The sequence below is a fragment of the Amycolatopsis palatopharyngis genome (genome assembly GCF_003385185.1).
Classification (GTDB): Bacteria; Actinomycetota; Actinomycetes; order Mycobacteriales; family Pseudonocardiaceae; genus Amycolatopsis; species Amycolatopsis palatopharyngis.
On record NZ_PQHZ01000051.1, the window covers coordinates 1 to 42656 of the forward strand.

Annotated in this window: 45 protein-coding genes and 2 pseudogenes; 21 read left to right on the top strand and 26 right to left on the bottom strand. The window is 67.7% G+C overall.

Going from position 1 to position 42656, the window contains the following annotated elements:
- From D0C15_RS35235 to ctaE, 4 genes and pseudogenes are all read right to left on the bottom strand, one after another.
- Positions 1-271 (bottom strand): annotated as a pseudogene (locus D0C15_RS35235) (cytochrome bc1 complex cytochrome b subunit); the annotation flags it as partial.
- The gene (gene qcrA / locus D0C15_RS27705; RefSeq protein ID WP_116051062.1) at positions 268-1419 is read right to left on the bottom strand and encodes a cytochrome bc1 complex Rieske iron-sulfur subunit; all 1152 of its coding nucleotides are present in this window, start codon (positions 1417-1419) and stop codon (positions 268-270) included. The gene qcrA and the pseudogene D0C15_RS35235, both read right to left, overlap by 4 nt.
- On the bottom strand, positions 1420-2247 hold the full coding sequence (gene qcrC / locus D0C15_RS27710; RefSeq protein WP_116051063.1) for a cytochrome bc1 complex diheme cytochrome c subunit: 828 nt from the start codon (positions 2245-2247) through the stop codon (positions 1420-1422).
- 55 nt (positions 2248-2302) lie between these two features.
- Positions 2303-2932: an aa3-type cytochrome oxidase subunit III gene (gene ctaE, locus D0C15_RS27715; RefSeq protein WP_116051064.1), complete on the bottom strand. Its 630-nt coding sequence runs from the start codon at positions 2930-2932 to the stop codon at positions 2303-2305.
- Between the two features lie 107 nt (positions 2933-3039).
- On the opposite strand from ctaE, the gene D0C15_RS27720 reads away from it, so the two are divergent.
- From D0C15_RS27720 to trpD, 3 genes are all read left to right on the top strand, one after another.
- Positions 3040-3477 (top strand): hypothetical protein, encoded by a 438-nt coding sequence (locus D0C15_RS27720; RefSeq protein WP_116051065.1) that lies wholly within the window; start codon positions 3040-3042, stop codon positions 3475-3477.
- A gap of 68 nt (positions 3478-3545) precedes the next feature.
- The gene (locus D0C15_RS27725) at positions 3546-3956 is read left to right on the top strand and encodes a response regulator transcription factor (protein WP_116051066.1); all 411 of its coding nucleotides are present in this window, start codon (positions 3546-3548) and stop codon (positions 3954-3956) included.
- 17 nt (positions 3957-3973) lie between these two features.
- The gene (trpD, locus tag D0C15_RS27730; protein ID WP_116051067.1) at positions 3974-5020 is read left to right on the top strand and encodes an anthranilate phosphoribosyltransferase; all 1047 of its coding nucleotides are present in this window, start codon (positions 3974-3976) and stop codon (positions 5018-5020) included.
- Here trpD and D0C15_RS27735 read toward each other — a convergent pair.
- Positions 5011-5976, bottom strand: coding sequence for a GlxA family transcriptional regulator (locus tag D0C15_RS27735; RefSeq protein ID WP_116051068.1), 966 nt, complete (start codon positions 5974-5976; stop codon positions 5011-5013). The two genes, trpD and D0C15_RS27735, sit on opposite strands and share 10 nt — an antisense overlap.
- An 81-nt stretch (positions 5977-6057) precedes the next feature.
- Between D0C15_RS27735 and D0C15_RS27740 the strand changes: the two genes are divergently transcribed.
- Positions 6058-7014, top strand: coding sequence for a DMT family transporter (locus tag D0C15_RS27740; protein WP_245976308.1), 957 nt, complete (start codon positions 6058-6060; stop codon positions 7012-7014).
- On the opposite strand, the gene D0C15_RS27745 is transcribed toward D0C15_RS27740, so the two are convergent.
- Positions 6965-7384, bottom strand: a complete 420-nt coding sequence (locus tag D0C15_RS27745) for a cytochrome c oxidase subunit 4 (RefSeq protein ID WP_116051070.1) — start codon at positions 7382-7384, stop codon at positions 6965-6967. The two genes, D0C15_RS27740 and D0C15_RS27745, sit on opposite strands and share 50 nt — an antisense overlap.
- Before the next feature lie 52 nt (positions 7385-7436).
- Positions 7437-8402, bottom strand: a complete 966-nt coding sequence (gene ctaC, locus D0C15_RS27750; protein WP_425455436.1) for an aa3-type cytochrome oxidase subunit II — start codon at positions 8400-8402, stop codon at positions 7437-7439.
- 186 nt (positions 8403-8588) lie between these two features.
- Here ctaC and asnB point away from each other — a divergent pair, with 186 nt between their 5' ends.
- A complete protein-coding gene (gene asnB / locus D0C15_RS27755; protein ID WP_116051071.1) occupies positions 8589-10523 on the top strand; it encodes an asparagine synthase (glutamine-hydrolyzing) in 1935 nt (644 codons plus the stop codon).
- A 102-nt stretch (positions 10524-10625) separates the two neighbouring features.
- Here asnB and D0C15_RS27760 read toward each other — a convergent pair whose 3' ends face one another.
- Positions 10626-11615 (bottom strand): carbohydrate kinase family protein, encoded by a 990-nt coding sequence (locus tag D0C15_RS27760; protein ID WP_116051072.1) that lies wholly within the window; start codon positions 11613-11615, stop codon positions 10626-10628.
- A gap of 141 nt (positions 11616-11756) precedes the next feature.
- Here D0C15_RS27760 and D0C15_RS34570 point away from each other — a divergent pair, with 141 nt between their 5' ends.
- Positions 11757-11930 carry a hypothetical protein gene (locus D0C15_RS34570; protein ID WP_170161369.1) on the top strand — a complete coding sequence of 58 codons (174 nt, stop codon included), beginning with the start codon at positions 11757-11759 and terminating at the stop codon, positions 11928-11930.
- 121 nt (positions 11931-12051) lie between these two features.
- On the opposite strand, the gene D0C15_RS27765 is transcribed toward D0C15_RS34570, so the two are convergent.
- Entirely contained in the window at positions 12052-12429 is a 378-nt protein-coding gene (locus D0C15_RS27765; protein WP_116051073.1) for a HesB/IscA family protein, read from the bottom strand.
- A 172-nt stretch (positions 12430-12601) separates the two neighbouring features.
- On the opposite strand from D0C15_RS27765, the gene D0C15_RS27770 reads away from it, so the two are divergent.
- Positions 12602-13261, top strand: coding sequence for a DUF3043 domain-containing protein (locus D0C15_RS27770; protein ID WP_116051074.1), 660 nt, complete (start codon positions 12602-12604; stop codon positions 13259-13261).
- 187 nt (positions 13262-13448) lie between these two features.
- Complete coding sequence (locus tag D0C15_RS27775; RefSeq protein WP_116051075.1) at positions 13449-14438, top strand: aldo/keto reductase family protein; 990 nt, start codon at positions 13449-13451, stop codon at positions 14436-14438.
- Between the two features lie 6 nt (positions 14439-14444).
- Here D0C15_RS27775 and D0C15_RS27780 read toward each other — a convergent pair whose 3' ends face one another.
- Complete coding sequence (locus D0C15_RS27780; RefSeq protein WP_116051076.1) at positions 14445-15173, bottom strand: IspD/TarI family cytidylyltransferase; 729 nt, start codon at positions 15171-15173, stop codon at positions 14445-14447.
- 48 nt (positions 15174-15221) lie between these two features.
- Between D0C15_RS27780 and cobT the strand changes: the two genes are divergently transcribed.
- On the top strand, positions 15222-16313 hold the full coding sequence (gene cobT / locus D0C15_RS27785; RefSeq protein ID WP_116051077.1) for a nicotinate-nucleotide--dimethylbenzimidazole phosphoribosyltransferase: 1092 nt from the start codon (positions 15222-15224) through the stop codon (positions 16311-16313).
- A gap of 3 nt (positions 16314-16316) precedes the next feature.
- Here the strand turns inward: cobT and D0C15_RS27790 are convergent, their stop codons facing one another.
- Positions 16317-17420 carry a branched-chain amino acid aminotransferase gene (locus tag D0C15_RS27790; protein WP_116051078.1) on the bottom strand — a complete coding sequence of 368 codons (1104 nt, stop codon included), beginning with the start codon at positions 17418-17420 and terminating at the stop codon, positions 16317-16319.
- A gap of 73 nt (positions 17421-17493) precedes the next feature.
- Here D0C15_RS27790 and D0C15_RS27795 point away from each other — a divergent pair, with 73 nt between their 5' ends.
- The gene (locus D0C15_RS27795) at positions 17494-17796 is read left to right on the top strand and encodes a hypothetical protein (protein WP_116051079.1); all 303 of its coding nucleotides are present in this window, start codon (positions 17494-17496) and stop codon (positions 17794-17796) included.
- Here D0C15_RS27795 and D0C15_RS27800 read toward each other — a convergent pair whose 3' ends face one another.
- From D0C15_RS27800 to D0C15_RS27850, 11 genes are all read right to left on the bottom strand, one after another.
- A complete protein-coding gene (locus D0C15_RS27800; protein WP_116051080.1) occupies positions 17797-18453 on the bottom strand; it encodes a ribonuclease FAU-1 family protein in 657 nt (218 codons plus the stop codon).
- Positions 18454-18553: 100 nt separating this feature from the next.
- Entirely contained in the window at positions 18554-19879 is a 1326-nt protein-coding gene (locus D0C15_RS27805; protein WP_116051081.1) for an MmgE/PrpD family protein, read from the bottom strand.
- Between the two features lie 56 nt (positions 19880-19935).
- On the bottom strand, positions 19936-20949 hold the full coding sequence (locus tag D0C15_RS27810) for a glycine betaine ABC transporter substrate-binding protein (protein WP_211323345.1): 1014 nt from the start codon (positions 20947-20949) through the stop codon (positions 19936-19938).
- Between the two features lie 22 nt (positions 20950-20971).
- Positions 20972-21652 carry an ABC transporter permease gene (locus tag D0C15_RS27815; RefSeq protein WP_211323346.1) on the bottom strand — a complete coding sequence of 227 codons (681 nt, stop codon included), beginning with the start codon at positions 21650-21652 and terminating at the stop codon, positions 20972-20974.
- A 118-nt stretch (positions 21653-21770) separates the two neighbouring features.
- On the bottom strand, positions 21771-22925 hold the full coding sequence (locus D0C15_RS27820) for an ABC transporter ATP-binding protein (RefSeq protein WP_116051083.1): 1155 nt from the start codon (positions 22923-22925) through the stop codon (positions 21771-21773).
- A 22-nt stretch (positions 22926-22947) separates the two neighbouring features.
- Positions 22948-23595, bottom strand: coding sequence for an ABC transporter permease (locus D0C15_RS27825; protein WP_116051084.1), 648 nt, complete (start codon positions 23593-23595; stop codon positions 22948-22950).
- 10 nt (positions 23596-23605) lie between these two features.
- A complete protein-coding gene (locus D0C15_RS27830; RefSeq protein ID WP_116051085.1) occupies positions 23606-24529 on the bottom strand; it encodes an alpha/beta hydrolase in 924 nt (307 codons plus the stop codon).
- A 37-nt stretch (positions 24530-24566) separates the two neighbouring features.
- Positions 24567-25376 (bottom strand): IclR family transcriptional regulator, encoded by an 810-nt coding sequence (locus D0C15_RS27835; RefSeq protein WP_116051104.1) that lies wholly within the window; start codon positions 25374-25376, stop codon positions 24567-24569.
- Positions 25377-25643: 267 nt separating this feature from the next.
- The gene (locus D0C15_RS27840; RefSeq protein WP_116051086.1) at positions 25644-26471 is read right to left on the bottom strand and encodes a DUF6282 family protein; all 828 of its coding nucleotides are present in this window, start codon (positions 26469-26471) and stop codon (positions 25644-25646) included.
- A 70-nt stretch (positions 26472-26541) separates the two neighbouring features.
- The gene (locus tag D0C15_RS27845; RefSeq protein WP_116051087.1) at positions 26542-27372 is read right to left on the bottom strand and encodes a nitrilase-related carbon-nitrogen hydrolase; all 831 of its coding nucleotides are present in this window, start codon (positions 27370-27372) and stop codon (positions 26542-26544) included.
- A gap of 163 nt (positions 27373-27535) precedes the next feature.
- Positions 27536-28483 carry a hypothetical protein gene (locus D0C15_RS27850; protein ID WP_116051088.1) on the bottom strand — a complete coding sequence of 316 codons (948 nt, stop codon included), beginning with the start codon at positions 28481-28483 and terminating at the stop codon, positions 27536-27538.
- Positions 28484-28591: 108 nt separating this feature from the next.
- Here D0C15_RS27850 and D0C15_RS27855 point away from each other — a divergent pair, with 108 nt between their 5' ends.
- On the top strand, positions 28592-30097 hold the full coding sequence (locus tag D0C15_RS27855) for a leucyl aminopeptidase (RefSeq protein WP_116051089.1): 1506 nt from the start codon (positions 28592-28594) through the stop codon (positions 30095-30097).
- Positions 30098-30107: 10 nt separating this feature from the next.
- On the top strand, positions 30108-31199 hold the full coding sequence (locus tag D0C15_RS27860) for an SMI1/KNR4 family protein (RefSeq protein WP_116051090.1): 1092 nt from the start codon (positions 30108-30110) through the stop codon (positions 31197-31199).
- 122 nt (positions 31200-31321) lie between these two features.
- On the opposite strand, the gene D0C15_RS27865 is transcribed toward D0C15_RS27860, so the two are convergent.
- Positions 31322-31684 carry an oxidoreductase gene (locus D0C15_RS27865; protein WP_162830280.1) on the bottom strand — a complete coding sequence of 121 codons (363 nt, stop codon included), beginning with the start codon at positions 31682-31684 and terminating at the stop codon, positions 31322-31324.
- A gap of 212 nt (positions 31685-31896) precedes the next feature.
- On the opposite strand from D0C15_RS27865, the gene lpdA reads away from it, so the two are divergent.
- The 6 genes from lpdA (at position 31897) to D0C15_RS27895 (ending at position 38216) form a co-directional block, all read left to right on the top strand.
- Positions 31897-33270 carry a dihydrolipoyl dehydrogenase gene (gene lpdA, locus D0C15_RS27870; RefSeq protein ID WP_116051091.1) on the top strand — a complete coding sequence of 458 codons (1374 nt, stop codon included), beginning with the start codon at positions 31897-31899 and terminating at the stop codon, positions 33268-33270.
- Positions 33271-33320: 50 nt separating this feature from the next.
- On the top strand, positions 33321-35198 hold the full coding sequence (gene sucB, locus D0C15_RS27875; protein WP_116051092.1) for a 2-oxoglutarate dehydrogenase, E2 component, dihydrolipoamide succinyltransferase: 1878 nt from the start codon (positions 33321-33323) through the stop codon (positions 35196-35198).
- A gap of 68 nt (positions 35199-35266) precedes the next feature.
- Positions 35267-36151, top strand: a complete 885-nt coding sequence (locus tag D0C15_RS27880; RefSeq protein ID WP_116051093.1) for a TIGR01777 family oxidoreductase — start codon at positions 35267-35269, stop codon at positions 36149-36151.
- Complete coding sequence (locus D0C15_RS27885; RefSeq protein ID WP_116051094.1) at positions 36148-36798, top strand: phosphatase PAP2 family protein; 651 nt, start codon at positions 36148-36150, stop codon at positions 36796-36798. Before D0C15_RS27880 ends, D0C15_RS27885 begins: the two co-directional genes overlap by 4 nt.
- Before the next feature lie 19 nt (positions 36799-36817).
- Positions 36818-37591, top strand: a complete 774-nt coding sequence (lipB, locus tag D0C15_RS27890; RefSeq protein ID WP_245976310.1) for a lipoyl(octanoyl) transferase LipB — start codon at positions 36818-36820, stop codon at positions 37589-37591.
- Positions 37592-37637: 46 nt separating this feature from the next.
- On the top strand, positions 37638-38216 hold the full coding sequence (locus D0C15_RS27895) for a hypothetical protein (RefSeq protein WP_116051096.1): 579 nt from the start codon (positions 37638-37640) through the stop codon (positions 38214-38216).
- On the opposite strand, the gene D0C15_RS27900 is transcribed toward D0C15_RS27895, so the two are convergent.
- The 3 genes from D0C15_RS27900 to D0C15_RS27910 form a co-directional block, all read right to left on the bottom strand.
- Entirely contained in the window at positions 38210-39094 is an 885-nt protein-coding gene (locus tag D0C15_RS27900) for a sigma-70 family RNA polymerase sigma factor (protein ID WP_116051097.1), read from the bottom strand. The genes D0C15_RS27895 and D0C15_RS27900 overlap by 7 nt on opposite strands.
- A gap of 82 nt (positions 39095-39176) precedes the next feature.
- A complete protein-coding gene (locus D0C15_RS27905) occupies positions 39177-40112 on the bottom strand; it encodes an LLM class F420-dependent oxidoreductase (protein WP_116051098.1) in 936 nt (311 codons plus the stop codon).
- A 39-nt stretch (positions 40113-40151) separates the two neighbouring features.
- The gene (locus D0C15_RS27910; RefSeq protein ID WP_116051099.1) at positions 40152-40745 is read right to left on the bottom strand and encodes a TetR/AcrR family transcriptional regulator; all 594 of its coding nucleotides are present in this window, start codon (positions 40743-40745) and stop codon (positions 40152-40154) included.
- A 165-nt stretch (positions 40746-40910) separates the two neighbouring features.
- Here D0C15_RS27910 and D0C15_RS27915 point away from each other — a divergent pair, with 165 nt between their 5' ends.
- From D0C15_RS27915 to D0C15_RS27925, 3 genes and pseudogenes are all read left to right on the top strand, one after another.
- Positions 40911-41438 carry a hypothetical protein gene (locus D0C15_RS27915; protein ID WP_116051100.1) on the top strand — a complete coding sequence of 176 codons (528 nt, stop codon included), beginning with the start codon at positions 40911-40913 and terminating at the stop codon, positions 41436-41438.
- Between the two features lie 65 nt (positions 41439-41503).
- Positions 41504-42475, top strand: coding sequence for an oxidoreductase (locus D0C15_RS27920; protein ID WP_116051101.1), 972 nt, complete (start codon positions 41504-41506; stop codon positions 42473-42475).
- A gap of 44 nt (positions 42476-42519) precedes the next feature.
- Positions 42520-42656 (top strand): annotated as a pseudogene (locus D0C15_RS27925) (lipoyl synthase); the annotation flags it as partial.

Sequence of the window (42656 nt, forward strand, 5' to 3'; positions counted from 1 at the left end):
CCTGCAGGTTCTGGTACGGGCCGTTGTAGATGACCTCCTCCATGGAGGGGTCGAAGAACAACGTCAGGTACACCCCGGACAGGATCACGATGATGAAGCTGTAGAGCGCGATCTCACCGAGCAGGAAGGACCAGTGGTTCGGGAAGACCTTGTTCATCTGGTGCCGCATGCCCTTGGCGAGGCGGTACCGCTGATCCGCGTTCGTCGCGGCATCGGCCGCGGCCTTCTCCGCGAAGCCCGTCCCCTTCGTGGGAGTAGTCAGTGAACTCATGCTTTCAGCTCCCAGAACCCAGGACCGACCGGTTCGACGAAGTCGCTGCGCGCAACGAGGTAACCCTCATCGTTCACCGTGATGGGCAACTGGGCAAGCGCTCGGGCCGCCGGACCGAAGACCGGTTTGGCGTACTGCAGCAGGTCGAACTGCGACTGGTGACACGGGCAGAGGATCCGGTTGGTCCGCTGCTCGTAGAGCGACACCGGGCAGCCGACGTGACTGCAGATCTTGGTGTAGGCGTAGTAGTCGCCGTAGTTGAAGTCTTCCTGCCCCTTGCGCTTGACCACCTTGTCGGCGTCGGCCGGGCGCAGACGGAAGAGCATCACCGGGTTGTCCGACCGCTTCAACGCGTGCGACAGGGCTTCGTGGTCACCCCGCTCGGACTCCCGGAACGGGAACACCGTCTCCATCGCACCCGCGTCCAGGTCCTCCGGCCGGACCAGCACGACCTCCTGGGGGTCACCGGTGTGGCGGCGCAGGTAGACGGTCTCGCCGTCGACCGGCTGCCAGCCGGTGTGCCAGAGGGAGTCCTTGTTCTCGGTGTTCTTCCACGGGTCCTTGACGAAACCGGCCAGCGGCAGCGCGACCGCGCCGAGTCCGAGTACCCCGGCTCCCAGGCCCGCGGTCCGCTTGATCATCGACCGCCTGGCGATGGTGCTGTCGTTGCCGGAGTGCGCCAGCTGGGCGACGATCGTCTTCTTGTCGATCTCGGGAGACCCGGCGCCACCGGCGTCGGAGCGCTCCTGCACCGCGGTCTCGTGCGGAATGAACTTCTTGGTGTACAGCAGCACGCCCACGGCGAGCGCGGTGACCGCGGTGCCCAGCGTCAGGCCGAGCATCGGGGTGTAGAGGCTGTACCAGAAGTGCGCGTCGGTCTGCTCCGGCGACTGGTACTGCCACGGCCACCAGATCAGCGCGACGACGAAGGCCAGCCCGGCCAGCGCCGAGAGGGCGAACCACATCGCGACGAGCCGCTCGGCTCGCTTCTCCGCCCTGGTGCCCTCGACCGGCCACGGCTTCGGGTAGTCGACGATCTCGACACCGTCGAGGCTGGTGCCCAGCTTCACCAGCTGGTCGCGGTCCATCTCCGCCAGTTCCGCCTCGTTGGGCGGCTGCGGTGCGCCTGGGTCGTTACCGCTACTCATTTATGCCCTCGATCCGATCCACAGGGTCACGCCGACAAGCGCGCCGATCCCCACGACCCACGCGATGACGCCTTCGGAGGCCGGCCCCAAGCCGCCGAGCGAGTTGCCGCCCGGGTTGTTGTTGCCGTCGGACACCGACTTGACATACGCGACGATGTCCCGCTTCTCCTCGGGGCTGAGCTGCCGGTCGGAGAACTTCGGCATGTTCTGCGGACCCGTGAGCATCGCGGTGTAAATCTGTTCCTCCGTGGCAGGGCCCAACTCCGGGGCGAACTTGCCCCCCGAGAGAGCACCTCCCTGCCCGGTGAAGTTGTGACAGGACGCGCAGTTGAGCCGGAAGAGCTCACCACCGCGCGCGGGATTGTCGCCGCGCAGCGCGGCTCCGGTCTCGTCCGGGCGCACCGGTCCGCCACCGTTGGCCTGGATGAACGCCCCCAGGGCGTCGATCTCGTCCGGGGTCAGCTTCGCCGGCTTGCGCTGGGCCTGCGCCTCCTGGCGTGCGGCCGGCATCCGGCCGGTCGAGGTCTGGAAGTACACCGCGGCCTCGCCGATTCCGATCAGACTCGGGCCACGGTCCTCCACGCCTTCCAGATTGGAGCCGTGACAGGAGATGCAGGTGTTGTTGTAGATCTCCTCGCCCTTGCGCAACAACGCCGGGTCGGCCTGGGCCTGGGCGGTCTGCGGCTCCGGCGCGAACACGGCGTAGAGCCCGCCCGCACTGAGCAACGCGAGGCCGAGCGCGAGGGCTCCGGCCATCCGCCGCCTGAACTTGGAGCGGCGACCGGTCCGCCGCGTGGCGGCGGAGTCGGGGTTCTTTGTGGTGGTCATCTCTGCGGCAACCCTTGCTGTCAGTTCGGCCGATAGGAGCTGGCTGTGCCGGTGATCATGGGAGGAAGTAGATCACTGCGAACAGCCCGATCCAGACGATGTCGACGAAGTGCCAGTAGTAGGAGACCACGATCGCGGAGGTCGCCTGCGCCGGCGTGAACTTGCTCATCTTCGTGCGCATGAGCAGGTAGACGAAGGCCATCAGCCCGCCGATGACGTGCAGCCCGTGGAAACCTGTCGCCAGGTAGAACACCGTGCCGTACGCGCCGGAAGGGATGGTCACACCCTCGTTCACGAGGTTGACGTACTCGTACGCCTGCCCGGCGACGAAGATCGTCCCCATCAGGAGGGTGATCAGATACCAGCGCCGGAGCCCGTAGACGTCACCCTTCTCGGCCGCGAACACACCCAGCTGACAGGTGAAGGACGAAGCCACGAGGATGATCGTGAACGGAATCGCGTAGGGCACGTTCAAGTGGATCGGTTCGCCCGTCGACTCCAGAATCGGTGGCCAGACGCCACTGTCATTCTGGGCCTTGACGGTGAAGAACATCGCGAACAGCCCAGCGAAGAACATCAGTTCGCTGGAGAGCCACACGATCGTGCCGACACTGACCATGTTCGGCCGGTTCAGCGAGTGCACACGCTGGCTGATGGTGGGAGCTGCCGTCGTCACGAGTCGCATTATGTCCTCTCAACACGTGGCCCCGCCGGTCGGGGTCCGCGCTCGTGCTCGGCCCGACTCGATCACCCGCACGACCGCTCACATGCCAGACAGGCGAAGGGTTACCCATGAGTTTGCGAAATCGACTCCTCCACCTGCTGAGACGTCGTACGGAACCGGTCCTCGAACTCGATTCGCCCGGTCTCTCCGTCGTGGCCGAGTCGTTCGATCCCACCGAGGCGGCCTCCGCCGCACTCGCCCGCGCCGGTGCGGAAGTGACGCAGATCCCTGCCGTGCTCCGGCACCACCTGCTGTTGCCCGAGGACCGGGTGGCGGAGGCCGCGCGGATCCTCGCGCAGGACGACTGGGAACTGCGCGCCTTCCCGGCGAGTGCGGCCGCCAAGGCCCAGGAGCGGGCGGGCATGGCCGGCGTGCACGCGCTGCGCGTACAACGGCTCGACGCGCTCGGTTGCGCGCAGGAGAGCTCGCGGATGGCCGGGCTCGCCCAGCGCCTCGGTGGTGACTCGCTCGGCTGGGACGCACTACAGCCACCTACTCCCGCCTGAGCGGCCCGGGCGGATAGCATCACCCGCGAGCCCCAGACCACCACCACAATCGCCGGAGGCAAGCCTCAATGACCGAGCAGCCGATGCGGATCCTGGTTTTCAGCCACCGGCCCGAGGTGCGCGAGTCGATCATCAACGCGATCGGCCGCAGGCCCGCGACGGACATCGGCAAGGTCGACTACGTCGAGGCCGCCGGAATCGCCGACGTGCTGACCGAGATGGACGCGGGCGAGATCGACCTGGCCATCCTCGACGGCGAGGCACAGCCGACCGGCGGCATCGGGCTGACCCGCCAGCTCAAGAACGAGATCACCGACTGCCCGCCCATCGTCGTGACCGCGCGGCGCAAGGACGACCGGTGGCTGGCCACCTGGTCGCGCGCGGACGCGGTGCTCGTGCACCCGCTCGACCCGCTGACCGCCGCCGAGACGGTCGCCGACGTGCTGCGCGCACGGTCGGTTCCCGTCGTGCACGGCTGAGCCGCCGGAGGATCGAGATGCAGGACAGCCACTCGTGGCCAGAGCTGCTCACCCAGCTCATCGCGCGGACGGACCTCTCCGAACGGGACACCGCGTGGGCGATGGACCAGGTGATGACCGGTTCGGCGACGCCCGCGCAGATCGCCGGGTTCGCCGTCGCCCTGCGCGCGAAAGGCGAGACGCCGGCGGAGATCTCCGGAATGGCGGAGGCGATGCTGGCGCACGCCAAGCTGGTGGAGGTCGACGTGCGCGCGGTGGACATCGTCGGCACCGGCGGTGACCGTTCCGGCTCGGTCAACATCTCCACGATGTCCGCGCTCGTCGCCGCGGCCGCCGGCGCGCCGGTGGTCAAGCACGGCAACCGGGCGGCCTCCTCGAAGTCCGGGGCGGCCGACGTGCTGCAGGCGCTGGGCGTCGCGATCGACCTGCCGCCCGATGCGGTGTCTCGCTGTGTGGCGGAGCTGGGGATCGGTTTCTGCTTCGCACCGGTGTTCCACCCGGCCCTGCGACACGCGGGGGCACCCCGGCGCGAGCTGGGCGTGCCCACCACGTTCAACCTGCTCGGCCCGCTCACCAACCCGGCTCAACCCGCCGCGGGCCTGATCGGCTGCGCGTACCCGGACAAGACCAGAGTGCTCGCCGAGGTCTTCGCCCGCAGGGGCGCCAGTGTCCTGGTGGTGCGCGGCGACGACGGCCTCGACGAGATCACCACGACGACCACGAGTTCGGTCTGGCTGGTCGACAACGGTGAGGTCCACGAGGAGCGGGTCGATCCGGCCGAGCTCGACATCCCCAGGACGACGGCGGAGCATCTGCGCGGGGGCGACGCGGACGTCAACGCCGAGGTCGTCCGCGAGCTCGTCGCCGGCAAGACCGGGCCGGTACGCGACGCCGTACTGATCAACGCTGCGGGAGCGCTGGCCGCGCACACCGGCTTCTCCGGCTCACTGACCGACGACCTGCGTTCGGGATTGGCCAGGGCCGCAGGGGCGATCGATTCAGGGGCCGCCGCCGATCTACTCACACGCTGGGTCGGCCGGTCCCAGCAGCTGGCTCAGGACTGAGCCGAGAACGCTCGCCGGTAGGCGCTCGGGCTCGTGCCCCTGCGCTTGCCGAACTGGTGCCGTAGTGCCGCGGCGGACGAGTAACCGCAGGCGACGGCGATGTCCTCGACCGGCGTGCCACCGGCCTCCAGCATGGCCTGCGCGCGGTCCAGCCTGCGTTCGGTCAACCAGCGGTGTGGCGTGGTTCCGGTCGCCGCCGAGAAGCGGCGGAGGAAGGTGCGCTCCCCCAGCCCGGTGCGCCGGGCGAGCTCGGCGATCGTCACCGGCCGGTCCAGCCTGCGCTCGATCCACTCGAGGACCTCGCCGACAAGTGCGTCGTCGGGAGCCGAGGTCGCGGGCACCGGCGCCTCGACGAACTGGGCCTGCCCGCCGACCCGGTGCGGGGCCGCCACCATCCTGCGGGCCAGCGCCGTCGCCGCGGCCACCCCACGAAGGCGCCGGACGAGGTGCAGGCACAGATCCACGGCGGCCACGGTGCCTGCGCTGGTCAGAACTCCACCGTCGTCCACATAGAGCGCATGGGGGTCGACGTGTGCCGTGGGAAAGCGCTCGATGAACTCCTGCTCATACACCCAGTGCACCGTGCAGCGCCGATCGTCGAGCAGTCCCGCGTAGCCGAGGGAGAACACGCCGGCACAGAATCCGGCCACCCAGGCCCCACGGGCCGCGGCCGAGCGCAGTACGTCGAGCACGGCTTCCGGCGGCGGTGCGGTTCGCGGGGCGCAGGTCGGCACGATGAGCAGGTCAGCCGTCGCCGCGAAGTCCATCGTGGAAAGGCCGGACACGCCGAATCCGGACCAGGTCTCGACCGGCGCCCCACCGGGAGAGCAGACGGCGAAATCCCAGCCGGACATCCCGTCCGCGCTGCGATCTGTGCCGAAGACCTCACAAGCCACGCCCAACTCGAACGGGGAGACGCGGTCGGCGACCACCACGGCGACCCGGTTCACATCCACCCGAGCAGTGTGTCATAAGTTTTGCGGCCGTTGTCATTCTTGCCACTCGTCGGCTCGCTCGAGACCCGCAACGCTGGTCGCATGATTCAGGAATCGGGCAACTCACGGGCACTGACGCAGTGGACGACGGCAATGGCGCTGTCCGGCACCATCGGAGCCGTCGTTCTGGAGAGCGGCGCCGAGGCGCCCGCCGTGGCCTTCGCCCGCTGCCTCGTCGGCGGCCTGCTCCTCGCCGCCTGGTGCGCGACACGGGGCTGGCTGCGGCCGGCCGCGTTGCGCTCCGGGCTCACCCCGCGCGACCTGACGCTGGCGGTTCTCGGCGGCGTCCTGCTGGTGGGCAACTGGGTGCTGCTGTTCGCCTCGTACGCCCTGTCTTCGATCTCGATCAGCACGGTGATCTATCACACTCAGCCGCTGCTGCTGGTCGGGCTGGCCGCCGCCCTGCTGGGCGAGCGAATCACCAGCAGTCACCTGGTTCGTGCGATCGTCGCGTTCGCGGGTGTGGCGTTGATCTCGCTCGGCGCGCAGGGCAGCGGCGGGGAGCCGGTGGGGATCGCCGGAGTCGCTCTCGCGCTGGCCGCCGCGGTGCTCTACGCGGGCGCGTCACTGATCGCGAAACAACTCGCACACATTCGCCCGCACCTGCTGGCGGCGATCCAGTGCTCGGTGGGCGCGGTGCTGCTCGCACCCGCACTCGCCTACACGCCCCTGCCCTCGGACACGGGCGGACTGCTCTGGCTCGTGCTACTGGGATCCGTGCACACGGCGGTGATGTACGTGCTGATGTACGCCAGCATCGGGAAGCTGCCGACGGGAACCGTGGCGCTGGTGTCCTATCTGTACCCGGTGGTGGCTGTGGTGGTGGACGTACTCGCGTACGACCACCGCATCACCCTCGTCGAGGGAATCGGCATGGTGTCCGTACTTGCGGCGGCGATGACACCGCGCGGTTCTCGGACACGGCGTGTCCGAGAACCGCGCGGTGCCGTCAGTCGTGACTCGGACCGGTGTGGTACTCGAACACGAGCCCACCGATAGCGATGATCACCAGGACCGCGCCCATGATCAGCAACCAGATCTGGAAGAACGCCAGTGCCACACCGCAGATCGCCGCCGCCGCGGCCAGCGCGATGGGCCAGTAGCTGCCCGGGCTGAAGAAGCCGAGTTCGCCCGCGCCGTCGCTGATCTCCGCCTCTTCCCTGTCCTCGGGACGAGGTTCGATGCGACGCGCGATGAACTGCATGTAGCTGCCCGCCAGCAGCGCGAGGCCACCGGTCAGGACCAAGGCCACGGTGCCGACCGGCTCGACGCCGTCGTCGGTCATGTACTTGGTCATCACCGCGTAGATGATGGACATCACGAAGGAAAAGAACATCACGATGGCGAAGATGCGGGCTTCGACCTTCACGGGTTTGTCCTCACTGCTCTTGCTGCTGGTAGGTCCGCGGTCTCGGCAGCACTCAGCCCGACGCCGTCCGCGCCGTGCGGTCGGTGTTGAACGGGGAGGTGCTCACCGCGGCGGGCGCGCACAGCTCACCGCAGCCCTCGGCCTGCATCTGCGACAACGCCTCCGAGGCGGTGTTCGGCCGCCCGGTCGCCGGGTTCACCTGAGTGCGCAGCGCGATGTACCGGTCGTACTTGTCCGGCGAAAGCGCGCGAACCTCGAAGTTCATCACCGAGTGGTAGGCGCCGCACAGTTCGGCACAGCGGCCGACGAAGGAGCCTTCGGTGTCGATCGTGTTCTGGAACGTGTTGTCCTGGTTGTTCTTCTCCGGGAACGGGAACACGTCGCGCTTGAAGTTGAACTCCGGCACCCAGAACGAGTGAATGACGTCCGTGGAGCGCAGGTTGTACTGGATGGTCCGGTCGGTAGGCAGGACCAGCAGCGGAATCTCACTGGAGGTGCCGACGGTGTTGATCGTCTGACCATCCTGGGTCTTCGCCTCTTCGGGGTAGCGGAACTCCCAGTTCCACTGGAAGGCGACCACATCGACGGTGATGTCCGGGTTCTCGTCCTCGTCGAGCACGCCGCTCTCGGTGGTGGCGGTGAAGAAGAACAGACCGCACACGATGATCACCGGCAGGACGACACAGAAGAGTTCGAGCGGCACGTTGTACTGGAACTGACGTGGCAGCTGCTCGGGTCCGTCGGTCTTCTTCTTCCGGAAGAACGCGATGCACCAGAAGATCAGGCCCCAGACGATGACGCCGACGATGAGCGATGCGACGACCGACCAGGTCCACAACGTCCGCATCTGGTCGGCTTCCGGCGTAACGCCTTCCGGCCAGCCGAATCGCAGTACTTCTTCGCCGGAACATCCGGTCGCCAGAATGACGACCAGTCCGGCAAGCGCGGCGACCTTGCCGACCCTCGCCGGCCGTGTAGCCCGAGAGCGTTCCACGCTCCGTGCGCCGTGCCGATTCACACAGCCTCCTCGCCCGATGTCTGTTGTCGCCTCACCGACAGCCGGAGCCTAGCCGAGCAACCGAGCCCTGCTGACCAAGGGGTAACCGATCGCGGGTTGCCACCCACCACCCGTGAGCACGGTCCTGGCCCGGCATACTTGGGCACTCGATTGCCCGGCCACGACCTCGAAGGTGTGTGAAGACGCGTGTGCGGCCTGCTTGGACTGGTCTGTGCCAGTGAGAACGACGCGGCGAAGGCCAGGGACGCCGTCGGCCGCGCGCTGCGCTGCCAGCGGCATCGCGGCCCCGACGAGACCGACACCTGGGCCGACGGAGAGGTCGTCTACGGGTTCAACCGGCTGGCCTTCATCGACCTCGAGCACTCCCATCAGCCCCTGACCTGGGGTCCGCCGGAGTCGCCCGAGCGCTACACGATGAACTTCAACGGCGAGATCTACAACTATCTCGAGCTGCGGGCGGAGCTCGCCGAGAAATTCGGTGCGAAGTTCGCCACAGAAGGCGACGGCGAGGCGATCGTCGCCGCCTACCACCACCTCGGCACCGCCGCCGTCGGCAGGCTGCGCGGGATGTTCGCCTTCCTGATCTGGGACTCCGAGCGCAAGGTCGTCTTCGGCGCGCGTGACCCGTTCGGCATCAAGCCCCTTTACTACTCGCAGGGTCCCGGCGGCATCGCGTTCTCCAGTGAGAAGAAGAGCCTGCTGGAGCTGGCCGGCCCGCTCGGTGTCGAAGAGGAGCTGGACCGCACGGCCCTGCAGCACTACCTGGTGCTGCAGTACGTCCCGGAGCCCGCCTCCCTGCACACCGGGATCCGGCGGATCGAGTCCGGCTGCTCCTTCACGGTGTCGCCGGGCGGGGATCTGGTGACCGAGCGGTACTTCTCCCCCGAGTTCATCGCACGCCCGGTGACCAGCCCGGCCGAGGCGTCGGCGCTGCACGAGGAGATCGCCGAGGTGATGCAGGACTCGGTGGCCAAGCACATGATCTCCGACCCCGACATCACCGTGGGCGCCTTCCTCTCCGGCGGCATCGACTCCACGGCCATCGCGGCGCTGGCGAAACAGCACAACCCGAACCTGATCACCTTCACCACCGGTTTCGAGCGGGAGGGCTACTCGGAGGTGGACGTGGCGGCCGAGTCCGCGGCCGCGATCGGTGTGAAGCACGTGATCCGCACGGTCTCCGCCGACGAGATGATGGAGGCGCTGCCGCTCATCGTCTGGTACCTCGACGACCCGGTGGCCGACCCGGCACTGGTCCCGCTGTGGTTCATCGCACGGGAGGCCCGCAGGCACGTCAAGGCAGTCCTGTCCGGTGAGGGCTCCGACGAGTTGTTCGGCGGCTACACCATCTACCGCGAGCCGCTGTCGCTCGCGCCGTTCGAGAAGGTCCCCGGCGCCGTCCGCTCGCTGCTCGGCAAGGTGTCCGCCCGGATCCCGGAGGGCACGCGGGGCAAGGACCTGCTGCGCAGGGGCTCGCTGTCGCTCGAGGAGCGCTACTACGGCAACGCGCGGATCTTCCGCGACGACCAGCTGCGCGGCGTGCTGCGCACCTTCACCGAGGGCGTCGGGCATCGCGACGTCACCGGACCCTGGTACCGCGCCTCGGCGGACTGGGACCCGGTCGCGCGGATGCAGCACGTGGACCTGTTCACCTGGCTGCGCGGGGACATCCTCGTCAAGGCGGACAAGGTGACCATGGCCAACTCGCTGGAGCTACGGGTGCCGTTCCTGGACTCGGAGGTCTTCCGTGTGGCCTCGCGCATCCCACTGGATCAGAAGATCACCAAGGAGACGACGAAGTACGCGCTGCGCAGGGCGCTGGACGGGATCGTGCCCGCCCACGTGCTCAACCGGCGCAAGCTCGGCTTCCCGGTGCCGATCCGAGTCTGGTTGCGCGACGAGATGTACGACTGGGCGCGCGGCATCATCGCCGACTCCCGCACCGAGGAACTGCTGGACAAGCGGGCCGTTCAGGCACTGCTCGACGAGCACAAGTCCGGAGCGCTCGATCACAGCAGGCGGTTGTGGGCACTGCTGGTGTTCATGATCTGGCACGGCATCTTCGTCGAGAACCGGATCAAGCCCGAGATCCCGGAACCCCAGTACCCCGTGCACGTCTGACTCGCACTTTCCCGGGAAAGTGCGCGCCGCCGCGCCCAAACCCCCAGGTCAACGCCGCCACCCATTCGCACTTTCCCGGGAAGTGCGAATGGGTGGTGGGGCTCAGGACGGCAGAGCGGCGCCGATCTCCTCGGCGGCCTCCGGGCCGAAAGCCTCGCTGACCCGGCGTAGAGCGGTTTCCCGCTCGAACGTCCACTCCTGAGTGCCGACGGTCTCCAGGACCAGCACGGCGATCATCGATCCGAGCTGCGCGGCGCGTTCGACGGTCAGCCCGTAGTGCAGGCCCGCGAGGAAACCGGCACGGAATCCGTCGCCGACTCCCGTGGGGTCTGCCTTGGCCAGCTCCGGTACCGCGCCGACCTGCAGGGCGGTACCGTCCGCCGAGACGATCTCCACGCCCTTGTCGCCGAGTGTGGTGACCCGCACACCGACGCGGGAAAGCACGTCGGACTCCGCCCAGCCGGTCTTCTGCAGCAGCAGTTCCCACTCGTAGTCGTTGCTGAAGAGGTAGGTGGCGCCGTCCACGAACGACCTCGCCTGCTCGCCGTCCATCCGCGCGAGCTGCTGCGAGGGGTCGACGGCGAAGGTGTAACCGCGCGACCTGCACTCCTGCGCGTGGCGCAGCATCGCCTGCGGGTCGTCGGGACTGATCAGCACGAGGTCGAGCCCGCCTGCCCTGGCCGAGATCGGCTCCAGCTCGATGTTGCGGGCCTCCGCCATCGCGCCCGCGTAGAAGGTCGCGATCTGGCACAGGTCGTCGTCGGTCGTGCAGACGAACCGGGCGGTGTGGGCGACCTCGGAGACGTGCACCCCCGTGGTGTCCACGCCATGGCGCTCCAGCCAGGATCGATAGTCCGCGAAATCGGCGCCCACCGCCCCGACCAGCACCGGGCGCACTCCCAGCACTCCGAGGCCGAACGCGACGTTCGCGGCGATGCCGCCACGGCGGACGACCAGGTCGTCGGCGAGGAAGCTGAGCGAGACTCGATGCAGCTGCTCGGCGACCAGCTGCTCGGCGAACCTGCCGGGAAAGTGCATCAGATGGTCCGTCGCGATGCTGCCCGATACCGCGATGCGCCCCATGGCTGCCACCGGCTCTCCTTGTCGTCGATTTCGGTGTGGGGCACGAAAGAACCGGCAGGAATAACCCTTCCGGGTAGTTCACACCCGCTGCACGACACTACCGGTTGGTAAGGGTTTCCGGCTGGTCAGCCAGTACATAACGTCGAATACGTGAACCTCACCACGGAACCGGAAACCATCGGCGAGCTGATCGCCGACTGCAGGCAGATCCCGCAGGACCTGCGCCGCGAACGCCTCCCCGCCCCACGTACCGAGTCGGCGCGCCCCTGGTCGGTCGACGACGCCTGCCACGCCCAGGTCGCCGACCTCGACGCCTACGTCTGAGACACAACCCGCACGACCCCGCAAACGACAAAACGGGCGCTGGTTCACGTCAAACGTGACCAGCGCCCGCCTGCTGAGAAGCTCGCACCGTGGGACCAGCGGGGTCGCCCCCGCTACAAAATCAGTGGAACGAGTCGCCGCAGGCGCAGGAACCGCCCGCGTTCGGGTTGTCGATGGTGAAGCCCTGCTTCTCGATGCTGTCGACGAAGTCGATCGAGGCGTCCTGAACGTACGGGGCGCTCATCCGGTCCACGGCCACCTGCAGGCCGTTGAAATCGCGGAACAGGTCACCGTCGAGCGTGCGCTCGTCGAAGAACAGCTGGTACCGCAGCCCCGCACAGCCACCCGGCTGCACGGCGATACGCAGGTGCATGTCGTCGCGGCCCTCCTGCTCGAGCAGGGCCTTGGCCTTGGCTGCCGCGTTGTCGGTCAACGTCACGCCGTGCGTGGCCTCGCCGGCCTCGGCCTGCGTGGTGCCGGTCTGCTCAGCGGTCGTCATGGCTCTCCCTCGGGTGTTGCTGTGGCGGGTACCGGTGTCCTCCGTTGGGGAGAACATTCAGAGTGCCCGATCTGTTCCACGCTGCTCCGGCGAGAGCGTGGCGCTGTCTCCATGGTGACACATGTGTGGACCAGCTGAACATCACCGGCGAAGCCTGCAATACCCTGAACATGTGAGGTTCCTGCGCCGCAACAGCACCGAAGAGGCCGAACAGGCCGACAATGCCGCCGTCGACGTCGACGAGAGCGGCGAATCTCACGCGGTCAGGGGGTACACGCCCGCCAAGGGCAGGGCCACCCCCAAACGCAGGGAAGCCGAGGCCAAGCGCAGGGGACCGGTCGCCCCACCGCCGCGCACCACCCGTGAGGCCATCAAGCGCAGCCGCGAGCTGCGCAAGAAGAACCCGGTGAGCAAGGAAGAGCGCCGTGCCGCCGCCAGGGAACGCCGCGAGGGGATGAAAGCGGGTGACGAGCGTTACCTGCTCCCACGCGACCGGGGCCCGGTGAAGGCCTACGTGCGTGACCTGGTCGACTCGCGCAGGCACGTACTCGGTCTGTTCATGCCGCTGGCGATCCTCGTCTTCATCGCGCTGCTCGTACCGCACCCCGCCATCCAGCAGTACGCCACGCTGCTGACCACGTTCATGTTGCTCGGCATGATCGTCGAGGGCTTCCTGACCGGCAGGCGGATCGCCGCCCAGGTGCGGGAGAAGTTCCCGAACGAGATCGTCAAGGGCCGTTCGATCGGCTGGTACGCCTTCATCAGGGCGAGCCAGCTGCGCAAGCTCCGGATGCCGAAGCCGAGGGTGAAGCCCGGCGAACCGGTTTCCTGACCCACGCCCACCCACCACGCGAGTTCCCCAATGTGGCATTGGGGACGTTCAAGTTCCCCAATGCGGCATTCGGGACGTTGGAGTTCCCCAATGCCACATTGGGGAACTCCTCCGGCCGGCGGCGATCGGACCTGGAGCGGACTCCAGGTCGTTAGCTAGGCGAAACGTTTGCCGCTAGGGTGAACGTATGGAGTTTCGTCGTCTCGGCCGCAGTGGCCTGAACATCAGTGAGATCTCGTACGGCAACTGGCTCACCCACGGATCGCAGGTGGAGGAGGACCAGGCGCAGGCCTGCATCAAGGCCGCGCTGGACGCGGGCATCACCACCTTCGACACCGCCGACGTGTACGCCAACACGGCCGCGGAATCGGTGCTCGGTCGCGGTCTTGCCGGTCAGCGCAGGGAGAGCCTGGAGATCTTCACCAAGGTCTTCTGGCCGACCGGGCCGGGCGGGCCGAACGACAGGGGCCTTGGCCGCAAGCACATCATGGAATCGGCGAACGCGTCGCTGAAGCGCCTGCAGACCGACTACATCGACCTGTACCAGGCGCACCGCTTCGACCGGACCGTCCCGCTGGAGGAGACCTTCCTCGCCTTCGCCGACCTGGTCCGCCAGGGCAAGGTGCTCTACATCGGCGTCTCCGAGTGGACCGCCGAGGAGATCACCCGAGGCGCGGCCATCGCCCGTGAGCTCAAGGTCCCGTTCATCTCGAACCAGCCCCAGTACAACGCCCTGTGGCGGGTCATCGAGTCGCAGGTCATCCCGGCAGCAGAGCGGGAGGGCTTGAGCCAGATCGTCTGGTCGCCGATCGCCCAGGGTGTGCTGACCGGCAAGTACAAGCCGGGCCAGCCGCTGCCCGAGGGCTCGCGCGCCACCGATGAGAAGGGCGGCGCCAACTTCGTCAAGCGGTTCCTCAACGACGACGTGCTCGAGCGTGTGCAGCGGCTGGAGCCGCTGGCCAAGCAGGCGGACCTGACCCTCGCCCAGCTGGCGGTCGCCTGGGTGCTGCAGAACCCGAACGTCGCCTCGGCGATCATCGGCGCCTCCCGTCCGGAGCAGGTGTACGAGAACGTCAAGGCCACGGGAGTCAAGCTCGACGCCGACCTGCTCGAGCAGATCGACGCCGTACTCGACGGAGTAGTCGAGCGTGACCCGATGCTGACGAAGAGCCCCTGATCGAACTCAGCGGTGGCCGAGCACCCGCTCGGCCACCGCGAGGTCGTGGGCGTAGGTGATCTTGAAGTTCTCCTGCTCGCCGGGGATCCAGCGCACTCGCACCGACGAGAATCGCTCCATACAGGACGCCGTGTCGGTGCCGGCGAACTCCGCCCGCTCGGCCGCTTCGTAGGCGGCCAGCAGCGGACCCGCACGAAAGCCCTGGGGCGTCTGCACACGTACCAGCGCACCTTCCGGTTTACCTGCCAGCCTGCTGCCGTCCTTCGTCGCGGCGAAGATGTCCGAGCCCGCCAGCCCAGGCACCGCTCCCCCTTCCCCCCGAGCGGTGCGCAACACATCTGCGATGAGCCGTGGCGTGACGAGCGGGCGCGCCCCGTCGTGCAGCAGCACGGTGTCGACGGACCCATCCGCGATCCGGCTTGCCAGGTGCCGCAGGGCGTTGAGCTCGGACTCCTGCCGTGTCGCGCCGCCGTGCACGATCTCGATCCGCGTCCCGGTGTGCTCCGCGCGGACCCGCTCGACCAACTCCTCGTCCTGTGGCCGGATGACCAGCAACAGGACGCCGATCGACGGCACCGCGGCGAACGCGTCGAGCGACCACGACACGAGCGGGCGGCCCGCGAGCGGAAGGAAAACCTTGTTCAGGTTCGCGCCCACCCTTGTCCCCGCACCGCTGGCGAGAACGACTCCTGCGGCGAGCGGGGCGGTTTCGGTCTCCGGCACGGCGGAGATCATACGGCCGGTCGGCGGGGCAAGCGCTCGCTCCCGGTAGCGTTGCCGAGCGTGAACGCGGAAACCGGATCTCCCGAACCTGACCGCTCGCCGGCCGACCTCTCGTTCGACGAGGTCGCACAGCCCGACGAACTCGCGCGGGCAGAGGCGCTGCGGCTGCACAGCACGCTGGTCAAGCCGCCGGGCTCGCTGGGCAAGCTCGAGGAACTCGGCGCCTGGATCGCCGCCTGCCAGGGCAGGCCGACACCGCGTCCGTTCACCAGGGCAAGGGTGATCGTTTTCGCCGGTGACCACGGAATCGCGGCACACGGGGTCTCGGCCAATCCGCCCGAGGCGACCGGTCAACTGCTCGGCGTCATGCTCAACGGTGGCGCCGCGATCAACGTGCTGGCTTCGACGGCGGGCGCGAGTGTTCGCGTGGTCGACATCGCCGTGGACAACGACGGTGCCGAGGCAGGCGTATCGGAGTTCAAGGTGCGGCGGGGTTCCGGCAGCATCGATCGTGAGGATGCGCTCAGCGATGCGGAGGTGCACGCCGCTCTGCGAGCTGGCAGGCAGATCGCCGACGCCGAAGTGGACGGTGGAGCCGACCTGCTCGTCGCCGCCGACCTCGGGGTTGGCGGGAGCACCGTGGCCTCGACGTTGATCGCCGCGCTCACCGGCGCCGAACCGGTCGCTGTGATCGGGCGTGGTTCGGGCATCGACGACCACGGGTGGATGCGCAAGGCCGCGGCCGTCCGCGACGCCCTGCGCCGCGCCCGCACGGCGCTCTCCGACCCGGTCGACCTGCTGCGCACCTCCGGGGGCGCGGATGTGGCGGCGATGACCGGTTTTCTGGCTCAGGCGGCGATCCGCCGGACGCCGGTGCTGCTGGACGGCCTCACCGTCGGTGCCGCGGCGCTGGTGGCCGAGGAACTCGCGCCGGGTGCCCGGTCCTGGTGGGTGGCCGCCCACCGGTCCAGCGAGCCCGCGCACGCCATGGTGCTCGAGCACCTCGACCTGGAACCGTTGCAGGACCTGGACATTCGCCTCGGCGAAGGCGCGGGCGCGGCGAGCGCGCTCCCGCTGCTGTTCATGTCGGCCAGACTGCTCGCGGAGATGGCCACCCGCGAGCAGGCTGGTGTCACCGACCCGACGGGATGACGCTCAGCTCAGGGGCTGCATCCAGTCGTGCGGGTCGGGACGGGTGCCCTCCTGGATGCCGGTGAGTTCGGCACGCAGCTTCAGGGTCAGCTCACCCGGCTCATTACCGCCGATGGTGAACCCACCACCCGCATGCTTGACGCTGCCGACCGGCGTGATCACCGCGGCGGTCCCGCACGCGAACACCTCGGTCAACTCGCCCGAGGTCGCTGCCTTCTCCCACTCCTCGGTGGAGATCCGGCGTTCCTCGACCGAATGGCCGAAGTCCGCCGCGAGCTTGAGCAGGGTGTCCCTGGTGACACCCGGCAGCAGGGACCCGGTCAGCTCCGGAGTCACCACGCGGGCGTCCGGGCCGGAACCGAAGACGAAGAACAGGTTCATCCCGCCCATCTCCTCGACCCAGCGGCGCTCCACCGCGTCCAGCCAGACCACCTGGTCGCAACCCTGCTCCACGGCCTGGGCCTGGGCCACGAAGGACGCGGCGTAATTACCCGCGCACTTGGCGAACCCGGTACCCCCGGGGGCGGCGCGAACGTACTCGGTCGACAGCCACACGCTCACCGGCTTCACCCCACCGGCGAAGTAGGAGCCCGCTGGCGAGGCGATCAGCGAGTAGAGGTACGAACTCGCCGGGCGGTTCACCCCGAGCCCGGCCTCGGTGGAGATCATGAACGGACGCAGGTACAGCGTCTCGCCCTGCTTCGTGGGCACCCAGCGCTCGTCCACGGCGAGCAGCTCCCGAATCGACTGCAGGAAGACCTCGTCCGGCAGCTCGGGCATCGCCAGCCTGCGGGCGGAACTGCGGAACCGCGCGGCGTTGGCGTCCGCACGGAACGACGCGATCGACCCGTCCGGCTGCCGGTAGGCCTTGAGGCCCTCGAAGATGGCTTGGCCGTAGTGCAGGACCGAGGTGGCCGGGTCGAGGGTGAACGCCTCGTAGGGCCGGACCTCGGCGTTGTTCCAGCCCTGCTCGGCGTCCCACTTCACGGTCACCATGTGGTCGGTGAAATGCGTGCCGAAGCCCGGCGCGGCCAGTACCTCCGCCACGCGCTCCGGCGTGGCCGGGTTCGTGTTGGCGACATGGGCGAAGGGCATCGGTTTCGTCATGAACAGAGGGTAACTCTTTGTAGGACGTCATAACATTCCCAGCCCCAGAAGCCGCCTGCCCTACGATGGTCTTGTGACCTACCAACCCGCGCAGCCCGCCCGTGGCGGCAGTGTGTCCGCAGGAGCCGCCTCCGACGCCAAGACCTTCGGCGCCGCAGCGTTGCTGACTTTCTCGGCAGGAATGGTGGTACTCCTCGGCTACCTCCTGGTCGGCGGCTTCGGCGCCTTCCTCGGCATCATCGGTGCCGTCTTCGGCATCGTCTGGTGGAAGGGCCTGCACGGCAAGGTCTTCCCCCGCGACCTGCCGAACTCCTCGGTCATCGGGGCAGCCGTGGCCTCGGGGGTGCTGGCCCTCATCGTGGTCGTCATGGCCTAGCTATCGCGGAGACCCCGGCGCCAGGCCGGCCAACACCTCCGGTGCGAGTGCCGGCGGTGGCCAGGCCGGATCGGGGCGGAAGTCCGTCCATGTGCCGTCGAACGGGAACTCTCCCGCTTCGGCCAGCGCGGCAAGCCGCTCCCCCTCGGCCCGCAGTGCCGTCAGCTGCTTCGCGGTGATCCGTCCGGCCCGCACCGCAGCGGCCGCCTCGTCCTCGTCCTTCCAGCGCCAAGTCCGGTTCGGCGCCACAACCAGGTCGAGCACGCCGTCGATGCGCTCGGTTCCGTCTGCCGTGCGGCCGAGCGGGACCTCCAGGTTCACGTACCAGTCCCGGAACGTGCCGTCCGGTTCGAAGACCCACCAGACCGAGGACCAGTTCCGCTCACTGACCAGTCTGAGCGTGGAGGTGTCGCGCCAGTGGTCCCGGAAGAACCTGCGCGGTACCCGGAAACGTTGCTCCAGCGGGACGTCCCGCAGCCGCCTGCCGTCGGCGGGCCCACTGCCGATGATCTCGGTGCCCTCGGGCAGCCAGCCGAGCAGTGTGTCCCCGTCGTCGGCGAGCACACGCAGCGGATGCCGCTGACCAATGCTGCCGTCCGGCCGCAGAAACCGCAGGACCGCTGTCGAACTCGCCTCCCACGGTGCGTCTCGGCTCATGTGAGCAACGGTAGCGGGAGACCGGCGAGCAGCAGCACCGCAAGCCCTACGGCGGGCCGGGCGGGCACCGCGTGGTCGTCGAATGGCGCCCGGTTCTGGGTCAGCCTGGCCGGCACATCTCGTCGACCAGCTCGTTCAGCAAGCAGGCCTCGTCGGTTCTCAGTCGCGCAAGGAGGAGCTCCGCGCGGTCTTCACCGACGACTGGTCCTACGCCGTCGCGGAATTTCTCGACCAGTGCGGCCGTGGACAAGGGCCGGTCCGGGTCCCCGATCGCGGTCGTCGGCCCGCTGGATATCCGGCGTCCGTCATTCAGAACCAGCGTCACCTCGGCTTCTCTGCGTGCCGGGAACACCTCGGTCATCGCCGGGGACTCGTGCACACGCATGCCCTCAACAAGGCGATGCACTTGCGCGTCGACGAGGTGCGGGTACGCGATGACCCGTGGAGGTACCGCGCGGTGGACAGCGGCGACCGCGACCGGAAAGGGCAGGCTGTACTGAGCGTGCTCCGTCGTGTGCGGAATTCTCGTGGCAAGCCTTGCTGCCGCGGCGAAGGTGCCGACTTCGATGAGCCGGATCTCGCCCGGCTCGACGGAATGTCGACGTACCAGATCTATCGTGGCCTCGATCGCGGGATGGGACCACCGGCATACGGAATGCGGTTTGAAGTACTGCTCCAGCACCATCCACCGGTCTCCCAGATCGTCCCACATGGCGGAGCCGGAGCCATCGGCCAGGAGCTCAGCCGGAGCTCCGGTGAAGCCCTCGGCCGCGAGCAACGCCGCGGACACACCTGCTTGCGCGCCCCATCCGGAGCTGTCTTTGATCATCGTGGGATGGTCGATACATCGCATCATAGGAGCACGGGGAGCGTGGTACTCGGCGATGCCGAGCGTGTGTTCGGTCGCGGTACGGCCGAGACCGAAACCACGAGCCGCCACTGCGGCGCTGCCGAGCGCGTTCCACGTGCCGGAGCTGTGATAGTCGCCAGCCGTATCGTGCAGCGCGATTCCGGCACGAGTCGCAATCTCGTAGCCCACCACAAGGGCTGTCAACAAGTCGCCCTTCGTGGCCGAGGCCGAGCCCTCCAACGCGGCGACGGCGGCCGGGAGTACTGCCACCCCGGCATGTCCCTTCGTGAGTCTGTGGCCATCGTGGCCGTCCATGGCATCGATTGTTGAAGCGTTGGCCAATGCCGCGCCGGCCGGGCTGACAGCCCGGCCGTCGAACCACAACCGGGCATGCCCGCCGGCGCCGAGGAAGTTGTTCGCGGCGTGATCACGGACGATCCGGGACAGTTCGGTGGCACTTCCCGCCGCAGCGACCCCGACCAGGTCGAGCACGCACCGCGAGGCCTGCTCGACCACGCCGGACGGCAAATCGGCGAAGTTGAGCTCGTGAATGAAACGATGAACGTTCTTCGACATGCCAACCTCTGAATCTTACGTGCGGCGGTAACGGGAACCCGGCGCTCGCGCACAGGTCAAACGGATGGATTCGCGATAAAACCCCGGGTGCGCAGAAAATGCAGTGCAGCTTGGTCGGCTGTCGCACCATCCAGGTCGACCATCGAATTCAGCTCGATGACGGTGTCCTCCGTGAGGGCCGATCCAAGGCGCCGCGCCAACTCTCCCAGCTGCGGGTACTTCTCACGCGTTTCCGAGCGCACTGTGAGCCCGGCGAGCTGGGTGAAAAAGTAGTTTCGATCGTCACGCAGAACTTTTAGATCCAAAGATTTGATTCGAGCATCCGTGGTGAATACCTCCGCGAAGTTGCACGGACTGCCCTTCGCCGCATTGACGAAGTTGAGCGCAAAGTCGTTTTGATAGACCTGCGACGTAGGAAACCGTATGTCGTACGCGTTCTGAAAACCGGCGAACTCACGGTCGAGGAACTCCGCAGCGCCGCAAAATGTGGCCTCATCGGGATACTGCCGGAAGTGGTCTCGCAGTTGCGACAGCGAGTGCACTTCGGCGAGCGGCCCGGTTGCGTCGCTGCGACGTGCAACGGCGTACTGGTTGCCAAATTTTGCCGGACCCAACCAGGTGATCTGATTTCGGGTTTCGTCTTCTCGCGCTACCGCATCGAATTGCTCCCGCATGCCGACGACCGGCTTTTCGTTCTTGAGAAACAAGGACCAGCCGGTACCCGCGTATTCCCAGTACATGTCGATGTCGCCATTTTTCAAGGCGGTACGTGCGATGTTGGATCCGCTGAGGCCTGTCCGATCCATGACGGTTGCTCCCGCCGCCTGCAACGAATAGAGCATTATCTTGCCGAGTATCTTCTGTTCGGTGAATTCTTTCGATCCCACCGCTAATTGGGCACCGGACAAGTCGATGTCCTTGCCGATTGTCCCGCCGGCGAGCGTTTCTGCCGTGGGCGTCACCGCATCGTGGGCAGGCGCGCTACAGCCGGTCGCCACGGCCAGCACCGACAACCCCGCCGCGAGCAGCCGTTGCCACCCGGTGTGTGTTGGAGACACAGCGAAATCCAATCGTGGTCGTGTATGGCCGGGGTCAGACACCTTCAGGTCGAAGAATGTCTTCCGCAATACCGGCAAGCCAGTCCAAGAGCAACGCGAGAACGGCGACGATGACACTCCCGGTAGCCAGGACGAGATTGCGGTTGGACGCGATACCGTTGGAGATGATGTCACCGAGGCCGCCCGCGCCGACGAACGTGGCCAGGGCGACAGTCCCGACGGTGATGGTCAACGTCGTGCGCACACCGGCAAGCATCACCGGCACCGACAGTGGAAGTTCAATCGTGAAAAGAATTCCCTTTTTTGTCATGCCCATACCGCACGCGGCTTGGATGACCGAGCGATCAACCTGTTGCAGCCCGGCAATGGTATTGCGCATCACCGGCAGGATGCCGTAAAGCACGAAAGCGATGACCGCGATCGCGTTCACGTCGAGCGCGATGAATCCCACCGCGAACAGCACGATCAATCCGACGGACGGGATCGCCTGGCTGATGTTGGCCACCGCGAGTACCGGCCCGGACCAGCGGCGGAAGCGTTCACGCGTGAGTAGCACACCCACCGGGATGGCGATCAGCAGGATCAGCACCGATACGACGCCAGTGAGTTCGATATGCTTGAGCGTCCTACTCAAGATGTACTCCGCGTTGAGGCTTCGCTGCTCGATCATGTCGAGCTGCTGGGCCGAGACGGCGAAATAAAGCACGACGAGCACGCAGGCGAGCAGTGCGGGACGGACCAAATAGCGTGCCGGGCCGCGGGATCCAGGAAAACCGCCGGGTGCTGACCGGCGTGATGTCGGGACATTCTCTAAACGGGGCGGTGTAACCATCTCACTGCTCTCCCGAGCCCGATGACTTGCCTGCGAGTGTTGAACGCGCCGTCACCTTGTCAGTGTGAATCAGGGTCCGGATGGTATTGATGTCGAGTGCACCGCGGTAAGCGCCGGACTCGTCGACCACCACCGCGGCGGACGAGTTGGTGCACAGCATTTGGTCCAGTGCGGCGAACAACGAATCGTTCGGCTGGATGGTCGAGAGAACCGGCAGCCCGGGGCTGAGCACTTGTGCCTCGTGACGGCTGGATTCAACGGGTAGCCAGCCTGTCGGTTGCCCGTGCGGACCGAGAAGGAGCAGAAAGTCGCGATCGCTCGCACGCACTGCCGCGAGCCGTTCGTCCCGCCCCGCGTCCTGCCGCACAGTTGGCCACGACGGTATATCGACGTCACCGACACGACTAAGAGTGAGGCGTTTTATCGAAGCACCGGAGCCGACGAAGTCGGCCACGAAATTATTGGCCGGCTCGGTTAAAATCTTTTCTGGTGTGTCGAATTGCGCGATTCGACCGCCCTCGGCAAATATGGCGATACGGTCGCCCATCTTGATCGCTTCGTCAATATCATGAGTCACGAACACGATTGTTTTGCGCAACTCAGCCTGAATGCGGAGGAACTCGTTCTGCAGACTCTCGCGAGTGAGCGGGTCGATGGCACCGAAGGGTTCGTCCATCAGCATCACGGCCGGATCTGCGCCCAATGCCCTCGCCACGCCGACCCTCTGTTGCTGGCCACCGGAAAGCTGCTTGGGGTGACGGTTCCGGTAGATCTCGGGTTCGAGTCCCACCATGATGAGTAACTCGTCAATCCGATTATTGATTCGTTGACGGCTCCAACCAAGCATTTTCGGTACGGTGGCGATGTTTTCCGCCACCGTACGATGCGGGAACAAGCCGGTCTGCTGGATCGCGTAGCCGATCTTGCGGCGAAGCTGGTCCGGATCGACCTTGGTTACGTCCTCGCCATCCAGGTAGCTTCGGCCGGAAGTGGGCTCAATCAGCCTGTTGATCAACTTCATGGTGGTGGTCTTGCCACACCCCGAGGGGCCGAGGAAAACCACGATTTCCCCGGCCGGGATCTCCAGGTCCAGTCCGTCCACCGCGGGCCGCTCTTGGCCAGGATAGGACTTGGTGAGCTTTTCGAGCCGGATCATTGGGTCCTCCGGTTGAGTTCGATCAGTCACGTATCCCCCTCGATGTCGTAAGACGGTTGAGTGCGACGAAGGCCAGGTCGAACAGAACGGCCAGGACCACGATCCCCGCTATCCCCTCCAAGGTCAGATAGACAGCGAAGGGAGTGCCTGCCTTGGACAGACCATCCAGGATCAGGTTGCCCAGACCGGGGCCGTTGACGGCGGCGGCGATGGCCGCGATACCGAGTAGCAACTGGGCAGCCACCCGGAGGCCGGCGACGATCACCGGCCAGGCGATGGGCAGTTCGACGGTGAGCAACAGTCGTAACCGATTCATCCCCATCCCACGGGCCGATTCAACAACCGCGGTGTCAACCTCGCGAAGACCGACAATACTGTTGCGTACCACGGGAAGCAGCCCGTACAGCGTGAGCGCCACAATCGCCGGGGCGCTGCCGAGGCCGAGTGGCGCGATGAGCAAGCCGAACAGCGCGTAGGACGGAATGGTCAGCAGCAACGCGGCCGTGCCGACGGCCACCGCCCTGGGGGTACCGGTGCGGTAGGTGAGTGCCGCCACCGGCACCGCGATCAGAACAGCCAGGGCCAGGCTTTCGAGCACGAGGGCCGCGTGCGCCAGCGTCGCGTCCAGCACCTGTGAGTAATTGGAAAGAAAATACTCCGCGAAGCTCATGTCACCCCACTCAGCCGACCGACGACCTCATGCGAGGCAGTTCCAGTGACTCGACGAAGAAGCGGTCAAGGTGGTCTACCAGGCCACGGAAAACGGGGTGCTCGTCGAACATCCATTCAGTGTGGCCGACCCCGTCGAGCAGGATGAGCTCCTTGGGTTCGTCGGCGTGGGCGTACAGCGCCCGTGCTTCTTCAGGGCGGTGCAGCCGATTCTCCTCCCCGTGCACGATCAGAACCGGCCGCGGAGCGAGGCGGTGGGCAACCGTTTCTGGGCTGAAGCGCAGTAGGTAGTCGGCGGATTCCAGGTTGACACCTGCGCCGAAACCGGGCGCCTTGTACAACTCCTCACCAACGTAGCCGTCAGTCTTGTCGTCGAGATCCAGCCGCACGATGTCCCATGGCGAGGTGATCTCCGAACGGCCGAACGTCGCGCACCGACCCCGATCCGCGGCAATCCGCTCGAGCAGGCGGCGCCAGGAGTCCTCGTCATGCATGTTGCGTGTCGAACGGTTGCCGTCGGCGACGGCGTTCACGGCCGCGACCGCACGCACTCGCGGATCGTCGGCCGCGGCGGCGACCACGACGCCGCCACCCAGACCCCACCCCAGCAAGGACACCCGGCCGGCATCGAGGTCGGGTTCCACGCACACCCTGTCTACGGCGGCGCGCACGTCCTGGGCCCATTCCTGGGGTACGAGCCGGCCCCGCTCTCCCTCGCTTTCCCCGAAACCGCGATAGTCGAACGCGAGCACAGCGTAGCCGAGCGCGGTCAGTGCGCGGGCGAATCGTTCAGGATGGATCACCTTCAGTCCCTGAAAGCCGGAAGCCGGGATCACGACCGGATACGGAGCGCCCGCCCCGCCGTCATCGGGCAGGTGCAGATCGGCGTCGAGCCGGTATCCGCTGCTGAAAAATGGCATGGTTCGTACAGTCATGGTTTCTCATTTCGATGTTGTCTGTTCAGCGGTTCTGTCAGGAATCCACTGCACGGTTCTTTACTTCGGCCGACCGCGAACTGCGGCCGGACACTTCCGCGGACAGTTCCTGTGCGGCTGCCGCGACCAGCCGCCCCGTCTTGTGCAGGCGTCGTCCCAGGCGGAACTTCGGCGCGGAGACATTCAATGCGGCGATCACTCGGTTCTGCGCATCGCGCACCGGTGCTCCGGCGGCGACCAGACCTGGTTCGAACTCCTCATTACTGAGCACGTAACCGCGAACTCGCGCCTCCTCCAGCCGTTCGAGGAACTCCTCGACACTGCGTGCACCTCCGGGGCCGACAATGCTGAAATCCGCATCGGCCAGCATCTCGCGGACGTCGTCGGGTTCGTGGTCGAACAGCAAGGCCCGCCCGGAGGAGGTGACGTGCACGGGAACCAGACGTCCCACCCAGCCCGCCGTCTGAACCGCGCGCAACGGACTCCGCGACAGCACGGTGAGCACACCGCCCTGCTCGAGAACGCTGAGGTGGGCGCGTTCCCCGCTAGCGGCGACCATTCGACGCAGTACCGCAGGAGCACTGGCCAGCAGCCGTTGGTCGGCGGCATTCGCGGCGAGGGTGAACAGCCGCCAGCCCAATCGGTACCCCATTGTGTCGGGGTCACGATCCACCAGCCCGGCCTCGGCGAGCACCTTGAGCGTTCGGGATACCTGGCTCTTCTCCCGCCCCACACGGCGGGCGATCTGCACGACACCGACGCTGCCTTGTTCAGTGGATTCATCCTCGCCGAGCGCCAGGAGTACCGCGATGGCACGGTGCACACTGGACGATCCCTCGCTTGGCATGGAAAACATAGTGGGATCACTCACCTGGCATCGCAACCGTTGTTGTTGGATATGCAACCCTGATCTATGACTTGGTGTTCAGTGCCAATCGGGTTCGACCTGGATCAGGCAGCTGAATCCATCAGCGAACGCCAGCTCATCCGGCTCGGACGGCCCGCAGGGTCGGCAGCACTCGTTTCCCGCACGCGACGGTTCGCGGACGGTTTCCTGCAACGAGCGGACCAACCGGGCACGTCCAGGTCAAGCTTTTCGTGCAGCGTTTTCCGCTCAGGGCACGACAAGTGATTCCGGGAGCTCTCCCGCGCACGCACGAAGGGCACCGCGATCAAGGCCTTGTTCGGCGAGCGCGTCGATGAGCTGTTCCAGCGCCTGAGGGGCCGGCGGAGAATCCGGCTGTCCGGCGTCGGACGACAGTACGACGTGCTCCAAACCGACTTCACGGACAAACGCGGCAAGCACCGCCGATGTGGCCGTCGGCTGGTGCAGCAGTTGGAAAGCGGTGATCTCAGCGAACGCGCCATCGGCGCACAGTTGGGCAGCCAGCTGGCCGGACATGGCCGGCACCGTGTAGCTGGGGTGAGTCAGTAACAACCTGCGAACCCCGCATTCGCGAGCCACCGGTAGCAACCAGCAGACCTCGTCGGTGCTCAGATGTCCGGTAGCCAGCACCGCGTCCGCCTCGGCCACGAGGCGACACACCTCGCGTACCGAGTCCTCGACGTTCACTTCCAACGGCGGCACACCGTACGAATGCCGCCCCAGCCGAGAAGGTGGACCGCACAGGCGGGGCAGGCCCGCTGCTTCCTGGGTGTGGGCGTCGGCGGTCGGCATCCACACCACACGCCCGCCCGCGGACAACGCGGCCGCGACGGCAGCGGGGTTTATTCCGCCGGTGTGCTGATTGAGCGCGATCCCGCCGTAAACCGCCATCGAACGGCCTCGCCCCGCAGCGTGGGCCCTGCCTACGGTCGACTCGTAATGTCCCTTGAGCACACAGCCCGAGTATCCAGCCCTTTCATACGCAGCGACGGTGTCGATGTCGTCAGCGCGCCGCGCCACAACGTCCGGCGCGGCATGTACGTGGAGGTCGAACATCAAGCCAGGCTGACCGGCCAGCGCTTCTGCGGCAACCAGAGTTGCTGTATAAGCACGACGGGCCGCGGGCTCAGCTGTCGGCACCCTCCGCGATGAGACGCTGCACCTCACGCGCGACCAAGCCCAGCCGTGCCTCTTGCAGCAACGGAAGTTCACGGCGGCGACGACGTACCTGTGTGAGGTCGAGATCCACGACCGTAAGCGAGGACTCTCCCACCGGCGCTTGGGCGACAACCCTTCCCCACGGATCGAGGACACGCGAACCACCCCAGAACCGCGCTCCCGACTCCTCGCCCACCCGGTTCACGAACACCACCCAGCACTGTTGCAGCCGCGCAATGGACAGCAGCAGATCCGACCAGTACTGGGCAGTGTCAACCGAGCCCGGAGCCAGTCCCTCGGCGCTGTTCGTCGGCACCAGCATGACTTCCGCGCCGTCATGCGCGGCCAGCCACGGCAACATCGGCTGCCACGCGTCGTTGCAAATCAACGTAGCCATCCGGGAGAGCCTTGTGTCGAAGGCCCGGATGGCCTGGCCAGGACTTGAGTGCTTCCGCTCTTCCCAGCTCAGGTAATTCGGCAGGTACAGCTTGCGGTGGACGTGCACGACCTCGCCATCGGACAGATACACCGCGGCATTGAATCTGCGCAGCCGGCCGTCCTCGTGAAAGCCAACCACGACATCCGGGCCTAAGCGGGACAAGGCGAGCAGGCGCGGATCGTTCGCCGACAACGAACTGTCCTCCACCGTCCCCAACGCATAGCCGTTCACGCTGAGTTCGGGAAAAACAACAAGGTCCGCCCCCTCGGCGGCCGCCTCCTTGACGGTCCGCTCTGCCTCGGCAATGTTCTCGTCGACCGCACCGAGCCGACAATCCACTTGCGCCATCGCAACTCGCACAGATACACACTCCGTCCGCCAACTCGCCTGCGCGCCGACGCCGACGCATGAAAACGTAGGTATACCCGCGCCGAACAAGCTCGACAACAAGAGTTGCACACGCGACAACCGACGGGACGTGCCTGGCGTTTGCACCATCGAGTACAGGTCAGCGCGGTCTGACTCACGTCAGGAAAGGTACCGAGAGACCTGCGAGTAGCAACGTCACCAGTGCCCCGGTTACCACCTCGATCGGTGTGCGCGACCGACTGACCACGACCGCGCCCGCCACTTCCGCGAGCGCCAGAACCGTGGCCAGCACCAGCGTCCCCGCCGGGCCCAGCAGGTCCGCGAGCAGGACGGCCGCGAGCCCCAGCGGAAGCACCGTGACGGCTCGCTGACGCAGGCCTCCGGAGATCGCGGAGTAACCCCCTCCGAGTGCCGTCGCCACCGTCGCCAGCGCGACGACGACAGCCAACGCGGACTGCAAGAACTGGGCGTCGGCAGCGGCGAGAACGTCGCGCAACGATGTCGGCGAAAGTCCCAGCCGGATCGGCCCGAGCTGGTATAACGCCGCACCCGCTACGGCGAGCCCCAGTCCGGCGGCCAGCCACAGCCGCCACGACCGGAGCACGCCCCCACCTCCGGCGAACATGGGAAACGCCACCGCAGCGGCGAACAGCACACCGAAAGGGCCTGGCCCACTCTCCGGGATGTATCCCGACGGCGGCTCGACGGCGACGCAGAGCGCGACGAACGCCAAGGCCGCCACCAGCAACAGACCTGCCCCCCACCGCAGCAGAACGGGGTGGATCGTCACTCCGGCCACCCGCGCAGCCGTGACCAGCAGCACCAAGACGGCTGGGCCCACCCAGCCGATTTCTGGCACGACGTACGCCCCGAACACTGCGGCGCACACCGACACGACAGCGACGCTCGACGCCGTGCGCAACGCTGTCCCCACCTGGGGTCCGGCCTGCGGATCCGCAGGCGACGACGCCAGCAGGCCCCCTCGGTCCACGCAGTACGCGAGCGCCGCGGCGAGCAGCAGCCCACCCAACAACCACCAGCCCGCGCCCGCCGCGCCGACCGCGATGGTGATCGGGATGAACGCCGCGACTCGCCCGAGCACCCGCCCTACCTCCCCTGCCGACCAACGTCGTCATTAGCATGGCTCACGATGCGGCGGGACAACCGCCCGCCCACATCAGTGCCGATGCGAACGCGCGAGGAGCCAGAAGTGACCGTGCCCAAGCTTGCCCTTTCCGACAACAGCGAGGCCGCTCTCGCCAAGACCAAGGCCGACGTCATCGTGATCGGCACGGTCCAAGGCACCGACGGCGTCGAACTCGCGGCCGGCACGGACGCCCTTGACTCCGCACTGGACGGCAGCACCGCCGACACCCTCCGCGCCCTCGGCGCTTCCGGCAAGGCCGAGGAGGTCGTGAAGCTGCCGACCATGGGCAAGCTGCCTGCCAAGGTCGTGTTCGCCGTCGGCCTCGGCAAGCGGGACGCGGACGGCGCGATCAGCCAGGAACAGGTCCGCCGCGCCGCGGGCGCGTCGGCTCGCGCACTCGCCGGCACCGGCAGGGCACTGACGACGCTGTCCGCTGTGGACTTGCAGGGCGCGGTGGAAGGTACCGTTCTCGGCGCCTACTCCTTCACTGAGTACAAGTCCGCACCCGGCGACGGCCCGGTGTCCACAGTGGATGTCGCGAGCCCCGAAGCCGGTACCGCGAAGGAGCACAAGGCAGCGCTCAAGGCTGCGACCGCGATCGCCGAGTCGGTGCTCGTCGCGCGGGACCTGATCAACACGCCGCCGAACGACCTCTTCCCCGCCTCCTTCGCGGAGCGGGCGAAGAAGCTGGCTGAAGCCGGTGGCCTCGAGATCGAGGTGCTCGACGAGAAGGCGCTCAAGCGCAAGGGATTCGGTGGCATCCTCGGTGTGGGCGGCGGCTCCTCGCGGCTGCCAAGGCTGGTCCGGGTGACCTACCGCGGCGCCAAGGCCAAGAAGAAGATCGCACTGGTCGGTAAGGGCATCACGTTCGACACCGGCGGCATCTCGATCAAGCCGGCCGCGAACATGGACAACATGACCTCGGACATGTCCGGTGCGGCGGCGGTACTCGCCTCGGTGGTGCTCGCGGCCAAGCTGAAGTACCCGCTCGAGGTGACCGCGACCATCCCGCTCGCCGAGAACATGCCCTCGTCCACCGCGTACCGGCCCGGCGACGTGCTGAGCATGTACGGCGGCAAAACGGTCGAGGTGCTCAACACCGACGCCGAGGGCAGGCTGGTGCTGGCCGACGCGATGGTGCGCGCGGCCGAGGACGAGCCCGACTACCTGATCGAGACGTCCACCCTCACCGGCGCGCAGATCGTCGCGCTCGGCAACCGCACCGCGGGCATCATGGGTTCCGACGAGTTCCGCGACCGGGTCGCCGGTATCGCCAGGGCAACCGGCGAGGGCGGCTGGGCGATGCCGCTGCCCGAGGAGCTGCGTGGCGAACTCGACTCCAGGCTCGCCGACCTCGCCAACGTGACCGGCAGCCGGTGGGGCGGGATGCTCGCGGCAGGGATCTTCCTGCGTGAGTTCGTCGCCGAGAACCTTCCGTGGGTGCACATCGACATCGCGGGCCCTTCGTACAACACCTCGGGGCCGTGGGGCTACACCGGCAAGGGCGGTACCGGCGTGCCGGTGCGCACCATCGCCGCGGTTCTGGCGGACATCGCCGACAACGGCTGATTCGTACCGCATGAGCGGGACTTGGCCTGCCGAGGAGTACCTCGAGGCGCTCACCAGGGACGTGCTCACCGCCGAGCACGCCCTGGCGGGCGCCGCCGTCGGCCACGCGGCCCTGCTACTCGCGGCCACCGGCTCTACCGCGGAGTCGGACCGGCTGGTCGGCCGCTGGTGTGCGCTCACCGAGCAACCCGCGGCCGACCTGCTCGCCACCGACGCGCTGCGCGCGCGGGCGTGGGCGATGCTGATCGAGGGACGCGACACGCCACCGGACTGGGCGCGCTCGCTCACTCCGCTGGACCTCGACGCGGCGGAGCAGGAACACCGCGCCCATCTCGTCAAGGGTGAATCCGGCTTCCCCGGAGAACTGCTCGGCGACAGCACGGCGGCCATGGTCATCTCCGGGGTCGCCGAGACCCTCGACACGCGGCGGCCACCGCATCCGCTGCGCGCACTGGCCGCCGAGGCGGACTCCCTCGCCACGGCCGGGGACGAGCGGGGCGCGGTGGCGGCGGTCGGCAGGTGGGCCGAGCGCGCCTCGGGCACGGCGCGACCCGACGTCGCCCTGCTCGCCGGCAGCCGCAGCCTGGTGCCGCTGCTGCGCTCGGGCGTCCTCGCCGACGCGCTCGGCCTGCCGTCGGACTGGGGAACCGGCTGCGCGGGAGCGCTGGTCGCAGCGCTCGGCGAGAGGTTCCAGCCAGACCCACCCGCCGCGAACTGGACCGAGCTGATCGATCGGGTGCTGCGGGCACGCGAGGCGCGCGCGCCCGCGCCGCCCCCCGCCGATCCAGCACACCTGGAGCGGGTGGAGCGAATGCTCGGGGCGGGATTGCCGAGCGACTACCGGGACTTCCTGCTGACCAGTGACGGGCTGCCCTCGGACGTGGTCTTCCCCCGGCTGCTGGGCGCTGCGGAACTCGTCGCGGCACCAGGTGGCGCGGTGACGGTGAGCGACCCGGCTAGCGGGTACTCGGTGATCACTCTCGTCCCGACCGGCCCGGGCTGGCGCGCGGTGGAACGGGACGAGGTGCTCGGCACCTCCGTCCACAGCGGCTTCCGCGCGCTACTGCTGGAGCACCTCCGGCTACTGGAGGAGAGCCGGTGATCCTGCCGGGTGCGAATGCGGAGTTTGGGACGTTGGAGTTCCCCAATGCCACATTGGGGACGTCTGAGTTCCCGAATGCCACATTGGGGACGTCTGAGTTCCCCAAAGCCACATTGGGGAACTCAGGCTTTGCCGGGGCGCCGCTTCTGCCGCTCGGTGTAGTCGCGCATCCGCTGGGGGTAGCCGACCTTCGCCACCTCGTAGATCGGCATCGAGCGCTTCTTGCCGAACTGCTGCGCGGCCTCGAGGCTGTCGATCCGGCGCCGCGTCCACTCGCCGTCATGCGCGATCAACACGATGGTGGTCTCGGTGACGGTCGTCCTGGGCTCCACGAACCCCTCGACGCCCTTGCGCGTATCCGCCCATTCGTCCAGGTGACGCGTGTCCGCCGAACTTGCCTTACGCAACGTACCGGGCTTGCCGGTGCCCTTGCCGCCGCTCTTGCGCCGTCTGCGCAGCGAGTCGAAAAGACCCACCTCGACCACCTCACCTCTCATCTCGACCTCGGCCCTGCCCACGATCATTATCCCGTGCATCCCCCAGGCCACGCCGCCGCCGTCCGGGGGCCGGTCGTGACCTCCCCCAAGGCAAGTCGCAACGCCTGCGGACATAGTGACAAGATGAGGAGTGTTGCGGGGCCGAACGGCTCAGGGCAACACCCCACGAGCACCACCGATGCCAGCCGAGGAGTTCTGAAGTGACCGACACCTCCGCCGACCTTGTGATCCTTGGTGGCGGATCGGGCGGCTATGCCGCGGCGTTCCGCGCGGCCGAGCTGGGCCTTTCCGTCACCCTGATCGAGAAGGACAAACTGGGCGGGACCTGCCTGCATCGCGGGTGTATCCCGACGAAGGCCCTCCTGCACGCGGCGGAGGTCGCCGACACAGCCCGAGACGGCGAGCAGTTCGGCGTGAAGTCGACCCTTGAGGGCATCGACATCGCCGGCGTGAACAAGTACAAGGACACGATCGTCGCGCGCCTCTACAAGGGGCTGCAGGGCCTGGCCAAGGCCCATAAGGTCAACCTGGTCGAGGGCACCGGCACCTACAAGGGCGGCACCACGGTCGAGGTCGACGGCACGAGCTACACCGGCAAGAACGTGCTGCTGGCCACCGGCTCGTACTCCAAGACACTGCCCGGCCTCGAGCTCGGCGGGCGCGTCATCGCCAGTGAGGACGCCCTCGCGCTGGACTACGTTCCGGAGAAGGTCGTCGTGCTCGGTGGCGGCGTCATCGGCGTCGAGTTCGCCAGCGTCTGGGCGTCCTTCGGCGTCGACGTCACCATCGTCGAGGCGCTGCCCCGGCTGGTCCCGAACGAGGACGAGTTCGCGTCCAAGCAGCTCGAGCGCGCGTTCCGCAGGCGCAAGATCGCCTTCAAGACCGGCGTGCGGTTCACCGGAGCGAAGCAGGACGACAACGGCGTGAGCGTGTCGCTGGAGTCCGGTGAGACGCTGGAGGCCGACCTGCTGCTGGTGGCCGTCGGCCGCGGACCGAACTCCGCGGGCCACGGCTACGAGGAAGCGGGCGTGACGATGGAGCGCGGCTTCGTCCGCACCGACGAGCGCCTGCGCACGAACCTGGACAACGTCTACGCGGTCGGCGACATCGTCCCCGGCCTGCAGCTGGCGCACCGCGGGTTCCAGCAGGGCATCTTCGTGGCCGAGGAGATCGCCGGACTCAACCCCAGGGTGATCGACGAGGACGGCATCCCCCGCGTCACCTACTCCCACCCCGAGGTCGCCTCCGTCGGACTCACCGAGGAGCAGGCCAAGGAGCGCTACGGGGCGGATGTGACCACGTTCACCTACGATCTCGGTGGTAACGGCAAGAGCCAGATCCTCAAGACTTCCGGTGCGATCAAGTTGGTGAAGGCACCGGACGGGCCGGTGGTCGGCCTGCATCTCGTCGGCGACCGCGTCGGCGAACTGATCGGCGAAGCACAGCTGATCTACAACTGGGAGGCGTTCCCCGAGGACGTCGCTCCCCTCATCCATGCACACCCGACCCAGTCCGAGGCTCTTGGCGAAGCACACCTTGCCCTCGCCGGCAAGCCGCTGCACGTGCACAGCTGACGCCGCAGAACAACGTCATCAATTTCCACACGCAAGGGAGTCAGCGAACGATGGCCTACTCCGTCACATTGCCGGAGCTCGGCGAGAGCGTCACGGAGGGCACCGTCACCCGGTGGTTGAAGCAGGAGGGTGACAGTGTCGCAGTGGACGAGCCGCTACTGGAGATTTCCACCGACAAGGTCGACACCGAGGTTCCGTCCCCGGTAGCCGGCACCGTAATGAAGATCAGCGCGCAGGAGGACGAGACCGTCGAGGTCGGCGGGGAACTCGCCGTCATCGACGACGGATCCGGCGGCGGTGCCGAGGCGGGTGGTTCCGCTCAGCCCCAGCAGTCGGAGCAGCCCCAGCAGCAGGAGCAGCCTCAGCAGGAGGCGCCGCAGCAGCCCGCGCAGGAGCAGGCAGCTCCCGCTCCGGCGGCCCAGCCCGAGCCGGAGCCTGCTCAGCAGGCACCGAGCGGGAACGGCTCCTCCGGCGGTTCCGGCACCCCGGTGAAGCTGCCCGAGCTCGGTGAGAGTGTCACCGAGGGCACCGTCACCCGGTGGCTCAAGCAGGTCGGCGACTCGGTCGAGGTGGACGAGCCACTGCTGGAGATCTCCACCGACAAGGTCGACACCGAAGTTCCCTCGCCAGTGGCAGGCACCGTCCTGTCCATCGAGGTGAACGAGGACGAGACCGTCGAGGTCGGCGGCACGCTTGCGACGATCGGCGACAAGAACGCGCAGCCCGCGCACCAGGCCCCGGCGCCCAAACAGCCGGAGCAGGCAGAGCCCCAGCAGGAAGCTCCCAAGCAGGAAGCTCCCAAGCAGGAAGCGCCGGCCCAGCAGTCCCAGCCGGCCCAGCCGAAGCAGCCGGAACCGCAGCAGGCACAGCCGAAGCAGCCCGAGCCGCAGGCTCAGGCTGCCCCCGCCGCCTCTGCGCCAGCCACCCCTGCGCCCGCTGCCGCCGCGGACACCGACGGCGCAGGCACGCCGTACGTCACCCCATTGGTGCGGAAGCTGGCCGCCGAGCACGACATCGACCTCGCGAGCCTCAACGGCAGCGGAGTCGGCGGGCGCATCCGCAAGCAGGACGTGCTGGCCGCGGTCGACGCGAAGCAGAAGCAGCAGCCCGCCGCCGAGCCGCAGCAGCAGGCGCCCGCGCCCGCCGCACAGGCCCCGGCGCCGGCGGCATCGTCCGCGCCTGTGTCGGACTCCGAGAAGGCTGCTCTGCGCGGCACCGTGCAGAAGGCCAACCGCATCCGGCAGATCACCGCGATCAAGACCAGGGAGTCGCTGCAGGTCTCGGCGCAGCTCACCCAGGTGCACGAGGTCGACGTCACCAAGATCGCCCGGCTACGGCAGCGGGCGAAGGCGGCCTTCAAGGAGCGGGAGGGCGTCAACCTGACGTTCCTGCCGTTCTTCGCGAAGGCGACGGTCGAGGCGCTGAAGCAGCACCCGAACGTCAACGCCTCGTACAACGAGGAGAGCAAGGAGATCACCTACCACGGTGCCGTTCACCTCGGCATCGCCGTGGACACCGAGCGCGGCCTGCTCTCGGTGGTCATCCACGACGCGGGTGAGCTCAGCCTCGCCGGGCTCGCGCACCGCATCGCCGACCTGGCGCAGCGGGCACGGACGAACAAGATCAAGCCCGACGAGCTGACCGGTGGCACCTTCACGGTGACCAACATCGGCAGCAACGGCGCACTGTTCGACACCCCGATCATCGTGCAGCCGCAGTCCGGCATGCTCGGCACGGGTGCCGTGGTGAAGCGCCCGATGGTGGTCGCCGACACCGAGGGCAACGACACCATCGCTGTGCGGTCGATGTCGTACCTGCCGCTCACCTACGACCACCGCCTGATCGACGGAGCCGACGCCGGTCGCTTCGTCACCACGATCAAGCAGCGGCTCGAGGAGGGCAACTTCGAGGACGAGCTCGGGCTCTGACAGAGGTTCAGGTGAGGGGGCGTCCGCTCGGCGGGCGCCCCCTCGTCGTTTCCGCATAGGGTGCTCTCATGCGAATCTTGATCGCCGGCGCCAGCGGCCTGATCGGTCAGGCACTCGTTCAGGAGCTGCGCGCCGCCGGCCACGAGGTGCGGCGGCTGGTGCGCAGGGAGACCTCGGCGACCGACGAGGTCAGCTGGGACCCGCCCGCGGGCCGGATCGAGGAAGGCGCGTTCGACGGCGTCGACGCGGTGGTGAACCTCTGCGGCGTCCCGCTTGCCTCAGGCCGATGGAGCGACGCGCGCAAGCAGGTCCTCACCGACAGCAGGGTGGAACCCACGGAGGTGCTCGCGGAGGCGGTCGCCCAGCAGGGCGTACCGATCTTGGTCAACGCGTCCGGGATCAACTACTACGGCGACACCGACAGCGCCGTCGTCGACGAGTCGGACAAGGCAGGCACCGGGTTTCTTGCCGAACTCTGCGTGCTCTGGGAAGCAGCCACCGCGCCGGCGGCACAGGCCGGGACGCGGGTTGTCCTGCTGCGCACCTCTCCGGTGCTCACCGGCAAGGGCGGTCTGCTCGGCACGCTGCGCCCGCTGTTCCGGCTCGGCCTCGGTGGCAGGCTTGGCGACGGCGAGCAGTACATGCCGTGGATCAGCCTCACCGACGAGGTGGCCGCGATCCGATTCGCCCTGGAAAACGACGAGGTCAGTGGACCGGTAAACCTCGCGTCGCCGCAGCCGGTGACCAACAGTGAGTTCACCAAGGCGTTCGCCCGCGCCCTGCACCGCCCGGCGCCGTGGTGGGTGCCGGGGGTGGCGCTGCGAGTCGCGCTCGGGGAAGCCGCCGACGAGATGATCCTGACCGGCCCGAGGGCGGTACCCGCCGTGCTCCGGCAGGCCGGGTTCGCGTTCACCCACACCGACCTCGACACGGCCCTCGCCGACGAACTGTGAGCCGAAGGTCGTTCGCGTTCGCTCCGGCGGGCGTCTGCCTCCTCGTCGCGTTCGTCGCGCTCGGGCTCCTGGCCCGGCGGCAGCCAACAGCGCTGGATGCCGCGATCGCGTCCGCCCTGCACGGTCAGTGGCGTTCGTCGCTGGGTGCGGTCGCGGTGGTGATCAGCGACGCGTTCGGCCCGATCCTCCCCGTCCTGCTCGCCGTGGCGCTGATGGTGGCAGCCATCAGACGAAGGCTGGCCGGGGACCGCGAGCGAGCTACCCTACTGCTGCGGGTCCTCGTGGTGCTCGTCCTGTGCAGGGCGACGAGCTTCGTATTCAAGCCGCTGTTCGACCGGCAGCGCCCACGGGAGTATCCCGACCTCGCTTACCCCAGCGGTCACGTGGTCTCGGTGGCGAGTGCGTGCTTCGCGCTCGCTCTGCTCTGCGGCTGGCTCGTACCGCGTCTGTTGCGGACCGCGGTCGCATTCTCGTTGGTCGCCACCGCGGTCAGCGCGGCGTTGCGGGTGTACCTGGGCGTGCACTGGTTCACCGACACGGTGGGCGCGGTCCTCGCTGTCACCGGCGTCGGGCTGCTCGCGAGCGCCGCGCTCGGGCTGCTGTCCGCTGGCCGGGACCCGGTGTCGGCCCGGCATGAAACGGCGTAACCTCGCTGCTGTGAGTGCTGTGAGTGCTGTAAACGCATCGGCGACCGCATCGACCGGGTCCTGTCGCGCCACCACCGATCCTGTCGACGTCAGGGAGGTCGGCACGATCGACTACCTGGAAGCGTGGGAGCTGCAGCGGTCGCATGCCGTCGCCCGTGCGGACGGCGCGGGTCCGGACACGATGCTGTTGCTCGAACACCCCTCGGTGTACACGGCGGGCAAGCGCACCGAAGCCGCGGACCGGCCGACCGACGGCACTCCGGTGATCGACGTGGACCGGGGCGGAAAGATCACCTGGCACGGCCCTGGCCAGTTGGTCGGTTATCCCATCCTCAAGCTCGCCGACCCGATCGACGTCGTGCACTACGTGCGGCGCCTCGAGGAGGCGCTGATTGTCGTGTGCGAGCGGTTCGGCGTCAGAACCGGTCGCGTCGAGGGCCGCAGCGGTGTCTGGATTCCCGCCGACGACCGCGGCCCCGAGCGCAAGATCGCCGCGATCGGAATTCGCGTACAGCGCGGCGTGACCATGCACGGATTCGAGCTGAACTGCAACGCCGACCTCGCCGCGTTCGACAAGATCGTGCCGTGCGGCATCCGGGACGCGGGAGTCACCTCGCTCAGCTTCGAGCTGGGCAGGGAAGTGACCGTGGCCGAGGTGCTGCCCCTCGCACGGGACGCCGTGCTCGCCGCGGTGGAGGGCGAGTTCCCCGTCAGTGACGATCGCTGGCTGCCGAGGCCGACGCCGCCGGAGTCCCCCACGGCTCCCGGCGTCACCTTCGCCCTGCGGTCGTGAGCGCACCGCTCAGCAGACGGCGTACTCGAGGCTGAGCGGCTACGGGATGCGCGACGGCGGCGGTTGGACGTTCCGACGTCTCGCATTCGATCCGCATTATGACGCGGAGGCGGTGGCCGACTTCCCCGGTGACGGGAACTGGCCATGTCCGGAATTCTGCTTCGAACACGACGGCAGCGTCGTCGCGGATCCCGTATTCCGGTGGGGAACTCCGCTGATCGTGCAAGTGACGCCGTTCTCCGCGCCCGAGTGGGTCGGCGTGTTCCCGGCAGGTGGCCTCGGTGTGGTGAATGGGGTGTTCGGCACACCAGCTCCTGACCAGATGATCGTCGTGGTGGACGGCGCCGCATATCTGCTGGCGGCCGTTGCGCCGGAGGCCGGCGCGCTGCTCTTGCACGAGCAGGTCAATCAGGTCGTGCCGGTGGCAGGTATGCCACTGTTGCTGTTGGCCGGCTCCACCGACATCGTCGCGGTCGGTCCCCAAGGCGTCGCGTGGCGATCTCCACGGCTGGGAATGGATGACCTGCGGGTGCTCGATGCGAACCAGAGCGGCATCCGCTGCTCCGTGGCCGCGCTCGGCGGTCACCCGGTACCCATCGTCTTGCACCCAGCGTTGGGTCAGTAGTCGAGCACCGCGAGATCGAGGCGGCTGAGACGGTCCGGATCCGCGATCACGTCGATCTCGGTGATCGTGCCCCCGGCGAAGGTGAAGCTGAGCGCCAGGAGCAGACGTCCTGCCGGAGCCATCACGAGCCCGACCGCTCCGTTCACCAGCGCGGGTTCGCTGGACATCGCCCGTTCCATGGCGCCCATCGCACCCCTGGCCACCGTGTGATCGCCGTGGACGACGATGGGCTCGGGGGTGGGAACGGCCGACCGGTCGGCTCGCAGCACCACTCCGGGGTGCAGCAACCCGACCAGCGCCTCGAAGTCCCCGCCGCGGGTGGCTGCCAGGAACGCGTCGACGACTCGACGCTGCAGGGTCAGGTCCGGGTCGGGTACCGGCGTGGCTCCCTTGACCCGGCGACGGGCACGGCTCGCGAGCTGCCTCGCCGCGGCCGGTGAGCGTTCGAGCATCGGGCCGATCTCGTCGAAGGGTACGGCGAACAGATCGTGCAGTACGAACGCGAGCCGCTCGGCCGGTGCCAGCGTGTCGAGCACCACCAGCAGCGCGAGTCCGACCGAGTCGGCGAGCACCGCTTCCTGCTCGGGATCAGCCCCGTCGTCACCGCTGACTGCCGAGTCCCGCACGTGGTCGCCGAGCGGCTCCTCACGCCGCGACTGGCGGGAGCGCAGCACGTTCAGGCATACCCGCGACAGCACCGTCGTCAGCCAACCCGCGAGGTTCTCGACCTCACTGGTGTCGGCGCGGGCAGCGCGCAACCATGCTTCCTGGACGGCGTCGTCGGCCTCACTCACCGAGCCGAGCATGCGGTGGGCCACCGCTCGCAGCCGTGGCCGGTGCTCCTCGAAACGCTCCGCCAGCCGGTCCCGCTCGTCCACGGCGGATGTTCCTTCCTCGCGGGAGTCACTAGTTCCGTGCGGGATCGCCTGCAGAATGGGCCGCGTCTGGTCCTCGCCGGTGTCAGGTCAGCTGCGGCATGACCTCGGTGGCGATGAGCTCGACGTGATCGAGATCGGCGAGATCGAGCACCTGGAGGTACAGCCGGGTGATGCCGGTGCGCTCGCGCCACTGTCCGATCCGGTCCACGGCCTCAGCCGGGCTTCCGGCGATCCCGTTGGCGCGCAACTCGTCGACCTCTCGCCCGATCGACTCCGCCCGACGAGCCAGCTCGGCCTCGTCGCGGCCGATCGCCACGACTTGAGCGGTCGAGCGGATGATCTCCTTCGGGTCCCGGCCCTCGGCTTTCGCCGCCGCATCAACGCGCTCGAACTGCGCCAACGCCGTATCGGGGTCGGTGAACGGCAGGTTGAACTCGTCGGCGTAGCGGGCCGCCAGCGCCGGCGTCCGCTTCTTGCCACCGCCACCGATGATCACCGGCGGACGTGGCCGCTGCGTGGGCTTGGGCAGGCCAGGGGCTTCGGACAGCTGGTAGTGCTCGCCGTCGAAGGAAAACGTCTCGCCCTCCGGGGTTTCCCAGAGGCCGGTGACGATCGCCAGCTGTTCGCTGTAGAGGTCGAAGCGCTCCCGGATCTCGGGCAGCGGCAGGCCATAGGCGGTGTGCTCGTCGGCGTACCAACCGGATCCCAGTCCCAGCTCGATCCGTCCGCCGGACATCTGGTCCACCTGAGCCACGGAGATCGCCAGTACCGAGGGATGCCGGAAGGTCGCGGCGGTGACCAGCGTGCCCAGCCGGATCCGCGAGGTCTCCCGAGCCAGTCCGGCCAGGGTCACCCAGGCGTCGGTGGGCCCGGGCAGGCCGGAGACCGATCCCATCTTGAGGTAGTGGTCGGAGCGGAAGAACGCGCCGAATCCCGCGTCCTCCGTCGTCCTCGCCGCGCGCAACAGGTCGTCGTATGTGGCCCCCTGCTGGGGCTCGGTGAAGATCCTCAGTTCCACAATCGCAGCGTAGCCGTCCCGGCCGTACTCCCGCTGCCCCTAACCGGGGCGCCGGATGCGGTTGAGCAGTTGCACGATCACGGCTTCGACCTCGGCGCCGACCTTCTTCGGATCGGCCGAGCCCGCGATCGCCGTGGCGGCCGAGGACAGGGCGCCGAACAGCAACCTGGCGGTGATCTCGACCGGAACCTCGTCGACCTCTCCCGCATCCACCAGAGCCTGCAGATTGCTGCGGATAAGGCCGAAGCTGAACTGGTCCTCCGCCTCTCGCCAGCGTTCCCACCCCATCACCACCGGGGCCTCATGAATAACTATTCGTTGATATGTGGGATCCAGACAGTTCTTGATAAATTCACGTAAACCATTAATTGCGCGATCCCATGGCGAATCCGGCCCGGAGAGAATCTTGTGCAGCCGTTCGAGGAACCGGGTCTCCACCGCATCGAAGGCAGCCTCGAACAAAGCCTGCTTTCCGCTGAAGTGGTGGTACAGAGCACCCTTGGTGACCCTGGCACGTTTCGCGATCTCGTCCAGCGAGGTACCCGCGTAACCACGTTTGGTGAACAGGTCCACCGCGCTGTCCACCAGCGCGGCACGAGTGGACTCGGAATAGTCGAGCCGCCTTGACTTCATTGTCGCCACGCTCACAACCTTACGCCAATCACGAAGCCCGTACTCATGGTATGTTGGCGACATCAGGGCCGTACCGAGAGTATGCCGCAAACCCGCAGTATGACTCGGGTCACGGAACCCGACTCCTGCCATTCCAGGGGTCACATTTCATGGAGGGGATGAGCCATGAGCTGGAACGACTTCTACCGACGTCGTGATGTCATCGACACCGTCCTGACGCTGGCCCGGCGGAACCCGGAGGGGGAACTCCCGTTCGCCGAGGTGCCAGGCGCCGAACTGGCGTTCGGTTCGCGAGAGAACCTGCTGCTGGCGCTGCACTACAAGTGGACCCAGTTGCTGGTCGGGCACCTCCGGGCCGAACTGGCCGGCCCCGAGGACGTTCCGGAAAGCGAACCCGACCGCGTGGACGCCGTCACGAGGGCTTGGCACAGCGCTGTGCGCGAACACGCCACCCTGCACCGTCTGCTCGACGCCAGCCTGGACCGGTACCCCGAGCTGCGCCCGCTCGACGAGGCGGAGAAGCGGATGCTGGCGATCACCACGGGGCTGGCCGATCCGCACGAGCCTGCGGACGAGGTGCTCAAGATCGGCACCGCCTTCGTCGCGCTGCTCAACCACTCGCCAAGCCGGGTGCCCGCACGCCGGCGCAATCCCGTCGGGCACCTGCTGCGGATGCTGGTCCCGGCGGGCTGAGTTCCGCTCGCCCTGAACTACTGGCCGGTATGGCGTGCTCGAGGCAGCTGTAGTTAGCTGACCGCATGGCTTCGACGAGCGCGAAATGGACGGAGGACCAGATTCCCGACCAGTCCGGGCGCACCGCGCTGGTCACTGGCGCGAACTCCGGACTGGGCCTGCGCACGGCGCAGGTGCTGGGTGCGAGGGGCGCAAGGGTGCTGATCGCCTGCCGCTCACGGGAACGCGGGGAGCAGGCCGTGCGGGAGGTCGCCGCGATGGCGGCGACCGAACCCGAACTGGTCCGGCTCGATCTCGCCGACCTGTCCTCCGTGCGTGATGCGGCCGAGCGGACCCGCGAGCTGACCGGGGACTCGCTCGACCTGCTGATCAACAACGCCGGTGTGATGGGCACTCCCCGTGGTGTCACCGAGGACGGCTTCGAGACTCAGCTCGGCACCAACCATCTCGGGCACGCGGCGCTCACCTGGCTGCTCATGCCCGCCCTGCGCGGCGCCGCGCAGGGCGAGCGCGAACGGCCTCGGATCGTCACCGTGTCCAGTATCGCGGCCGGCAGCGGGTGGCTCGACCTCGACGATCCCAACTTCGAACGCCGCCGCTACAGTCCCGCGGCCGCCTACGGGCAGGCCAAGCTCGCCAACCAGGTCTTCGCCATCGAACTGGACCGCAGGCTCCGCGTCTCCGGCGACGACATCCTCAGTGTCGCGGCGCACCCCGGCTACACCCGGTCCCAGCTCGGCTCCTCGATGGCTCGTTCATATGGCAGCCGGATCGTACGGGCGGCGGTGGGGACCGGCATCCGCATCGGTGAGTTCGCCCTCGCGCAGACCACGCGAATGGGCACGCTCCCCCAGCTGTACGCCGCGACCGCGCCCGGTGTCGCCGGCGGCGAGTACGTCGGGCCCGACGGCCCGCGCGGGCTACGCGGGCACCCCACCATCGTCTCCCCGCTCCGTCGCGCCCTTCCGGCGGAAAGCGGCTCTGGCCTGTGGGAACTCACCGCGAGGCTGACCGGCATCGCTCCCGATCCAGCCTGAACCACCGCCCGCCCCGCGCTGCGGGACGGGCGTACGCTGGCTGTGTGAGTGCATCTCCTGATGGTCGGAAGTTGTTGCGGCTTGAGGTTCGTAACAGTGAGACGCCGATTGAGAAGAAGCCGTCGTGGATTCGGACTCGGGTGCGGATGGGGCCGGAGTTCACGGAGTTGAAGGGTTTGGT

Excerpts from the sequence above, each read along its gene's own strand:
- qcrA (WP_116051062.1), bottom strand. The coding sequence starts at position 1,419 with ATGAGTAGCGGTAACGACCCAGGCGCACCGCAGCCGCCCAACGAGGCG.
- qcrC (WP_116051063.1), bottom strand. The coding sequence starts at position 2,247 with ATGACCACCACAAAGAACCCCGACTCCGCCGCCACGCGGCGGACCGGT.
- ctaE (WP_116051064.1), bottom strand. The coding sequence starts at position 2,932 with ATGCGACTCGTGACGACGGCAGCTCCCACCATCAGCCAGCGTGTGCAC.
- D0C15_RS27720 (WP_116051065.1), top strand. The coding sequence starts at position 3,040 with ATGAGTTTGCGAAATCGACTCCTCCACCTGCTGAGACGTCGTACGGAA.
- D0C15_RS27725 (WP_116051066.1), top strand. The coding sequence starts at position 3,546 with ATGACCGAGCAGCCGATGCGGATCCTGGTTTTCAGCCACCGGCCCGAG.
- trpD (WP_116051067.1), top strand. The coding sequence starts at position 3,974 with ATGCAGGACAGCCACTCGTGGCCAGAGCTGCTCACCCAGCTCATCGCG.
- D0C15_RS27740 (WP_245976308.1), top strand. The coding sequence starts at position 6,058 with ATGATTCAGGAATCGGGCAACTCACGGGCACTGACGCAGTGGACGACG.
- D0C15_RS27765 (WP_116051073.1), bottom strand. The coding sequence starts at position 12,429 with ATGACGACCGCTGAGCAGACCGGCACCACGCAGGCCGAGGCCGGCGAG.
- D0C15_RS27775 (WP_116051075.1), top strand. The coding sequence starts at position 13,449 with ATGGAGTTTCGTCGTCTCGGCCGCAGTGGCCTGAACATCAGTGAGATC.
- D0C15_RS27780 (WP_116051076.1), bottom strand. The coding sequence starts at position 15,173 with ATGATCTCCGCCGTGCCGGAGACCGAAACCGCCCCGCTCGCCGCAGGA.
- D0C15_RS27790 (WP_116051078.1), bottom strand. The coding sequence starts at position 17,420 with ATGACGAAACCGATGCCCTTCGCCCATGTCGCCAACACGAACCCGGCC.
- D0C15_RS27800 (WP_116051080.1), bottom strand. The coding sequence starts at position 18,453 with ATGAGCCGAGACGCACCGTGGGAGGCGAGTTCGACAGCGGTCCTGCGG.
- D0C15_RS27805 (WP_116051081.1), bottom strand. The coding sequence starts at position 19,879 with ATGTCGAAGAACGTTCATCGTTTCATTCACGAGCTCAACTTCGCCGAT.
- D0C15_RS27820 (WP_116051083.1), bottom strand. The coding sequence starts at position 22,925 with ATGATCCGGCTCGAAAAGCTCACCAAGTCCTATCCTGGCCAAGAGCGG.
- D0C15_RS27825 (WP_116051084.1), bottom strand. The coding sequence starts at position 23,595 with ATGAGCTTCGCGGAGTATTTTCTTTCCAATTACTCACAGGTGCTGGAC.
- D0C15_RS27830 (WP_116051085.1), bottom strand. The coding sequence starts at position 24,529 with ATGACTGTACGAACCATGCCATTTTTCAGCAGCGGATACCGGCTCGAC.
- D0C15_RS27835 (WP_116051104.1), bottom strand. The coding sequence starts at position 25,376 with ATGCCAAGCGAGGGATCGTCCAGTGTGCACCGTGCCATCGCGGTACTC.
- D0C15_RS27840 (WP_116051086.1), bottom strand. The coding sequence starts at position 26,471 with ATGTTCGACCTCCACGTACATGCCGCGCCGGACGTTGTGGCGCGGCGC.
- D0C15_RS27860 (WP_116051090.1), top strand. The coding sequence starts at position 30,108 with ATGAGCGGGACTTGGCCTGCCGAGGAGTACCTCGAGGCGCTCACCAGG.
- sucB (WP_116051092.1), top strand. The coding sequence starts at position 33,321 with ATGGCCTACTCCGTCACATTGCCGGAGCTCGGCGAGAGCGTCACGGAG.
- D0C15_RS27880 (WP_116051093.1), top strand. The coding sequence starts at position 35,267 with ATGCGAATCTTGATCGCCGGCGCCAGCGGCCTGATCGGTCAGGCACTC.
- D0C15_RS27895 (WP_116051096.1), top strand. The coding sequence starts at position 37,638 with ATGCGCGACGGCGGCGGTTGGACGTTCCGACGTCTCGCATTCGATCCG.
- D0C15_RS27910 (WP_116051099.1), bottom strand. The coding sequence starts at position 40,745 with ATGAAGTCAAGGCGGCTCGACTATTCCGAGTCCACTCGTGCCGCGCTG.
- D0C15_RS27915 (WP_116051100.1), top strand. The coding sequence starts at position 40,911 with ATGAGCTGGAACGACTTCTACCGACGTCGTGATGTCATCGACACCGTC.
- D0C15_RS27920 (WP_116051101.1), top strand. The coding sequence starts at position 41,504 with ATGGCTTCGACGAGCGCGAAATGGACGGAGGACCAGATTCCCGACCAG.